Below are 40,382 nucleotides of genomic sequence, written 5' to 3' on the forward strand. Positions count from 1 at the left end.
TCACGGCGGCCGGGGGCAGCCGCAGCGTCAGCCCCTCGAACACCGGGCGCCCCGGGTAGCCGAAGCTCACCCCGGCCAGTTCAATTCCAGTTGTTGGCATTGATAATCATTGTAGATTAGCCGGATGGACTGGTTGATTGCGCCGTTCGAGGTGTCGTTCGTGTTCCGCGCGCTGTGCGGCGGGCTGTTGGTGAGCGCGCTGTGCGCCCTGGTCGGCACCTGGGTGGTGCTGCGCGGCATGGCGTTCCTGGGCGAGGCGCTGTCGCACGGCATGTTGCCCGGGGTGGGCCTGGCCATGCTGTTCGGCGCGCACCCGCTGCTCGGCGCGGCGGCCAGCGCGGCGGCGATGACCGCCGGGGTCACCCTGGTCGGCCGGCGGTCCAGGCTGTCTCAGGACACCGCGATCGCGCTGCTGTTCGTGGGCATGCTGGCGCTCGGCGTGGTGATCGTCTCGCGCTCCCGGTCGTTCGCGGTCGACCTCACCGCGATCCTGTTCGGCGACATCCTGGCCATGCGCTGGTCGGACATCGGCCTGCTGCTCGGCGCGCTGGCGCTGGCCTCGGTAGTCTCGCTGGCCGGCTACCGGCCGTTCCTGGCGCTCGCCTTCGACCCGCGCAAGGCCGCCACGCTGGGCCTGCACCCGGCTCGCGCGCACTACCTGCAGCTGGGGCTGATCACGGTCACCATCGTGGCCTCGTACCAGGCGGTGGGCACCCTGCTGGTGGTCGGGCTGCTCATCGCGCCGCCCGCCACCGCCGCGCTGTGGGCGAACCGGGTGCCGTCGATCATGGCGCTGGCCACCGGGTTCGGCGCGCTGGCCACGGTGGCCGGGCTGCTGGTCTCCTGGCATGCGGGCACGGCGGCCGGCGCCACCATCGCGGCGGTCGCGGTGCTGCTGTTCTTCGTCTCGCTGGCCGCGCGGCGGGTGTCCTGGCGACGGACGGGCCGGGCGGGGTTCAAAATCGCCCCGCTGGCCGCCGGGTGCCTGCTGCTGGCCGGCTGCGCCTCCGGGCCGGTTCCCGAGCCGAAGGCCGAACCGCCGCACGGCTACGTGCCGGGCGCCGAGGAGATGGCCGAGCCGCAGACCCGGCTGGTCTACGCCGACCCGGCCGGCCGGCTCGAGGTGCTGGACCTGAGCGAGGAACGCACCCGGCCGCTGGGCACCTTCGACCGGCCGGACCGACTCACCCAGGACGGCCGCTTCGCCTACCTGAGCTCGGGCAACGCCCTGCACGTGGTGGACGGCGGGGCGTGGACGGTGGACCACGGCGACCACAAGCACTACTACCGGCGGGAGCCGGCGGTGCGTGCCCGGATCGACAGCGAGTCCGCGCCGGGCGCCGCACTGGGCAACGACGGGAAGCTGGCCGTGGTCTACCCGGCCACCGGCACGGCCGCCGTCTACGACCTGGCGAAGCTGGAGGAGGGCCGGGTGGAACGGCTGGCCGGTTTCCAGCTGGCGCCGCACGACGGCTTCGTGCTGCCGTTCTCGGGCCGGTACCTGGCCACCGAGCCGTCGGCGGTGGTCGCCCGCGACGGCACGGGCGCCCCGCTGGCCCGCGCCGACTGCGCCGAGCCGAGCAGGCCCGCCGTCACCCGGGCCGGCGCGGTGTTCGGCTGTGCGGGCGGCGCGCTGCTGGCCACCGCCGGCGAGGACGGCGCGCCCCGGTTCGAGGCGATCAACTACCCGGATCCCGGACCGCGCGCCCGCGCCTTCGGGCACCGGCCGGGATCCGGCACGCTGGCGTCGGTGGCCGGCGACCAGGGCGTCTGGGTTCTGGACGTACCGGCTCGCCGGTGGACCCTGCTGCACACCCCGAGGCCCATGGTCACGGCGGCCGCGGTCGGCGACGGCCGCACGGTGCTCGCGGTGGACGCGGACGGCCGGCTGCACGGCCTGGACCAGCGCACCGGCCAGGTGACGGCCAGCACCGAGCCGTTCGGTGGGGCCGCGCCGTCCCTGGAGGTGGACGGCAGCCGGGCCTACCTCGGTTCCGGCGAGGTCATCCGCGAGATCGACTACGCCGACCGGCTGCGGGTGGCCCGCACCTTCACCCCGGCCGTCCGGCCGGCCCTCGTGGTGGAGACCGGGCGATGAGGCGGCGAGCACTCCTCTGTGCGCTGGCCGGGGCGGTGGCCGCCGCACTGGTGGCCGGCTGCGCCGGGACGCCGGGCGGCGATCGGCCGACCGTGGTGGTCACCACCAACATCCTGGGCGACGTGGTGGCCAACGTCGTGCCGCCCGGCGTCGACGTGCTGGTGCTGATGCAACCGAACGCCGATCCGCACTCGTTCGGCATCTCCGCCCAACAGGCCGCCGAGCTGGAACGAGCCGAGCTGGTGGTCCACAACGGCCTCGGCCTCGAGGAGGGCCTGGCCCGGCACGTGGAAGCGGCCCGGGCCCAGGGGGTGCCGACCCTCGCGGTGGGCGAGCACGTCCAGCCGCTGCGCTACGGCGAGGGAGACCAGGCGGGCCGGCCGGACCCGCACTTCTGGACCGACCCGGCGCGCATGGTCACGGCCACCGAGCGGATCGCCGAGGCGGTCACCGCGCACGTGGACGGGGTGGACCCGGCGGCGGTGCGGGCCAGGGCGGCCGAGTACACCGGCCGGCTGCGCGAACTGGACGCCTGGATGGCCGGCGAGTTCGCCCGCATCCCGCCGAGCCGGCGCGCACTCGTGACCAACCACCACGTGTTCGGCTACCTGGCCCGGCGCTACGACCTGCGGGTCATCGGCGCGGTGATCCCCAGCGGCACCACGCTGGCCTCACCCAGCGCCTCCGACCTGGCGAACCTGGCCGGCGCGATCCGGGCCGCCGGGGTGGGCGCGATCTTCGCCGACTCGTCCCGGCCGGACCGGCTGACCCAGGTGCTGGCCCGGGAAACCGGGCTGCGGGTGTCGGTGGTGAGCCTCTACTCGGAGTCGCTGGACCTTCCCGGCACGGCCGCCGCCACCTACCTGGACATGATGCGCACCAACACCACCCGGATCGTCGAAGGACTCAGAACCCAGTTGTAAAACGATAACCATTCTCATTAAGCTCTCAGCATGAACCTCCCCCGCATCGCCTCGCTGGTCGCCGCGATCTGCCTGCTCACCGCCGGCTGCGCAAGCCAGGAACCCGGCGGCGCCCGACTCGTCACCACCCACCAGGGCGGACTACAAGTGCTGGACGCCGAGTCGCTGGCGGTGCTGCACACCGTCGAGCTGCCCGGGTTCATCCGGGTCAACCCGGCCGGCGACGGGCGGCACGTGATCGTGTCCACCTCGGACGCCTTCCGGGTACTGGACACCCGGGGCGAGGCGAAGCTGACCGACGTGAGCTTCCCGGCGGCCAAGCCCGGCCACGTGGTCCGGCACGCCGGGAAGACGGTGCTGTTCAGCGACGGCAGCGGAAGGGTGGAGTCGTTCGACTCGGCCGCGCTGGCCGGCGGCGAGCGGCCGGCCAGCCGGGTGTACACCGCCGCGGCGCCGCACCACGGCGTGGCGGTCGAGCTGGCCGACGGGCGCCTGCTGGTCACCCTGGGCACCGACAAGGCCCGCGTCGGAGCGGCAATGCTGGACCGGGAGCACCGGGAGCTGGCGCGCAACGAGGCCTGCCCGGGCGTGCACGGCGAGGCGGCCGCCAAGGACGAGGCGGTGGTGATCGGCTGCCAGACCGGCGCACTGGTGTACGCCGGCGGCCGGTTCACCAAGGTGACCAGCCCCGACCCGTACGGCCGGGTGGGCAGCGCGGCCGGCTCGGAGGAGTCCTCCGTCGTGCTCGGCGACTACAAGACCGACCCGAACGCCGAGCTGGAACGCCCCGAGCGGGTGGCCCTGATCGATACCGCCTCGGGCACGATGCGCCTGGTCAACCTGGGCACCAGCTACACCTTCCGCTCGCTCGGCCGCGGTCCGGGCGGGTCCGCGCTGGTGCTCGGCACCGACGGAGCGCTGCACGTGATCGACCCGAACACAGCGGCCGTCACCGCGCGCATCCCGGTGCTCGCGCCGTGGAGCGAGCCCCTGGAGTGGCAGCGGACCCGGCCCGCGCTGTTCGTCCGCGAACACACCGCGTACATCACCGAGCCGGCCGCCAACAAGATCCACGCGGTGGACCTGACCAGCAACAAGGTCCGGGCCAGCCAGACCCTGCCGGCCACCCCGATCGAGCTGACCGGGCCGTGATCAGTGATGTAGCCCCCGCCGGCCGGGGGTCCAGAACGGCTTGACGGTGACGGAGTCGCGGGGCCAGCCGCGCTCCCCCACCAGGTGGTCGCGGATGGCCCGGCCGGTGAGCGCCTCGCCGGCCAGGTAGGCGGCGCCCGGCTCGTCCGGCAGCTCCAGCGCGCGCACCGCCTCGAGCAGCGCGGCCGACGACACCGGTGCCGCGCCGGCCCGGTGCACCCGGTGCACCGTCGCGCCGGCCGGCAACGGGACCTGGTCCTCCAGCCAGTCGCTCTCCGCCACCACGACGGCGGGTTGGCCCGGCGGCAGCGCGGGCAGCAGCGCGTTGAACGCGCAGCTGCCGGTCTCCTCCCCGACGAACAGGTGGTACGGCGCCGGCCGCACGGCCAGGTTTCCCATCGGACCCCAGAGGGTCACCGGGTCACCGGCGCGCGCCCCGCGCGCCCAACGCAGGCCGATGCCGTCCCCGCCGTAGAGATGCGCCCAGATCTCGAACTCGCGCCGCTCGGGCCGGTGCGCCACCACGGTGTAGGTGCGCAGTGTGTCGGCCGGCCGGAGCAGCCCGTACACCGACAGCGGGTCGTTGATCTGGATTCGCACGTGCTGCCCGGGCACGGGCCGCCAGTCGGCCACCGCGTCGGCGGTGATCACGATGCGGCGCAGCGTGGGCGTGACCAGCCCGACGGCGGCGATCTCGCCCGAGGTCACGTGCTTGGCGAACGCGTAGCTGAGCGGGTTGCGGGAGCGCCGGGTCCGGGTCCGGGTCATCGTTCTCTCCAAGTGTTAGAGGCACTAACTTTACTATTAGCTCTAGCAAAGACTACGTGCCCTAACATGTCAACGGGATACGGAGGGGACGCACGTGGCAGCAACGACGACCCGGAGGCAGCGCCTCCGCGAGGCCACCCTGGTGGAGATCCGCCAGGCCGCCCGGGCCCTGCTGGTGGCGGACGGGCCGGAGGCGGTGACCATCAACGGTGTCGCCCGCGAGCTGGGCATGAGCGGTCCGGGGATCTACCGCTACTACTCCGGCCACCAGGACCTGGTGGACGCGGTCACCGCCGACTTCTTCGCCGAGATCGCCGGCGTGCTCGACGAGGTCCGCGCGGCCCACGGCGAGACCGACCGGCGCCTGCTGGCGATGTGCCGCGCGCTGCGCGGCTGGGCCGTCGCGCACCCGGCGGAGTTCCGCTGGGTGTTCACCAGCCCGGTGGCCGGGGGCGGCGACCGGGCGACGGTGCGCTACCGGGCCGGCCACCGTTTCGGCGACCGGTTCCTGGACGAGGTCGCGTCGCTGTGGGCCGTGCGCCCGTTCCCGACACCGGCCGCCGAGGACCTGCCCGAGTCACTGTGGACGCAGCTGCGCGCCCACGCCGACGAGCACCACGGGCGCCTGCCCGCCCCCGCTCTGCACGTGTTCCTGACCTGCTGGATCCGCCTCTACGGGCAGCTGTGCATGGAGGTGCTGCACCAACTCGACTTCGCCTTCGCCGACCCGGAGCCGATGTACGAGGAGTGCCTGCGCGAGCTGAGCCACCTGCTCGGCCTCACCTACCGCCCGCCGGACTGAGCACGCCCGCGCAACCGCCGGTCAGCACCAGGCGTTGATCAGCTCCTCCGGACCCCAACGGAGATCGATCGACTCGGCCGGGATGTCAGGGGCGAGGCCGGCTCGAGACGCAACCACGAGCCCGGTCTCCCCCGGCGCGAAGCCAGGCACCGCCGCGGCCCCACGCAACATTGCCGACAAGTCATGCCGATCGAAGGGGCTGGCCAGCCACTTGGCGGAACCGACGAAAAACACCCGCCCGGCGACCGGGGCTCGGTCGGCGCCGACCAGGTCAACTTCCGGGTCGAACTGGCGGTTCCACCAGCCGCCCACCGCCTCGACCTCGGCCCAGGGCAGCTCGCCGGCCGCCGAGGCAAGCTCCAGAGACTCGCGTACCAGCGGTTCGACGGCTCGTCCGCGCCAGCTGGTCCAGCGCCGCTCGACCTGCTGGAATGCCACCTCCGGCCGACCTCGCCTGGCCTGGGTGTGCGCCACCCGCAGCACCGCCAGGTATAGGCGCAGGTTGCTGTCGGCGACGCGGTAGAGCGCCGGCTTCCCGGCTCGGGTGGAGAGCGGCAAGTCCATGGCCAGGACCTGCTTCTCGGTCACCAGACGGTGCAGCAGCGGCGACAGCGTCCCGGAGGCCAGCACACCCTGGCGGCTGCCCGCGGCGGCGGCGATGTTGGCATGTGTGCGATCGCCGCCGCCGATGGCCTCCAGCACCCGGCGAGCCTGATCGGGAGCAGGAAACTCGGCCAAGAGCGAGGATTCCGGCACGGAGAAGACCGGGGACGCGGGGTCCGCGCATTCGGCCTCGAGGAAGGAGAGCGCGGGGACACCGCGCGGCCAGGCACGCAGAATGCCCGGCAGGCCACCGGATACCAGGTGCGCATCGATCGTGTCGGCGGCGTCCAGGCCGAGCGCCTCACCGGTCTCGGCGGGGTTCAGCGGGCCGAGGACCAGATTGTCCGCGCGACCGTAGAAGGGCCGGTCGTACGCGGTGAGGCGTTCCATCATGTGCAGATCGCTGCCGAGCAGAAGCAGCAGCACCGGACGCCGGGACAGCAGCCGGTCCCAGGCAGTCTGCAACGCCCCGTCGAACAGGTTGTCCTGCTCCGCCAGCCAGGGCAGCTCGTCGATCACGACGATCGAGGGCCGGTCCGGCAGCGCGGCCGACAGCGCACGGAATGCGTCCGGCCAGCTGCCGGATCCGTGCGCGGGAATTTCCTCCCGGTCGGCGGGCAGCGCCGAGTCCCGCAGATCCGAGAGGAACTCGGTCACCGACTCCACGGCCGACGCACCCTTGGTCGCGGTGAAGAACAGGTAGGGCGCACCCGCCCGGTCGCAAAACTCCTGGACCAGGCGGGATTTCCCGACCTGGCGGCGGCCGCGGATGGCGAGCGCGCCCCCAGATGCCAAGTCAGCCACCCGGTTCAGTCGCCGGCCGAGCAACGCGAGCTCGGCATCCCGGCCGACGAATAGCGGCACGATGGTTCACCTCTTAGGTAGATTGAATCTACGTAGATTCTAGCTACGTAGATTCAATCTACCTAACTGTGCAAGTAATCCCGCCAGGAGGCCAGGTCGGTGATGTCGGTGCAGGGCAGCGCGGTGTGCTCGCGGCGCAGCACCATGGCCAGCGAGCCGGTGCCGTCGGCCAGCTCGATCGCGCCCAGCTCCAGGCCGGGCGGCTCGCCGGGAAGCAGCACCTCGCGCAGCTGCCGCCAGGACAGGTCGTAGACCTCGCCGAGCACGGCCGCTCCCCCGGACCCGACGTCCTCCAGGCCCGGATACGCGCCGAGAGGAGCGCCAGCGGAACGAGCATCGCCAGCGTTCACCGCCCAGAAGCGGTAGCGCGGCGCGGTCCGGGTCTTGGCCACCAGGGGTGCATCGCCGACCAGGTGGTGATCGGCCATGCCGGACATCGCGGTGCCGTTCAGGAACATCAGCGGCATCGAGCGTCAACCTCCGTTTTCGACGGAAACGATGTGTTCGGGACGGACCGGGGCGTGCGTGAGGTCCAGCCCGGTGGCCGCCCGGATCGCGGCAACCACGGCGGGGCCTGACGAGATGGTCGGTGGCTCGCCGACCCCACGCAAGCCGTACGGGGCGTGCGGGTCGGGGTATTCCAGCACCTCGATGCGCATCGGCGGCATGTCCAGGATGGTGGGGATCAGGTAGTCGGTGAACGACGGGTTGCGGATGTACCCGTCCTTGACCTGGATCTCCTCCATCACCGCCAGGCCGAGGCCCTGCGCGGTGCCGCCCTGGATCTGGCCGATCACCGCCTCGGGGTTGATGGCCTTGCCCACGTCCTGGGTGCAGGCCATCTCGATCACCTTGACCAGCCCCAGCTCCACGTCCACGTCCACCACCGCGCGGTGCGCGGAGAACGCGTACTGCACGTGCGCGAAGCCCTGCCCGGTCTCCGGGTCGATCTCCTCGGTGGGCCGGTGGCGCCACTCCACGGTTTCGTCGATGACCTCGTCGCCGAGCAGCTCGGCCAGCGAGGCCAGCACGCCCCGGGACTCGCTGACCAGCTTGCCGCCCTCCAGGCGCCCATCACCCGGCGAGCCGGCCAGCGCGAACACCCGCTCGCGCACCTTCTCGCAGGCCGCCTTCACCGCTCCCCCGGTCATGTAGGTCTGCCGGGAGGCCGACGTGGACCCCCCGGAGCCGACCGTGGTGTCCTTCGGGTGCACGGTGACCTTCTCCACGCCCAGCTCGGTACGGCAGATCTGCTGCTCCACGGTGACCAGGCCCTGGCCCACCTCGGCGGCGGCGGTGTGCACGGTGACCGAAGGCTCCCCGCCGACCAGCTCCAGCCGGACCCGGGCGGTGGAGTAGTCGTCGAAGCCCTCGGAGAAGCCCACGTTCTTGTAGGCCACCGCGTAGCCGACGCCCCGCCGCACGCCCTCGCCGTGCGTGGTGTTGCCCACCCCGCCGGGCAGCTGGCGCAGGTCCGGCCGGTCGGGCAACGGCGGCGGCAGCGGCATTGCCTCCAAGCGGCGCAGCAGCTCCTCCACCGGGGCGGCGCTGTCCACCAGCTGCCCGGTGGGCGCCTCGGAACCCTGCTCCATGGCGTTGATGCAGCGCACCTCGACCGGGTCCATGCCCAGCACCTCCGCCAGCTTGTCCATCTGCGCCTCGTAGGCGAACGCGGTCTGCACCGAGCCGAAGCCGCGCATGGCGCCGCACGGCGGGTTGTTGGTGTACACGCCGTAGCAGTCCACATGCACGTTCGGCACCACGTACGGGCCGATGCCCATGGTGCCGCCGTTGCCGACCACCGCGCCGGTGCTCGACGCGTACGCGCCGCCGTCGAACCAGATCTCCGCCTTTGCGTACACCAGTTTGCCGTCCCGGCGCGCGCCGAACTCGTAGCGCATGGTCGCCGGGTGGCGGTGCACGTGCCCGAAGAAGGACTCCTCCCGGTCGTACACCATCTTGATCGGCTTGCCGGTGCGCTGGGCGAGCAGGCAGGCGTGCACGTGCATGGACAGGTCCTCGCGCCCACCGAACGCGCCGCCCACGCCGGCCAGGGTCAGGCGCACGCGTTCCGGGGGCAGGTCCAGCGCCTGGCAGATCTGCTTCTGGTCCACGTGCAGCCACTGGGTGGCCACGTACAGCTCCACCCCGCCGTCCTCGGCGGGGATGGCCAGGCCGGACTCCGGGCCGAGGAACGCCTGGTCCTGCATGCCGACGGTGTACTCGCCGGTGACCACCACATCGGCTCTCGGTGCCGGCGAGCCCTTGCGCAGCTTCAGGTGCCGCACCAGGTTCCCGCCCTCGTGGATCTTCGTCGCGCCCGGTCGCAACGCCGCCTCGGCGTCGGTGACCGGCTCCCAGACCTCGTAGTCGACCTTGATCTTTTTGGCCGCCCGCTTGGCGATCTCCGGGTGGTCAGCGGCTACCAGGGCGACCGGTTCGCCCTGGTAGCGGACCACGCCCTCGGCCAGCACCGGCTGGTCGGCGTGTTCCAGCCCGACCGCGTTGCGCCCCGGCACGTCGGCGGCGGTGAGCACCGCGTACACCCCGGGCGTGGCCAGCGCCTCGCCGATATCGACCGACCGGATGCGGGCGTACGGATGCGGGCTGCGCAGCGTGACGCCCCACAGCATCTCGTCGTGCCACAGGTCGCTGGAGTAGGCGAACTCGCCGGTCACCTTCAAGGTGGCGTCCGGGCGAAGCGCATTCACCCCGATGCCGCCGGTCGAACCGGTCAGCGCGCCGGGCGCCCCAGCGGGTGCGCGGGCGGTTCTCACTTCGACGCTATGGCTCTGCGTGGAAATACGCGACTTTGGGTGGGTCACTGGTTCACCCCGGCTCGGGTCAGCAGTTTGGTGTGCGCCCGGCGGACGGCGCGGGCCACCTCGTCCTCGTCCACGGTGACCACCCGGTCGTGCTCCACCACCGGGTTGCCGTTCACCAGGAGCAGCTCCAGCGGCGGCGGGTAGCCCAGCAACAGCGCGGCCAGCGGGTCGGCGATGTCCAGGTGCGGCAGCGTGTCCAGCCGCCAGACCGCCAGGTCGGCCAGCTTGCCCGGCTCCAGGGAGCCGATCTCGTCGGCCCGGCCGAGCACCCGGGCGCCGCCCATGGTGGCCATCTCCAGCGCGTCGTGCACGGCCAGCGCCCGAGGCCCGCCGACCGCGCGGGCGAACAGCAGCGCGTGCCGGGCCTCCTCCAGCAGCGAGCCGGCCTCGTTGGACGCGGCACCGTCCACGCCCAGCCCGACCGGCACGCCGGCGTCGCGCAGCGCCCTGGTCCGGCAGATGCCGGCGCCGATCCGGGCGTTGGAGGACGGGCAGTGCGCCACCCCGGTGCCGGTGCGGGCCAGCGTGGCGATCGCCGGGTCGTCCAGGTGGATGGCGTGCGCCAGCCACACGTCCGGGCCCAGCCAGCCCAGGTTCTGCGCGTACTGCACCGGGGTACAGCCGAAGTGCTCGGCGCAGTAGTCGTCCTCGTCGGTGGTCTCGGCCAGGTGGGTGTGCATCCGCACGCCCTTCGCCCGAGCCAGCTCGGCGGCCCGTTTCAGCAGTTCACCGGTGACCGAGAAGGGCGAGCAGGGCGCCACCGCGATGCGCAGCATGGACTCCGGCGACGGGTCGTGGAACTCCTCGATCGCCGCCTCGGTGGCGGCCAGGATGGCGTCGATGTCCTCGACCACGTGGTCCGGCGGCAGCCCTCCCTGGCTCTTGCCCAGGTCCATCGACCCCCGGGTCGGGTGGAACCTCAGCCCCACTTCGCGCGCCGCCGTAACCTCGGCGGCCAGCACGTCTCCGCCCTCGCGGGGGAACACGTAGTGGTGGTCGCTGGCCGTGGTGCACCCGGTGCGGGCCAGCCAGGCCAGCGAGCCGGAAGCCGCCGCGTGGGTGGTCTCCTCGTCGATGCCGGCCCACACCGGGTACAGCGCGGTGAGCCAGCCGAACAGCGTCTCGTCCACGGCCAGCCCTCGGGTGGCCCACTGGTAGAGGTGCTGGTGGGTGTTCACGAACCCCGGCGTGACCAGGCAGCCCGTGCCGTCGATCCTTTGCGCGCCGGGCGTATCGGGCGCGGGACCGGCACCGACCGAGGTGATCCGGGCACCGTCCACCACGACGTGTCCGGACTCGTGCACGACGCTCTCCGCGTTGACGGTGGCAATCGTGGCGTTCTCGATAATCATGTGTGCCTCCGGCACCCGTGAGTGGCGAGTGTGGCTATAGCGATACTTTGCACTCACGAGCAGCTCCGCCGAGCGCTAGCGAGGCGGACTGCATCCAGGATCTTCTCGTAGCCGGTGCACCGGCACAGGTTGCCGGCCAATGCCTCGCGGATCTCCTCATCCGAAGGAGCCTGGTTCGCGGACGCCAGTAACGCGTGCGTCTGCACCAGCAGCCCGGGGGTGCAGAAGCCGCACTGCACCGCGCCGGCCTCCACGAACGCCTGTTGCACCGGGTCCAGCTCGGCCTCCTGCCCGCCGAGGCCCTCCACCGTGCCCACCTCGCGGTCGTTCGCCTGACCGGCCGCGACCAGGCAGGAACACACCGGCAACCCGTCCAGGTACACCGTGCAGGAACCGCATTCGCCCTGCTCACAGGCATTCTTCGAACCGGGCAGGCCCAGCCGCTCGCGCAGCAGGTACAGCAGCGACTCGCCCTCCCAGACGTCGTCGGCGGTCCGGGTCGCGCCGTTCACCGTCAGCCGGATACGCATGTCAGTCTCCCCCGTTCTGGTAGTCGGCCCAGGCCCAGGCGAGCGCGCGCCGGGCCATCACGGCCAGCGAGTGCAGCCGGTAGGCCGCGCTGCCCCGCACGTCGTCGATGGGCGATGCGGCGGCGCGTACCCGGTTGGCGAACTCGGCCAGCAAAGCCGGCGGCAGGGCGGTTTTCGAGTCCCAGTGGCCGCCGTCGGCCAGTGCGCCGGCCAGCCACCGCTCCGCGTCGGTGGCCCTCCGGGGCGTGGGTGCGGCGGAGCCGATGCCGGCGCCCACCGTGCGCTCTTCTGAATGCAGAGCAAGGCCGAACGCGGACACCGCGATCACCATCGCGTTCCGGGTGCCGATCTTGCAGAACTGCTGCGGGCCGCTCGCCGACTCGACCAGCACGGCGGTGATCAGCTCGTCCGGCGCCAGCGCGTTCCGTTTCACCCCGGTGAAGAACTCGTCGATCGGGATCCGCCGTGACCCGCGCACCGAGGCGGCCTCGACGACCGCGCCGGCGGCCAGGAGTGCCGGGTGCGAGTCGCCGGCCGGCGAAGCCGCGCCGAGGTTGCCGCCCACGGTGCCCCGGTTGCGGATCTGCGGCGAGCCCACGGTGCGCGCGGCCATCGCCAGCCCGGGCAGCTTGCCGGGCAGCTCATTGATCACCCGCGCGTAGCTCACCCCGGCGCCCAGCCGGATGTGCCCGTTGTCGGGCGCCCACTCGGCCAGCTCGCCGACCCGGTTCAGGTCCAGCAGCGCGGAGGGCCGGTGTTTGTCGAAGTTGATCTCCACCATGACGTCGGTGCCACCCGCGATGGGCACCGCGTCCGGGTGCGCGGCCTTGGCCTCCAGGGCCTCGCCCAGGGTGGACGGTTGCAGGAACTCCATCTAGATCACCGATTCCGTGACAGGAGTGCTTGGGTGAGGCCGCGATGTGCCGGCCTTGATCACCGTTAGTGGCGGTGTAACCGCGAAAATCGAGGCTGAACCGCCACAGATGACGATCACCCCCGGGTGACCAACCGCTTCCGGCGCCGCTGCCCAGTTCCGCCGGTCGCGCGGGTCCGTCCGGGATGCAAATGGCGCTTCCCCCGCTTTCGGCCCACCGAGCTCATCATGAGAGACCGTTTCCCTTGATCGAACGTCTCTCGGGATGAACTCGACGCAGGTCGGCGCGATCGTGGTACCCCGTGTTGCATATATGTGCGCAGAGCAAGGCATCTACGACAACCCCGCTACGGTCTGCCAGGCCGGCCCGGCGTCGGGCGCGTCATCCCGGGTCACGTTGCATTCGATCAAGCCGTAGGGCCGGTCGTCGGCGTGGAACACCTCGTTCGGGTTGTCCAGGCCGAACGGTGAGAGGTCGACCGCGAAGTGGTGCTTGTTGGGTGCGGACAGCATCGCCTCGGCCACCTCGGAGTGCGCCTCCAGCACTCCCTTGCCCATCTCCCAGAGCGTCTGCTGCAGGGCCAGGCTGTGCACCTCGGCGAACCGGGCGAGCAGGATGCTCCGGATGTCCGCGTAGGCCTTGCCCCAGTCCACGTCGGTGTGCAGGTACCGCCAGCGGGCCACCAGGGAGGTGGCCATGATCCGGTCCCTGGTCTCGGCGAGCGTGGTGTAGCCGTCGCGCAGGAAGCCGTGGAACTCCGAGCCGGTGGACTTCAGCACGGTCAGGTCCTTCAGGCCCGACACCACCCATTCCCGGTCGTTTTCCAACGTCACCTGGGCGGTGCGTACCTCCTGGCCGGCGCGGACGAAGGCGTGCTCGCTCAACCGCTGCCAGCCGTACTCCTCCACCACCACGCGCGCACCGGTGACCGGCTCGATGTCGGTGACGAAGTGGCGGGCCAGGTCCAGCGCGTAGTCCTCGATCTCGCCGATGCCCTTTTCCTTGGCGTAGGCGTAGCAGGTGTTCTTCTGTGTGTCGGTGGGCAGCACGTCGCGCTGGTCGCCGTGGGTGTGTGCGGCGGCGAAGTCGCCGCGCAGCGCGGTGGTCACGTTCACGTCGCGGATCTCGTGCTCGGCGGTGTCCCGGTAGATCCGCACCACCCGGTTCTCCGCCTTGCCGTACTGGTTCGGGCCAAGCACGATCTTGGACATGATCAGCTCCCTCGGTAGGTGGAGTAGGCGAACGGGCTCAGCAGCAGCGGCACGTGGTGGTGCTCGCCGGGCTCGGTGACCGTGAAGGTGATCGACACCTCCGGGTAGAACCCGCGCTGCCCGGTCGCCGCGAAGTAGGCGGCGGTGGCGAACACCAGCCGGTGGTCGCCCGCGGTCAGCGTGGCCAGGCCGAAGTCCCGCACCCGGCCGTCCGCGTCGGTGACCGCCGAGGCCAGCGGCTTGCCGTCGCCGAAGTCCGAGCGGTCCACTCGTTCCAGCCGGACCGGGACGCCGGCCGCCGGGCGGCCCAGCGCCGTATCCAACACGTGCGTGGTGATGCCGCTCACCGAACCGCCCTCCCGGTCGAGCCCCGGCCGGTGTTGCGTATATGTGCGCAGAGCCATAGCGTCATTTCTCCCCCTCGATCAGCTGACCCAGCCGGATCCGGTTGATCTTGGCCAGCTCGGAGCGCAGCACTTTGCGTTCGGTCGCCGGGTCGTTGTCCAACCGGTGACGCAGGTCGGCCAGCAGTTCCTCCGGGGAACGGCCGCTGGCCGCCACCAGGTAGACCTGCCCGAACCGGGCCTCGTAGTCCCGGTTGCCCTCGGCGATGGCCCGTTTCACGTCGTCCCCGGCCACCGTGACGGCGGCCTGCTCACGGGCCGAGACCTGGTCCGCGTCCCGGCGCTCGCCGATCCGGGGGTGCCCGTCCAGGGCGTGGTCGATCTCCGCCTCGGAGAGCTCGGCCAGCGCCCGCTCGGCGGCGGCGAACAGTTCCGCGTCCGAGGAGTAGGGCCGGGCGGCGGCCACCCGCCGGGTCCAGGCCGGTGAGCCGCAGCAGGCGAACAGGGCGTGTCGCGCCTTGCTCTCCGGCAAGGCATTGAAATCGGTCAACTTCATCAGAGGTTCTCGAACCGTTGCAATCGTGCGGCGTGGATGGGGTTGGCGCCGGCCACCAGGTCGTCGAACCGGTGGCTGGCGATCTTGGCGATCTCGATCAGCGCGGCGGCGTGCTCCTGGGCCGGCGAGTTGTGCAGCCGGATCTCCCCCTGGTGCAGGATCTCCTCCCGGCTGTGCATGTCCCGCACACAGACGATCAGCGGGAAGCCGAACTTCCGCTCGTACTCCCCGGTCACCCGGAGGAACTCGTCGGAGTCCTCGTCGGCCAGCCGGGTCAGCCCGACGGTGGCCTGGTCGCGCGCGGACATCTGCCCGGTCTCGCCCTCGGCCACGGCCGCCGAGCCGAGCGCCGGGTAGTGGGTCATCAGGTCCCGCTGCTGCTCGGGGGTGGCGCCGAACAGCGCGTCCTGGAACGCCCGGCGCAACGCCTGGGTGTCGGCGTACGGGCGGCGGGTGTACGCGTTCTCCGCCGCCCACACTGGCCCCTGGAAGAGCTGCCCGAACGCGGCGACGAACTCCTCCTGGCTCATCTCGTTGACCCGGTTCAGCCGGATCTCGCCGTGTCCCGGCGTGCCGGCGACCGCCGCGCCCCGCCCCTTGCCCACGTGGTGGAACAGGATGTTCAGCAGGATGGCGGTGAGGCTGCCCAGGGTGATCCCGCTGCCCAGGATGATCTGTGCCCACTCCGGCACCGCCTTGGCGATGTCCGGCTGCGCGGTGACCAGCATGGCCAGCCCCAGGCTGGTGCCCACGATGACGATGTTGCGGTGGTCGTTGAAGTCCACCCGGGACAGCGTCTGGATGCCGACCACGGCGACCGTGGCGAACATGGCCAGCGCCGCGCCGCCCAGCACCGGGTGCGGGATGCCGGCCACGATCGCCCCGGCCTTGGGCAGCATCCCGAGCAGGATCATGATCACGCCGGCCGCGACGACCACGTACCGGCTCTTGATCCGGGTCAGCCGGACCAGCCCGACGTTCTCCGCGAAACAGGTGTACGGGAACGAGTTGAGGACGCCGCCGAGCGTGGTGGCCAGGCCGTCCGCGCGCAGCGCCCGGGAGATGTCCTCCCGGCCCACCTTCTTGTCCACGATCTCACCGGTGGCGAACACGTCACCGGTGGTCTCCACGGCGGTGATCAGCATGACCACGATCATGGAAATGATGGCCGCGATGCTGAACTTGGGCAGGCCGAAGTAGAACGGCGAGGTCACCCCCACCCACGCGGAGCCGGCCACGGCGTCGAAGTGCGCGTCACCCAGCGCCCAGGCCACCAGCGTGCCGACCACCAGACCGGCCAGCACCGCGATGGTGGCCAGGAAGCCCCGGAAGATCCGCTGCATGATGACGATCAGGGCCAGCGTGCCCAGCGCGTAGGCCAGGTAGCGGCCGTTGGTCGGGTCCTTCGCGGCGCCGCCGCCCACCGCGTCCAGCGCGCCCACCGGGAGCAGCGCGATGCCGATGATGGTGATCACCGAACCGGTCACCACCGGCGGGAAGTACTTGATCAGCCGCCCGAACCAGGGCGCGATCAGGAAGGTGGCCAGGCCGGCCACGATGACCGAGCCGTAGATCACCAGCAGGCCGTCGGTGCCGCCGCCGGCCGCCATCCCGATGGCGATCATCGGGGACACCGCCGTGAACGTGACGCCCTGCAGCAGCGGCAGCCGCACGCCCACCTTCCAGAACCCCTGGGCCTGGATGATCGAGGCGATGCCGCAGGTGAACAGGTCCGCGTTGATCAGGTGGATGAGCTGCTGCTCGGACAGGCCGATGGCGCTGGCCAGCAGGATCGGCACGATGACCGCGCCGGCGTAGAAGGCCAGCACGTGCTGGAACCCGTAGACCGCGAGCTTGGGCACCGGAAGCATCTGGTCCACCGGGTGCCGGCGGCCATGCGTTTTGGGCTGGTCGGTCTTGCTGGAGGCTGATCGAGCCATCGCTGTATCACCCCAGAAGTTGGCGGCCGTCCACTAGCCATCGGGTCCGGTCCGGCCGCAATGCCGAGTTTTTCCGTGCCAGGTGGCCGCCAATTCCGAGTGGCAGCGGTGCCGGCCGTCAGAGGGGCCGGGCCGAGTGCGTCGCTGCTACGCGGCGGTGATGCTACGTGGCGTGCTGTAGAACTGTTAATTCCGTGTTGCGGAAACAAACTTCCCGCAGACGAAAAGGTTAGGTCGGGTCCGATGGTCCGTCAAGAGCTTCTCATGAGATAGCTCACCCCGGCAGTCAGCCAGAGTGGCGGATCTGGCTGAACGGCACGCCGCGGTCCACCTCGGGCTCCCGGGGCAGGCCGAGTACCCGCTCCCCCACGATGTTGCGCTGCACCTGGTCGGTTCCGCCGCCGATGGAGGTGAAGAAGGCGTTCAGCGCGGCGAAGTTGGCCGCGTCGCCGTCCGGGTTCTCCTCGCCCTCCAGCAGCGCCGCCGGGCCGACGATCTCGGTCTGCACCCGGCCGGTCTCGTGCACGATCCGGGACATCAGCAGCTTGCCGATGGACACCGCGGATCCCGACCCGCCCTGCTTGACCTCCGCCTGCACCCGCTGGTTGTTCCACCGGTTCACCGCGCGCAGCATGAGCAGCCGGGACAGGTCCTGGCGCAGCACCGGGTCGTCCAGCCGGCCGTGCCGGCGGGCCAGCTCGACCAGGTCGGCCTCGCCGCCGCCCCCGCTCCGGGTGATCACGCCGGCGTTGACCTCGCCCATCATCACCCGCTCGACGGCCAGCGCGGTCATCAGCACCCGCCAGCCGTCCCCGGGGGCGCCCAGCATGTTCGCCGCCGGCACCCGCGCGTCGGTCAGGAAGACCTCGTTGAAGTGCGCCTCGCCGGTCATCTGGCGCAGCGGCCGGACCTGGACGCCGGGCTGCTTCATGGGCAGGAAGAAGAAGCTGAGCCCCCGGTGCTTGGGCTGCTCGGGGTCGGTGCGGGCGATGAGCATCCCGTAGTCCGCCTCGGCGGCCATGGACGTCCACACCTTCTGGCCATTCACCACGTACTCCTCACCGTCGGGCACCGCGCGCGTGCGCACCCCGGCCAGGTCGGAACCGGCGCCGGGCTCGGAGTAGAGCAGGCACATGCCCACCCGGTTCTCCAGCAGCGGACGCAGCAGCTCGCCCTGGAGCTCTTTGGTGCCGTAGGCGAGCAGCGTGTTGGCCCACAGGTTGGTGCGGTCCTGGCCGGCGCCGGGGGCGCCGGCGGCGCGGAACTCCTCCTCGATCGCGGTCGCCTCGGCGTCGGTGAGGCCCAACCCGTGCGCCTCCCGGGGCCAGCGCGGCACCGCGTAGCCGGCGTCGACCACTTTGGCCAGCCAGCCCTGCCGGTCCGCCGGGTCCCAGTTCTCGGCCAGCCACGCCCTGGCCTCCTCGCGGGTGCCCATCAGGCGGTCACCTCCCGCAGGTAGCGCTCTCGATGGGTGTTCGCCGAGCCGAGCAGCCGGGCGCCGCCGCGCGCCCGGCGCAGGTAGAGGTGCGCCGGGTGTTCCCAGGTGAACCCGATGCCGCCGTGGATCTGGATGTTGTCGCTGGCCGCCCGCACGAAGGCGTCCGAGCAGAACGCGGCGGCCAGGCTGGTCGCCTCCTCGGCGTTGTCCGCGCTGTCCGCCAGTGCCCAGGCCGCGTAGTAGGCGGCCGAGTAGGCCGACTCGACGTCCACCAGGAGCTCCGCGCACATGTGCTTGACCGCCTGGAAGCTGCCGATCGGGCGGCCGAACTGGTAGCGCTGCTTGGCGTACTCCACCGCCATGTCCAGCGCGGCGCGCGCCCCGCCGGCCTGCTCGGCGGCCAGCATCACCGCGGTGGTGTCCAGCGCTCGCCGGACCGCCCGCCCGTGGTCGCCGTCCGGCGCGAGCGGGCGGGCGGGTGCGTTCCTCAGGCTGACGTCGGCCAACTTACGGGTGCCGTCCAGGGTGGCCAGTGGGGTGGTGGTGACGCCGGGGGCGGTGCGGTCGACGGCGAACACCCGCGCCCCCTGGGTGACCACGAGCAGCGTGTCCGCGTGGGCACCGTCGAGCACGTAGCGCTTCTCCCCGCTGACCGTCCAGCCGTCCGCGCCTCGCTCGGCCGCTGTCGAGGAGCTGGCCGGGTCCCAGTCGCCGGTGCCTTCGTCCAGAGCCACCGTGGCGGTGCGCTCGCCGCCGGCCAGTGCCGGCAGCAGGTCCCGGTTGGCTGAGTCGTCGGCCAGCTCCACCAGCAGCGTGCTGGCAAACACCGCACTGGACAGGTACGGACCGCAGAACAACGCCCGCCCCAGCTGCTCGGCCACCACCGCCAGCTCGACCGGCCCGGCACCGGACCCGCCGTACTGCTCCGGCACGGCCAGCCCGACCGCGCCGAGCTGCTCGGCCAGCGCCCGCCACACCTTCGGGTCCATGCCGCGCCCGGTCTCCGCGAGGGCGCGCACCGCCGCCTCGTCGCTGTGGTCGGCGAGGAACTCCGCCACCGCCGCGCGCAGGGCGGCGTGTTCTTCGCTGAAGGTGAAGGCCATGCTCCGCACGCTATTACTGACGGCTTCCGTCTGCAATTGGACGGCCGCCGGCACCCTTGACCCGGCAACGGGTTTCGCGGTACTTTCGTAAAGCAGAAAGATACTTCCATAATACGGAAAGGCGCGGATCGTGACGCCACGGTACGAGGCGAACCTGTCCATGCTGTTCACCGAGCTCCCGCTGCTGCAACGGCCGGCCGCGGCGGCCGCCGCCGGGTTCACCGCGGTGGAGTTCTGGTGGCCGTTCGGCGAGGCGGTCCCCTCCGACCGGGACGTGGACGCCTTCACCAGCGCGATCACCGACGCCGGCGTCCAGCTGGTCGGGCTGAACTTCTTCGCCGGCGACATGCCGGCCGGCGACCGGGGCGCGGTGTCCTGGCCGGCGCGGGCGGCGGAGTTCCGGGACAACATCGACATCACCGTCGGCATCGGCGAGCGGCTGGGCTGCCGGGCGTTCAACGCGCTGTACGGCAACCGGGTCGACGGGATCGACCCCAACGAGCAGGACGAGCTGGCGGTGGCCAACCTGGCCGAGGCCGGCCGGGCCGCCGCGCGGATCGGCGGCACCGTGCTGATCGAGCCGGTCAGCGGCGCGCCCCGCTACCCGCTGCGCACCGCCGCCGACGCCATCGCGGTGATCGACCGCGTCGCCTCGGAGACCGGCGTGCGCGCCCTCGGCTTCCTGTGCGACCTCTACCACCTGGCCACCAACGGCGACGACCTGGACAAGGCGATCGCCGAGTACGGCGACCGGGTGGCCCACGTGCAGATCGCCGACGCCCCCGGCCGCGGCGAGCCCGGCACCGGCGACCTGAACCTGACAACCCACCTGGCCGCCCTGACCACCCGCGGCTACACCGGCTGGGTAGGCCTCGAATACAAGCCGACCACAACCACCGAAGCCAGCCTCGCCTGGCTCCGCCAGCACCCGTGAGTGAGAAGTATGGCTATAGCCACACTTCTCACTCACAGGCACCGGAGGTGCATATGACCACCGTTGGATTCATCGGGCTCGGGATCATGGGCGGGCCGATGGCGGGACACCTGGTGAAGGCCGGGTTCGACGTCGTGGGGTACAACCGCACGGCGGCGAAGGCGCAGCCTCTGGTGGAGGCGGGGGGCCGAGGCGCGCCGTCGATCGCGGACGCGGTGCGGGATGCGGACATCGTCGCGATCATGGTGCCGGACTCGCCGGACGTGCGGGCGGTGCTGGCCGGCGAGGACGGGGTGTTCGCGCACGCCAAGCCGGGCACGCTGGTCATCGACTTCTCCAGTATCCGCCCGGACGTGACCACCGAGCTGGCCGAGCAGGCCCGCGCCGCCGGCTTCCGGCTGTTGGACGCCCCGGTGTCCGGCGGCGAGGCGGGCGCGAAGAACGCCGCACTGTCCATCATGGTCGGCGGCGCGGCGGAGGACTTCGCCGCCGCCCGGCCGGTGTTCGACGCGGTGGGCAAGACCGTGGTGCACGTCGGGCCGAACGGCGCCGGGCAGACGGTCAAGGCGGCCAACCAGCTGATCGTGGCCAGCAACATCCAGGCCCTGGCCGAGGCGGTCACCTTCCTGCGGGCGTACGGGGTGGACCTGGAGTCGGCGCTGGAGGTGCTCGGCGGCGGGCTGGCCGGGTCGGCGGTGCTGAACCAGAAGAAGGGCAACATGCTGTCCGGCGAGTTCCCTCCCGGCTTCCGCATCGAGCTGCACCACAAGGACATGGGCATCGTGAACAGCGCGGCCCGCGAGGCCGGCGTGGTGCTGCCGGTCGGCGCGCTGGTCGCCCAGCTGATGGCGTCCGCCCTCGCGGTCGGCGACGGCGGGCTGGACCACTCCGCGCTGCTGCGCGGCGTCGAACGTCTCTCCGGTCGAGAAGGGACCTAAAAAGATGCCGAAGATGCGCGCCGTCGACGCCGCCGTCGCCATCCTGGAACGCGAGGGCGCAACGCAGGCCTTCGGCGTTCCGGGCGCCGCGATCAACCCGCTCTACTCCGCGATGAAGGCCCACGGCGGGATCCGGCACGTGCTGGCCCGGCACGTGGAGGGCGCCTCGCACATGGCCGAGGGGTACACCCGGGCCCGGGCCGGCAACATCGGCGTGTGCATCGGCACCTCCGGGCCGGCCGGCACCGACATGATCACGGGGATGTACTCGGCCGCCGCCGACTCCATCCCGATCCTGTGCATCACCGGGCAGGCGCCCCGGGCGCGGCTGCACAAGGAGGACTTCCAGGCGGTCAACATCTCGGAGATCGCCAAGCCGCTGTGCAAGATGGCCATGACCGTGCTGGAGCCGGCCCAGGTGCCCGGGGCGTTCCAGCAGGCGTTCCACCTGATGCGCTCCGGCCGTCCCGGCCCGGTGCTCATCGACCTGCCGCTGGACGTGCAGCTGTCCGAGATCGACTTCGACCCGGACACCTACCAGCCACTGCCGGTGTACCGGCCGGCGGCCAGCAGGGCGCAGGCGGAGAAGGCGTTCGACCTGCTGGCCGGCGCCGAGCGTCCGGTGATCGTGGCCGGCGGCGGCATCATCAACGCCGACGCCGCGCGCGAGCTGGTGGCGTTCGCCGAGGTCACCGGGGTGCCGGTGATCCCCACGCTGATGGGCTGGGGCGCCATCCCGGACGACCACCCGCTGATGGCCGGCATGGCCGGGCTGCAGACCGCGCACCGCTACGGCAACGCCACGCTGCTCGAGTCCGACCTGGTGCTGGGCATCGGCAACCGGTGGGCCAACCGGCACACCGGCGGCCTGGACACCTACACCGAGGGCCGGCGGTTCGTGCACATCGACATCGAGCCCACCCAGATCGGCCGGGTCTTCGCCCCGGACTACGGCATCGCGTCCGACGCCAAGGCCGCGCTGACCCAGCTGCTCGAGGTGGCGCACGCACGCAAGGGCTCCGGGCAGCTGCCGGACTGGTCCTCCTGGGCGGGGGAATGCGCGGAGCGCAAGCGCACCCTGCACCGGCGCACCGACTTCGACGACAAACCGATCAAGCCGCAGCGGGTCTACCAGGAGATGAACGCGGCGTTCGGCCGGGACGTGCGGTACGTGACCGCGATCGGGCTGTCCCAGATCGCCGCCGCGCAGTTCCTGCACGTGTACCACCCCCGGCACTGGATCAACTGCGGCCAGGCCGGGCCGCTGGGCTGGACCGCGCCGGCCGCGCTGGGCGTGGTCGCGGACGACCCCTCCCGGCCGGTGGTGGCGCTGTCCGGTGACTACGACTTCCAGTTCATGATCGAGGAGCTGGCGGTCGGCGCCCAGTTCAACCTGCCCTACCTGCACGTGGTGGTGAACAACGCCTACCTCGGGCTGATCCGGCAGGCGCAGCGGGCGTTCGACATGGACTACGCGGTGCAGCTGTCGTTCAAGAACGTCAACTCGCCGGAGACCGCCGACTACGGGGTGGACCACGTGCGGGTCGCCGAGGGCCTGGGTTGCAAGGCGATCCGGGTGACCGAGGCGTCGCGGCTGGCGGAGGCGTTCGCCGAGGCGAAGGAGCTGATGGCGTTGCACCGGGTGCCGGTGGTGGTAGAGGTGATACTGGAGCGCATCACCAACATCTCGATGGGCACCGAGCTGGACAACGTCACCGAGTTCGAGGAGCTAGCGAGCTAGTGCTGGATCTGGTGTTCCGGGCCGCGCGGGCGGTCCTCCCGGGCGGCGAGCGAGCCGTCCAGGTGGGTGTGGCGGACGGCCGGATCGCGGCGATCGTGCCCCTGTCCGCGCCGCCGCTGGCCGCCGCCTCGGCCGTCACCCTGGCCGACGACGAGGTGCTGCTGCCCGGGCTGGTGGACGCGCACGTGCACGTCAATGAGCCGGGCCGCACCGAGTGGGAGGGCTACGCCACGGCCACCGCCGCCGCGGCCGCCGGCGGGGTCACCACCATCGTGGACATGCCGCTGAACAGCATCCCGGCCACCGTGGACGTGCCCTCGCTGGCGGTGAAGCGGGCGGCCGCCGCCGCGGCCCAACCCTGGGTGGACGTGGCGTTCTGGGGCGGCGCGGTGCCCGGCAACGCGGGCGAGCTGCGGGCGCTGCACGACGCCGGGGTGGTCGGGTTCAAGTGCTTCCTGCTGCCGTCCGGGGTGGACGAGTTCCCGCCGCTGGACCCGGCCGGGCTGCTCGAGGCGATGACCGAGATCGCCTCCTTCGGCGGCCTGCTGATCGCGCACGCCGAGGACGAGGCGGTGTTGGCCGCCGCACCGTCTCTGCCGACCGGCGGAGCGCGGCGGTACGCGGACTTCGTGGCGTCCCGCCCGGCGGCCGCCGAGGACAGCGCCATCGCGCTGCTGCTGGACACCGCCCGGCGCACCGGTTGCCGCACGCACATCGTGCACCTGTCCTCCGCGTCGGCGTTGCCGGCGATCCGGGCCGCCCGTTCCGCCGGATTGCCCCTCACCGTGGAGACCTGCCCGCACTACCTGACCCTGCGCGCCGAGGAGGTGCCGGACGGGGCGACCCAGTTCAAGTGCTGCCCACCGATCCGGGACGACGCCAACCGGTCACGGCTGTGGGACGCGCTGCGCGCCGGGGATATCGACATGGTGGTCTCCGACCACTCACCCTGCACCCCGGAGCTCAAGCTCCTGGACGCCGGCGACTTCGCCGCCGCCTGGGGCGGAGTGGCCTCCCTGCAACTGAGCCTCCCCGTGGTCTGGACCGAGGCGGCAAAACGCGGCGTCCCCCTGACCGAGGTGACCCGCTGGATGGCGTCGGCCCCCGCCGCCCTCACCGGCCTGACCGACCGGGGCCTCATCGCGGTGGACCGCCAGGCCGACCTCTGCGTCTTCGCCCCCGACACAACCTGGACCATCGACCCGGCCGCCCTCCGCCACCGCCACCCGGTAACCCCCTACGCGAACCGCGAGGTCACCGGCCAGGTCCGCGCCACCTACCTCCGAGGCGCCCCCACCGCCCCCAACGCCGGCGCTCTAACCCACGCCGATTCAGTCACTTCAGCACGGTGATTCAGTCACTTCAGCAGACCGAAGGAGATCAATGACCGAGTTCACCCGCCTCGTCGACCTTGCCTCCCGCCGGCTGGGCGGCAGCGTGGTCGCCGCGAACGACGAGCTGTTCGCCGAGCGGGAGAACCTGATCAAGCCGGAAGACCCCTCCCACTCGGTCTACACGTTCGGCCACAAGGGCCAGGTGTACGACGGCTGGGAGACCCGGCGGCGGCGTGAACCGGGGCACGACTGGGCGATCGTGCGCCTGGGCCTGCCCGGCGTGGTGCACGGCGTGGTGGTGGACACCGCGTTCTTCACCGGCAACTACCCGCCGGAGATCTCGGTCGAGGGCGCGGCGGTGGACGGCCACCCGTCGCCGGCCGAGCTGTCCGACGCGGACTGGTTCGAGCTGGTCGCGCGGTCGGGGGTGAAGGGCGACAGCCGCAACCCGTTCGACGTGATCGACACAGCCGCCGACCGGTACGTCACCCATGTGCGGCTGAACATCTTCCCGGACGGCGGGGTGGCCCGGCTGCGGGTGCACGGCGAGCCGGTGGCCGACCCGCGCTTCCTGAGCGCCGGCGCGGTGGACCTGGCGGCGCTGGAGAACGGCGGCGACGTGGTCGGGTGCAGCAACATGTTCTACTCGTCGCCGCGCAACCTGATCTCCCCCGGCCGCGCCGCGGTCATGGGCGAGGGCTGGGAGACCGCGCGCCGGCGCGACGACGCCAACGACTACGTCGAGGTGCGGCTGGCCGGGCCGGGCTCGGTGCGCCTGGCCGAGTTGGACACCAGCCACTTCGTCGGCAACGCCCCGGGCTGGGCCAGCCTGCGGGGGCGCGTCCCCGGGTCGTCCGAGTGGGTCGAGCTGCTCCCCCGCCAGCGGCTGCAGCCAGACACCCGGCACCGGTTCCGGCTGCCCGGCGGGCCGGAGGTGGAGCTCGTCCGGCTGGACGTGTACCCCGACGGCGGGATGGCGCGGCTGCGCCTGTACGGCGACATGTCCGCGCACGGCCGGGCCGGGTTGGCGGCGCGCTGGTTCGACCGGTTGCCCCCGGCGTTCGCGCTGCGGGTGCTGGCCGAGGAGGCCGGGCTGGACCGGGCGGCCGCCGCCACGCTGGTCGCCGCCCGCCCGCTGGCCGGCTCGGCCGAGGTACCGGCCGAGGTGCGCGCGCTGGCCGGAGCTTGACCTCTACGTTAGTTGAGGTTCTAGCGTCTGGTGCATGACGACCGAGGCAGTGAGGGAGCCGGGTGGGCTGACCCGGACGCGGTGGGCGCCGGTGGTGGCGCTGGGTCTGGGCATGCTGGTGGTGACCTCGGAGATGACCATCTCCGCCGTCGCCCTGCCCAGCATCGGCGCCGACCTCGGCGCCAGCCCGGCGACCACCGCGTGGGTGCTGCTGGCGTACTCGCTGCCCATGGCCGCCATCGCCATCCCGGCCGGTCGGTGGGCCGACCGGGCGGGAGTGCGCGCCGCGTTCCTCGCCTCCATGGCCGGTGTCGGCGTGGCCAGCGTGCTGTCCGCCCTCGCGCCCACCATGCCGCTGTTGCTGGCCACCCGGGTGCTCCAGGGGTTGGCCGGCGGGTTGATCGTGTGCGTGTACATGCCGCTGATCACCTGCTCGGTGCGGGAGAACCAGCGGGGCAGCGCGATCGGCTACATCATCATGATCATGACCCTGGGCGGGGTGGCCGGGGCGCCCATCGGCGGGCTGGTGGCCAGCGAGCTGGGCTGGCGCGCGGTCTTCCTGATCAAGCTGCCGCTGCTGGTCGCGGTGCTGTGGTTGGGCGCGCGCACGGTGCCCACCGGTGGTGGACGGGGGCTGCCGGTGCCGGACCGTTCGCTGGTGCGCGAGGCGGCACTGCTCGGCGGAGCGGTGACCGGGCTGCTGGTGGCGTTCGACAAGTTCGCCACCCGGCCCGTGCTCGCCGCCGGGCTGGCCGCGCTCGGCATCGGGCTGGCGGTCGGCTGGAGCCGGCTGGCCAGCGCGCGGCCGATGGTCGCCCTGGTCCGCCGGCCCGCGTTCGGCGGCACGCTGGTCACCCTGTTCACCATGAGCCTGTCCGCCGGCCTGCTGTTCTTCCTGCTCCCCTACTTCATCGCCGACGTGCTGCACGGCAGCCCGGAGACCACCGGGTTGGCGCTGCTCTGCTACATCGGCGCGATCGCGCCGACCTCCCCGCTGGCCGGGTTGCTCACCGACCGGTTCGGCCCGCGCCTGGTGATCGCCACCGGCGCCGCGCTGAGCGTGGCCGGCATGCTCTCCATGCTGTCCCTCGACGCCGGGGCCTCACTGGTCGACCTGGGCTGGCGCCTGGCGCTGTTCGGGGTGGGTGCCGGCCTGTTCAACACGGCGGTCAACACCGCCACCCTCGGCGCCGCTCCGCCCGGAATGGCCGGCTCGGCCGGCGGGGCCAGCATGACCGCCCGCTCGGTGGCGATGACCATGGGCTCCTCGGTCGCCGCACTGGGTTGGACGCTCGCCGGTGGCGGTTCACTGGGTTTCCGCGTCGGCGTCCTGGGCCTGGCCACCCTGGCGGTGGCCGGCATCTTCGCCTACCTCACCCTGACCCGCCGCCCGCGCCAGAAGTAACTGAATCAGCCTGCTGGAGTCACTGAATCAGCGTGCTGAAGTGACTGAATCAGGTGGGTGGGGGTGTCAGTCCTCGTCGTCGTCATCTTCGTCGTCATCGTCGTCGCCGTCGCAGGTGATGGTGGGGGACGGGCGGTAGGTGACGGTGCGGGTCTCCGAGCGCACCTCGCCGGAGCGCAGGTCGCGCAGGGTGCGGGTGTCGGTGGCGGTGAAACCGGGCGCGCCCTTGCTGGGCTTGCAGGAGTCGCTGTCGCTGCTGTGCGAGTCCGGCGAGGTCTGGTTGCGCCGGGCGCCGGTGGCCGAGCTGACCTCGTAGACCTTGGTGCCGAGCAGCTTCACGGTGAGCGAGGACGGGGTCCAGATCGTGCGGATCACCACGGCGCCCGGGGTGTCGTTGCGGAACTTCACGTCGATCACGTCATTGAACACGGTGGCTTCCCGGGCGACCGGGTAGCGACTGATGTAGTAGCTGTGCTCCTTGTGCTCGATGTCCACCATGCCGGCGAAGTAGGCCGCGTTGAACAGCGTGGTGGCCACCTGCGACACCCCGCCGCCGATGCCGCGCGCCGGCTCGCCGTCCTCGATGATGCCGGCCTCCACGAAGCCGTTCGCCGCGTTGCGCGGGTTGGTCGCCCCATTCAGGCTGAACGTCTGCCCCGGCCGAACCACCTTGCCGTTGATCATCTCGGCGGCGCGCCGGATGTTGCGGCCGGAGTCGGCGGCGAACCCGCCGGTGGTGAAGGTGCTCATCTCCCCGGCGTCCAGCACCTTGCGCAGTTCCTCGGTCGTGACGCGAGCCGGCTGGGCCTGGTAGACCACGGTGAGCTCGCGGGGCCCGTCGGTGCGGGACAACACCCCGCCGAGGTCACGGAAGGTCGCCGGGTAGTCGATCACCCGGCCGTCCTGGGCGGGCACCACGGTCAGCGCGCCGGCGGAGAACCCGATCGACGCGTCCCGCCCGGGCCGGTCGGTGGCGGCCAGCGGCCCGGACACCGCCCTGCGCACCACGTCCAGGTCCAGGTCCGGCACCAGGCCGCGCGCGCCGTCCACCCGGAAGCGCAGCGCCGCCGCGATCTCCGAGGGCTCCAGGGTGGCCCGGGCGCCGTCCCCGACCAGGGTCAGCGGGCCGGACACCGCCGGCCCGGCCACCTCGGCGACCAGCCGGTCGACGTCGGCGGCGCTGGCCGTCGCGGGTTGGTCCACCACCGGCAGCGAGACCGGCGCACCGGCCAGCCACCGGTCGGCGACCGCTCGCACGGCACCGGGCAGGTCCAACTGGTGCCCGCCGGTCGGGTACACGGGTACCGGCGTCAGCCCGGTGAACCGCACCGACCCCTCCACCGGCGGCTTGCCCACCCGCTGGCCGAGCTGGTCCAGCGCGGCGCCGGCGCGGACGTCGTCCACCCGGCTGACCACGCCGACCTCCCGGTCGCCGAACAACGAGCCGATCCGGGTGAACGGGTTCACCGGCTGGTCCATCGCGCGAGCGACGGTGGCCGGCCAGTCCACCTCGAGCCCGGCGGCCAGCGGGTCGAGCTCGCCGCGTTCCGTCCCGGCGACCAGTTCCACCGGCTTGGTCAGTCTGGGCGCCAGTGCCGCGCGCAGGGTCTGTTCGGCCTCGGCCGCGCCCAGCCCGCCCAGCCGCACCCCGGCGGCCACCACGTCGCCGGGCACCCGGTCGTACCCGGACACCAGGTCGACCACGTACAGCGCGGAGAGAAAGGCGAACGCGACGCCGCCGATCAAGGCGCCGCGGTACCGGCCGAGCGCCGCGTCCAGGCGCCACCAGTTCTCCGGGAGCTCGACGGGTAACACGCGGGGCACCTCCGAATGTTAAGGAGGCCCATCCTCTCAGGGCGGGTCAGCCGCGCAGCCGGGGGTAGGCCCGCCAGACCCTGTCGATCTCGGCCAGCTGACCTGGCGAAAGATCTTCTTGTGGATCCAGGCACCAGCGGCCGGCCAGCACACCCTCCCGGACCAGCACCTCGTGGATGCCCGGGATGCAACCGCGGAAGCCGTTCGCCGCGTCGAACACCGCCGCGTTGGCGTCGGTGAGCTGCGCCCCCAGCTCCAACAGGTCCGCCGGAATCGGCTCACCCGCCGTGACCAGCCGGCGGATCCGGGCGTGCAGCGCCACCGCGCCGGCCGTCCACACAGCGAACTGGCCGAGCAGCCCACCGACGATCCGGGCACCCCCGGGCAGCGGGGTGACCAGGTCGGCCACGATCGCGTCGTCGTTGCCGGTGTAGAGCGCGACCTCCCCGGCCCGGCCGGACGCGAGGACCCCGTGTACCACGTCCAGCGTGCGGTACCGGTCGAACGGCGCGATCTTGATCGCCCGAACGGCCGGCAGCGAAGCCAGCTCACGCCAGAACGGGACGCCGAACGCCCGGCCGCCCACCGCCGGCTGCAGGTAGAAGCCGAACACCGGCAGCACCTCGCCCACCGCCCGCAACCCGGCCAACACCTCCGGCTCCGGAACGTCCCCCCAGGAACTGGCCGCGACCAGCGCCAGGTCGTAGTCCAGCCCGGCGGCCAGCTCCGCCTCCCGGACCGCCCGCCCGGTCGGCCCGAGCACCCCGGCAACCTTGATCACCGACGGGTCGGCCCCACGCAGCTCCTCGGCCGCCAGCTCGAGCACCGGCCGGTACAGCCCGACCGCCGGGTCGTGGATGGCGAACTGCGTGGTGTGCACGCCCACCGCCACCCCGCCGGCGCCGGCGTCCAGGTAGTACCGAGTCAACGCACGCTGGCGTTCCTCGTCCAGCTTCCGGTCGGAAGTCAGCGCCAGCGGGTGCGCCGGGATCACCCGGCCGTCGCGCAATGCGTCGGCCACCGCGCGTTCCACCTCAGAACACCCCGCCGCGCTGCTCGAACTTCGTCGGCTTGCCGTGGCTGGGCCCGCCGGCGGCCACCCACTGGGCCGTCCAGTCCAGTATCCGTTCCAGCGGGACCGACGGGTAGCCGAAGCGGGCCATGCAGCGGGCGGAGTTGGACAGCAGCGCGGTCGGCGCCTCCTCGCCGGTGATCACCGGCATCCGGCCCAGCCGCCGGCCCAGCTCGTGGGCCAGCCAGCGCACCGAAACGGTCTCCGGACCGGTCACGTTGAGCACGTCCGGCGGCGAGGCGCAGTGCCGCAGCGAGCGCAGGGTGACCGCGTTGACGTCGCCCTGCCAGAGCACGTTGACGCTGCCCATGGTGACGTCCACCGGTTCGCCGGCTTGCACCGCGCGGGCGATGTCGTGCAGCACGCCGTAGCGCAGGTCGATCGCGTAGTTCAGCCGCAGGATGGACATCGGTGTGCCGCGCTCCCGCGAGACGTGCTCGAGCAGCCGCTCCCGGCCGAGGCAGGACTGCGCGTACTCGCCGACCGGGCCGGGCGGGGTGCCCTCGTCGGCCCCGCCGGAGCCGGCCGGCGTGAGCGGGTAGACGTTGCCGGTGGAGAACGCCACGATCCGGGATCCGGCGAACCGCTCGGCGACCAGGGCCGGCAGGTAGGTGTTCACCGCCCAGGTGGTCCACTCGTCGCCGTGCGTGCCGAACTTCCGGCCGACCAGGTAGATCACGTTCGCCGCGTCGGGCAGCGCGCGCAGCGCCGCCGGGTCGGCCAGGTCGGCGGGGATCGTCTCGATGCCGGCGTCGGCGAAGTCGGCGCGCCGGCCGGGCTCGGCGAACCGGGACACCGCGATCACCCTGCGTTCGCGGCCCGGGTCCGGGCCGCGGTCCGGGGCGCGGTCGAAGGCCAGCCGGGCCATCCGCGCCAGGCTCAGCCCGAGCTTGCCCCCGGCGCCGAGCAGCAACAGGTTCCCGGGCAGCCCGGCCAGGTCGGTGATCACCGCCTCGGTGGGCTGCCAGAGGTGCCGGTCCAGTTCGGCGAGCGGGTCAGTGGCCGGGTCACTCACCGAGGAAGCGGTTCCTTCCCGCGACCAGGGCGGCGATCTTTCCGTCCGCAACCGACCGGGGCAGGATCCAGAACCCGCAGTCCGGATGCACGTAACGGATCCGCCCGACGCCGCCCAGCCAACCGGCCGCGCGCTCGATCCGCCCGGCGACGCGGTCGGCCGTCTCGATCTGGGTGTCCTTGATGTCGATCACGCCGACTCCGAACTTCAGGTCGGGCACCTCGGCGAGCACCTTCAGGTCGTCCACGTCGTGCCGGGCCGCCTCCAGCACCACGTGGTCGGCCCGCAGCGCGGCGAAGAACGGCAGCAGCTCGCGCATCCGCCCGGACTGCACCCGCTGCCCGCCGTAGTTGCCGAAGCACAGGTGCACGGCGGGCGTCCCGGGCACGGCGTCGAGCACCCGGTTGATCACGTCGGCGGCCAGTTCGGCGTCCTGGGGGCGGCCGGGCACGTTGGCCTCGTCCACCTGGACCACCTCGGCGTCGATCTCCGCCAGCTGTCCGGCGAGCACGTCGGCCAGCGCCAGGGCCAGGGTGCGCAGGTCCCCGTAGTGGTCGTCCAGCAGCGTGCGGGCCAGCATGTAGGGGCTGGTCACGGTGAACTTGAGCGGCCCGGTGGCCAGCGCGCGGGCCACCCGGTAGGCGCCGACCAGGTCCAGCGTGCCCTCGTCGAGCGGCCCGGTGACCACCCCGGCCGGCCGGGCGCGGAAGCCCATGTGGGCCTGCGCGGCGAACCGGGCCGCGTCCGCCCGGCCGACCGCCGAACGCACCCCGCCCAGCGGCCGCACGAAGTACTCGATCATGCCGTTGGTCTCGGGGTGGTTGATGTCGAACCGGGACAGCTCCCCGTCGGTGAGCAGGTCCACGCCCAGCCGGTGCTGCAGCGCCAGCACCACGGCGGCGGCGTCGTCGAGCGCCTCGCGGGACGGCGCCGCGCGCAGCCAGGACGGCACCGGGTAACTGCCCACCAGCGTCGTCTCGATCACTGGGCCAGTTCCTCCAGCACTCGCTGCTTGGTCTCGATGCCCAAGGCGGCCATCACCGCCAACCCGACCAGTGCCACCAGCCCGAACGCCAGGAACACGCTGCCCAGCCCGAGGCCGGCGCCGAGCAGCGTGCCCACCAGGATCGGGCCGATGGTGCTGGCCACCCGGTTCAGGCTGCTGCCGGTCGCGGTCGCCCAGGCGCGCATCCGGGTCGGGTACAGCTCCGGGGTGTACAGGTAGAGCCCGGCGGTCACCGGGCTGATGCCCAGCCCCATCAGCAGGCCGGCCACGAACAGCACCGGCCACGCCGTCGCGCCCAGCGCGATCGCCACGCAGCCGAACACCCCGCCCAGCACGGCCAGCGCGAACCCGCCGACGAACCACGGCTTGCGGCCGACCCGGTCCACGGTCAGCGCAAAGATGTAGATCTCCACCAGGTAGATCGCGCTCACCACGGCGGTAAGCCCGAGCGCGCTCCCGGTGGGCAGCCCGCCCAGCTTCACGTACAGCGTGGGCAGCCAGGTGGAGAAGCCGTAGAGGATGAAGTAGCCGCAGAACCAGGTCACCCAGGACAGCGCGGTCCGGCGGCGGTAGGCCGGGCTGAACAGCTCGCCGAACCGGGTGGGCTTGACGTCCGCCGGCGACTTCACCTCCGGCTCCTCCAGGGTGACGCCGCGCGCCCGCGCGTCCGCCTCCATCTCGTCCAGCACCTTGCCCGCGTCCTGGGTGCGGCCGCGTTCGGCCAGCCAGCGCGGCGACTCGGGCAGCTTGTAGTACGCGACCACGGCGACCACGACCGGCAGCGCGCCGAACACGAACAGCAGCCGCCAGCCCAGTTCCTGGCCGAACAGCTGGAAGAACAGCAACCCGATCAGCGGGGCCAGCAGGATGCCCCAGCTGAAGATGCTCTCGTACATCATCACCGCCCGGCCCCGGCTGCGGCCGCGCACGAACTCGTTGAACAGCGCGCCGGCGATCGGCACCTCGGCGCCCAGCCCGATGCCCTGCAGCAGCCGCAGCACCAGCAGCGACTCGAAGCTCCAGGCGAACGCGGCGGCCAGGCTGAGCAGGCCGAAACAGGCCAGCGAGCCGATGAAGGCCAGCCGCCGGCCGTACCGCTCGGCCAGTGCGCCCAGCGAGATCGCGCCGATGAACTGGCCGACGTACGCCGCGCTGATCAGCAGTCCGGCGCTGCCCAGCTGGACCTGGAAGGTGTTGATCACCACGGTCAGCACGACCGCGATGACCAGCGAGTCGAACGCGTCGAAGAACGTGCCGGTGCCCAGCAGCGAGGCCACCCGCAGGTGCACCCGCCCGAACGGCAGCCGTTCCAGCCGCGCCACGGTGTTGTCGGCCGCTGTCTTTTCTCCACCGGTGGTGCTCATGTTCCCGCCTTTGGGTTGCTACACCAGTTCGCTTCGGTACCGCTCGATGATCAGGTCCAGCGCCTCGGCGCCGGGCCGGGCCCACAGCTCGTCGTTGAAGATCTCCACCTCGACCGGCCCGGTGTAGCCGGCGGCTTCCACCAGGTCGCGCATCTCGGCCAGCCGGATGCACCCGTCGCCCATCAGCGCCCGGCCGGTCAGCACGCCGGCCGGCAGCGGGGTGACCCAGTCGGAGACCTGGAACGCGACGATCCGGCCCCCTTCCCCGGCGCGGCGGACGGCCGCGTCCAGCTCCGGGTCCCACCAGACGTGGTAGGCGTCCACCACCACGCCGACCGCCTCGGCCGGGCCGGCCCGCTCGGCCAGCTCCACCGCCTGGCCCAGGGTGCTGACCACCGATCGGTCCGAACAGAACATCGGGTGCAGCGGCTCGATGCCCAGCCGCACCCCGCGCTCGGCCGCGTAGGGCGCCAGCTCGGTGATCGCGTCGGCGACCCGTTGCCGGGCGGTTCTCAGGTCCAGGTCTTGGAGGCCGCCGCAGACCAGCGCGAGTACGTCGGTTTCCAGCGCGGCGGCTTCGTCGATCGCGCGGCGGTTGTCGTCGAGATTGTGTTCCAAGTTGCGGTCCAGGCGGGTGAAGAAGCCGCCCCGGCACAGCGAGGTGACCTCCAGCCCGGCGTCCCGCACCAGCTCGGCCGCGCCGGCCGCCCCGTACGCCTCGACGTCGTAGCGCCACAGGCCGACGCCGGTGATGCCGCGCACCGCACAGCCGTCCACCAGTTCCGGCAGCTTCCACTGCTTGACCGACTCCCGGTTGATGCTGAGGCTCACTGGTCCACCCCGCCCGTGCGCAGCAGCGCGCGCATCCGCCCGGCGGCCAGCTCCGGGTCCGACAGCAGGCCGGCCGCGTCGGCGAGCACGAACAGCTCCCCGAGGTGCGGCAGCGAGCGGGCGCTCTGGGCGCCGCCGACCATCTGGAAGTGGCTCTGGTGCCCGGCCAGCCAGGCCAGGAAGACGATGCCGGTCTTGTAGTGGAAGGTCGGCGCCTGGAAGATCCACCGGGCCAGCGGCACGGTCGGCGCGAAGATCTCTTGGTATTTTTCGGCGTCCCCCTCGTCGAGGGCGGCCAGCGCGGCGGCCGCCGCCGGGGCGATCGGGTCGAAGATCCCGAGCAGCGCGTCGCTGTGACCCTGGTCGTCGCCGAGGATCAGCTCCGGGTAGTTGAAGTCGTCGCCGGTGTAGCAGCGCACCCCGGCCGGCAGCCGGCGGCGGATGGCCACCTCGCGCTCGGCGTCCAGCAGGGACACCTTGACCCCGTCGATCTTGTCCGGATGGCCGGCGACGATCGCCAGGAAGGACTCGGTGGCTGCGTCCAGGTCGGCCCCGGCGCCGCCCCAGTAGCCGGCCAGCGCCGGGTCGAACATCGGCCCCAACCAGTGCAGCAGCACCGGCCCGCGCACCTGGTCCAGCAGCGCGCCGTACACCTTGGCGAAGTCCTCCGGGCCGCGCGCGGCGGCGGCCAGCGCCCGGCTGGCCATGATCACCGGGGTGGCCCCGGCGTCCTCCACCAGCTCGAGCTGCTCGGCGTAGGCGCGGTGCACCGCGTCCAGGTCGTGCTCCCCCGGCGGAAGCTGGTCGGTGCCGACGCCGCAGACCAGTGCGCCGCCGACCGCGCGCGCCTCTCTCGCGCTGCGCCTGATCAGCTCGGCGGTGGTCGCCCAGTCCAGGCCGGCGCCGCGCTGCGCGGTGTCCATCGCGTCGGCCACGCCCAGCCCGTGCCGCCACAGGTGGTGCCGGAAGGCCAGGGTGGCGTCCCAGTCCAGTGCGGCCGGGCGGCCGGGGGTGTTGTCGGCCAGCGGGTCGGCCACCACGTGGGCCGCGGCGTAGGCCACGCGCTCGCGCGTGGCCCGTGAGTGGCGAGTAGCGCCATAGCGGTACTCGCCACTCACGAGCCGATGCGGGCGCAGCCCGCCATCGGCATGCGGCAGGATCAGCGTGGTCACAGCTGGGGCACCTCGAGGCGTCGGCCCTCGGACGCCGAGCGCAGGCCCAGTTCGGCCAGCTGCACGCCGCGCGCGGCCGAGGTGAAGTCGAACTCCCAAGGGCCGTCGGCGTACAGGTGCCGCAGGAACAGCTCCCACTGCGCCTTGAACCCGTTGTCGAAGTCCTCGTTGTCCGGCACCTCGGACCACTGCGCGCGGAAGTCCAGCGGGTTGGCCACGTCCGGGTTCCACACCGGTTTCGGGGTCGCCGAACGGTGCTGCGCCCGGCACCGGCGCAGTCCGGCCACCGCGCTGCCCTCGGTCCCGTCCACCTGGAACTCGACCAGCTCGTCCCGGAACACCCGGACCGCCCAGGAGGAGTTGATCTGCGCGATGGCCCCGCCGTCCAGCTCGAAGATTCCGTAGGCCGCGTCGTCGGCGGTGGCCGCGTAGCGGCTGCCCTGCTCGTCGACCCGCTCGGGAATGTGCGTCGCGCACAGCGCCTGCACCGACCGCACCCGGCCGAACAGGTTGTGCAGCACGTACTCCCAGTGGCAGAACATGTCCAGGGTGATGCCGCCGCCATCCTCGGTGCGGTAGTTCCAGGACGGGCGCTGCGCGGACTGCCAGTCCCCCTCGAACACCCAGTAGCCGAACTCGCCACGCACCGACAGCAGCCGGCCGAAGAACCCGCCGTCCAGCAGCCGGCGCAGCTTGCGCAGGCCGGGCAGGAACAGCTTGTCGGCCACCACGCCGGTGCGCACGCCGGCCCGGTCGGCGGCCGCGGCCAGCTCCCGCGCCACGTCGAGCCGCTCGGCCAGCGGCTTCTCCGCGTACACGTGCTTGCCGGCCTCGATCGCGCTGGTGATCGCCTTCTCGTGCAGCTGGGTGGTCTGCGCGTCGAAGTAGATCTGCACGTCCGGTTGGGCCAGCGCCTCGTCCAGGCTGGTGGTGTAGCGGTCGAGGCCGTGCCGGGTGGCGATGGCGCGCAGCTTGTCCTCGTTCCGCCCGACCAGTACCGGCTCCGGCCACAGCACCTGGTCCCCGGCGGCCAGGCCGCCCTGCTCGCGGATAGCCAGGATGGACCGGACCAGGTGCTGGTTGTAGCCCATCCGGCCGGTAACCCCGTTCATCGCGATGCCGACGACGCGTCGCTCCATGCACTGGCCCCTCTCGGCGCCGGGCCGCCCCCTTCGTTGCGGTGTGGCCCGGCCCGGCGCCTCGCCTCGGTGAGGATTCGTAAATCTTACCCTCAATCGGAAAGCGCTTTCCGGTAAGCGCTTTCCAGCACGCTAGACTCCGGGAACCGAAGGGTCAAGGGGGCGGCGATGGATACTCACGCCGGGCGCTACGTCACGTTGGAACAGGTGGCGAACGCGGCCGAGGTTTCCCTGGCGACCGCGTCCAGGGTGCTCAACGGCGGCGACCGGGTGGTCCGCGCCGAGCTGCGCGACCGGGTGCTCGCCGCCGCCCGGAAGCTCCGCTACGTGCCGAACGCGCACGCCCAGGCGCTGGCCGGCGGCGCGACCACCACGGTCGGGCTGGTCATGCACGACGTGAGCGACCCGTACTTCTCCTCCATCACCCGGGGGGCCATCGAGGTGGCCACCCGGGGCGGCGCGCTGGTGATGCTGGGCAGCACCTTCCGCTCGCCGGAACGCGAGATCGAGTACGTCTCCGCGCTGCGCGCCCAGCGCGCCCGGGCCATCCTGCTGGTGGGCAGCGGGTTCGCCGACCCGGAGTACCAGCGGGCCATGCGCACCGAGCTGGAGAACTACCGGGACGCCGGCGGGCGGTACGCGTTCGTCAGCCACCACGACCTGCCCGGCGACGCGGTACTGCCGGAAAACCGGGCGGGCGGGGCGGCGATCGCCCGGGCGCTGCTCGAGCTGGGCCACCGCCGCTTCGCGGTGGCGTCGGGCCCCCGCACGCTGACCACGGTGGCGCACCGGCTCGGCGGCTTCGCCGCCGAGCTGGCGTCGGCCGGCATCCCGGAGTCCGACCTGCTGGTGATCGAGCGGGACTTCACCGAGGACGGCGGCTACGCGGCGGCCCGCGAGCTGGTGGCCGCCGGGATTCCGGCCACCGCGCTGTTCTGCGTCACCGACGTGATGGCCATCGGCGCCCTGATGGCCCTGCGCGAGCACGGCGTGCCGGTGCCGGAGCGGCTGTCCCTGGTGGGCTTCGACGACATTCCGATCGTGCGCCACCTCTCCCCCGCGCTGTCCACCGTCGCGCTGGACCTGAACCGGATGGGCCGCGAGGCGATGCGCCTGGTGCTCACGGACGCCCCGCCCGGACCCCCGCGGCGGGTACGCATCCCGGCGGAGCTGGTGCTGCGGGAGTCCACCGCGGCACCGCCGGGCTGACTACACCGCCCGGCGCACCCGGGGCCGGCGCGCGGACCGCAGCCCGGCGAGCGCCGCGCCGGTGAGCACCAGCAGCGCCGCCCCGCCGATCCACCCGGACCACTTCGCCACCTCCCGGTACGCCTCGCCGGCCAGCCAGCCGAAGCCGACCTGCCCGCTGCCCCACAGCGCCGCCGAGGGCACGCTCCAGGGCGCGAACCGGCGGTAGGACCACCCGCCCGAAGCGGCCAGCCGGGGCATCAGCGTGCGCGAGATGACCACCCACTGGCACCCGGCGATCGCCGGCCCGCCCCACCGGCGGAGGAACTCGCCGTCGTGCGGCAGGGGCCGGCCGCTGATCCGTTCGGCCAGCCGGACCACGCGCTCGTGCAACCCGGATCGGCGGCCGCGCAGGTAGCCGACCGTGCTGCCGGCCAACGCGGCGCACAGGCCGGTGAACATGGCCGGCGCCAGCTCGACCACGTCCAGCCGGGCGAAGAAGCCCAGCGCCAACAGGCCGGTCGCGCCCGGCAGCCACATGGTCCAGATGAATGCGGACTCGGCGGCCACGGCGGCGCCGACGATGAGCAGAAGCAGACTTGGGGAAACCGAACCGAGCAGCTCATCCCAGCTCGGCATGCGGTTTCACCCGCCGACACACGTAGGTCACCGCCGGAGGAAGGTTGCGCCACACACTGGTGGTCATCAGCACCTCATCAAAATGCGATCGCAACATTGCGCGAAATCGGCGGGCCGGTCGACTTGGCAAGGCATGCAGGTAAGCAAATGTGGTGAATACCCCCTCCGGGTCCAGCACCGAGGCGACCTCGCCCAGGATCTGACGCTGCCGGTCGGTGTCGAAGACCGCCCAGGGCAGCCCGCTGACCACCGCATCCACCCGTTGGATGCCGCGCTCCGCGAGCAGCGCGCGCAGCTCGCCGGCATCGCCGTGCACCACGTCCAGCGGAACCTGGTTCGCGCGCAGGTACTCGACCAACTGCTCGTCGATCTCCACTCCGATGTGCCGCACGCCCACCGGCAGCCGCCGGTGGATGGCGGCGCTGACCGGCCCGGTGCCCGGCCCCAGCTCCACGACCGTGGTGGCCGAACGGGGCACCACCGAGGCCAGCCGTTCGGCCAGCGGGACGGAGCTCGGCGCGAACGCGCCGACCGTTGCGGGCCGGCGGGCGACGACCGACATGAACGTCAACAGCTCACGAGTTGGGTTGAACACGACGGTAGTGTGCCGTCGCGGCCGGCTCGGCGCTTCGTGATCCAGGCCGCCCCGGCCGACCAGGACGACGAACCGGCTCGTGCTATAGCACGAACCCGATCGAGCGCGCCGGGGCCGGGCATAGGCTGCGAGTGACGAAGGGGGCCGGACATGCCGGAGAACAACTTTGACGTAATTGTCGTCGGCATGGGGCCCGGCGGGGACTTCATGGCCGGCCGGCTGGCCGAGGCGGGACTGTCGGTACTCGGGGTCGATGCACACCTGGTCGGCGGCGAGTGCCCGTACTACGGCTGCATCCCGAGCAAGATGATGATCCGCGCCGGAAACGCGCTGGCCGAGGCGCGGCGGGTACCGGCGCTGGCCGGCTCCGCCCAGGTCAGCGCGGACTACACGCCGGTCTCCCGGCGGATCCGCGACGAGGCCACGACCAACTGGGACGACCAGATCGCGGTGGACCGGTTCGAGAGCAAGGGCGGCCGGTTCGTCCGGGGCCGGGCCCGCCTCACCGGCCCGCGCACGATCCGGGTGGGCGACCAGGAGTTCACCGCGAGCCGGGCGATCGTGCTCAACACCGGCACCAGCCCGGTCGTGCCACCGGTACCCGGGCTGGCGGAAACACCCTTCTGGACCAACCGGGACGCGGTGCGCGCGGAGGCCGCGCCGGCGTCACTGGTGGTGCTCGGCGGCGGCGCAATCGGCGTGGAGATGGCTCAGGCGTTTGCCAGGTTCGGCAGCAAGGTGGACGTGGTGGAGCGGGCCGACCGGCTGCTGGCGCTGGAGGAGCCGGAGGCCAGCCAGGTGGTCGCCGACGTTCTCCGCGCGGAGGGGCTGGGGGTGCACACCTCGGCCGGCGTGGAGGCGGTCTCCCACTCCGGCTCCGAGTTCACCGTGCGCCTGCCCACCGGCTCGCTGCGGGCCGAACACCTGCTCGTGGCCACCGGGCGCACCGCGCACCTGGCCGAGCTGGGCCTGGACACCGTCGGCGTGGACGGCGGGCAGCGCTTCGTGCCGACCGACCGGCGGATGCGCGTGGTGGACGGCGTCTACGCGATCGGCGACATCACCGGCAAGGGCGCGTTCACCCACATGTCCATGTACCACGCCGGCATCGTCGAGCGGGACATCCTCGGCGAGGACCCCGACTTCACCGCCGAGCACCACGCCGTGCCCCGGGTGACCTTCACCGATCCCGAGGTCGGCGCGGTCGGGCTCACCGAGGCGCAGGCCCGGGAGGCCGGCCTGGACGTGCGGACCAGCGTCACGCCGATGTCCGCCACCACCCGCGGCTGGATCCACGGCCCGGGCGGCGACGGGTTGATCAAGCTGGTCGAGGACGCCGTGGCCGGTGTGTTGGTGGGCGCCACCTCGGTCGGGCCGAACGGCGGCGAGGTGCTCTCCGCGCTCACCGTCGCGGTGCACGCCCGGGTGCCCACCAACCGGCTGCGCCGGACGATCTTCGCCTACCCGACCTTCCACCGAGGCCTGGAGACCGCCGTAGCCGAGCTGCACTGATCACCCGCACGCACCCGGAACGCTCTCCCCCGAGTACTGCCGACGACGCTATGGCTCTGCGTGGAAAACTGCCACATGGGCAAACGTGACCAGCAGAGCAAGGGCGAAA

36 protein-coding genes (1 of these 36 running past the window's edge) are annotated in these 40,382 nt (G+C 72.2%); 12 read left to right on the forward strand and 24 right to left on the reverse strand.

What is annotated here, in order from left to right:
- Positions 1–100, reverse strand: the beginning of a protein-coding gene (gene aztA, locus ABEB12_RS04840) for a zinc ABC transporter ATP-binding protein AztA (RefSeq protein WP_185064771.1). It extends 560 nt beyond the left edge of the window; 100 of the gene's 660 nt are visible here — the first part of the coding sequence; the start codon lies at positions 98–100; the stop codon falls past the left edge of the window.
- Between the two features lie 24 nt (positions 101–124).
- Between aztA and aztB the strand changes: the two genes are divergently transcribed.
- The 3 genes from aztB to aztD are packed head-to-tail and all read left to right on the forward strand — an operon-like array spanning position 125 to position 4,173.
- Complete coding sequence (aztB, locus tag ABEB12_RS04845; protein WP_185064770.1) at positions 125–2,098, forward strand: zinc ABC transporter permease AztB; 1,974 nt, start codon at positions 125–127, stop codon at positions 2,096–2,098.
- Positions 2,095–3,021 (forward strand): zinc ABC transporter substrate-binding protein AztC, encoded by a 927-nt coding sequence (aztC, locus tag ABEB12_RS04850; RefSeq protein ID WP_185064769.1) that lies wholly within the window; start codon positions 2,095–2,097, stop codon positions 3,019–3,021. The genes aztB and aztC overlap by 4 nt, the downstream gene beginning before the upstream one ends.
- A gap of 30 nt (positions 3,022–3,051) precedes the next feature.
- Complete coding sequence (aztD, locus tag ABEB12_RS04855; protein ID WP_185064768.1) at positions 3,052–4,173, forward strand: zinc metallochaperone AztD; 1,122 nt, start codon at positions 3,052–3,054, stop codon at positions 4,171–4,173.
- Here aztD and ABEB12_RS04860 read toward each other — a convergent pair whose 3' ends face one another.
- Positions 4,174–4,941 carry an SIP domain-containing protein gene (locus tag ABEB12_RS04860; RefSeq protein ID WP_185064767.1) on the reverse strand — a complete coding sequence of 256 codons (768 nt, stop codon included), beginning with the start codon at positions 4,939–4,941 and terminating at the stop codon, positions 4,174–4,176.
- Between the two features lie 94 nt (positions 4,942–5,035).
- Between ABEB12_RS04860 and ABEB12_RS04865 the strand changes: the two genes are divergently transcribed.
- Positions 5,036–5,743, forward strand: a complete 708-nt coding sequence (locus ABEB12_RS04865; protein ID WP_185064766.1) for a WHG domain-containing protein — start codon at positions 5,036–5,038, stop codon at positions 5,741–5,743.
- A 21-nt stretch (positions 5,744–5,764) separates the two neighbouring features.
- Here the strand turns inward: ABEB12_RS04865 and ABEB12_RS04870 are convergent, their stop codons facing one another.
- The 12 genes from ABEB12_RS04870 to ABEB12_RS04925 form a co-directional block, all read right to left on the reverse strand.
- Complete coding sequence (locus ABEB12_RS04870) at positions 5,765–7,210, reverse strand: ATP-binding protein (protein WP_345702569.1); 1,446 nt, start codon at positions 7,208–7,210, stop codon at positions 5,765–5,767.
- Between the two features lie 62 nt (positions 7,211–7,272).
- On the reverse strand, positions 7,273–7,677 hold the full coding sequence (locus ABEB12_RS04875; RefSeq protein ID WP_185064765.1) for an allophanate hydrolase-related protein: 405 nt from the start codon (positions 7,675–7,677) through the stop codon (positions 7,273–7,275).
- A gap of 6 nt (positions 7,678–7,683) precedes the next feature.
- Positions 7,684–9,948 carry a xanthine dehydrogenase subunit D gene (gene pucD / locus ABEB12_RS04880; RefSeq protein ID WP_185066068.1) on the reverse strand — a complete coding sequence of 755 codons (2,265 nt, stop codon included), beginning with the start codon at positions 9,946–9,948 and terminating at the stop codon, positions 7,684–7,686.
- A gap of 83 nt (positions 9,949–10,031) precedes the next feature.
- The gene (locus tag ABEB12_RS04885; protein ID WP_185064764.1) at positions 10,032–11,387 is read right to left on the reverse strand and encodes an 8-oxoguanine deaminase; all 1,356 of its coding nucleotides are present in this window, start codon (positions 11,385–11,387) and stop codon (positions 10,032–10,034) included.
- 53 nt (positions 11,388–11,440) lie between these two features.
- Positions 11,441–11,917, reverse strand: coding sequence for a 2Fe-2S iron-sulfur cluster-binding protein (locus ABEB12_RS04890; protein ID WP_185064763.1), 477 nt, complete (start codon positions 11,915–11,917; stop codon positions 11,441–11,443).
- Position 11,918: 1 nt separating this feature from the next.
- Positions 11,919–12,791, reverse strand: coding sequence for an FAD binding domain-containing protein (locus tag ABEB12_RS04895; RefSeq protein ID WP_185064762.1), 873 nt, complete (start codon positions 12,789–12,791; stop codon positions 11,919–11,921).
- Positions 12,792–13,124: 333 nt separating this feature from the next.
- Positions 13,125–14,003, reverse strand: a complete 879-nt coding sequence (gene pucL / locus ABEB12_RS04900) for a factor-independent urate hydroxylase (protein WP_185064761.1) — start codon at positions 14,001–14,003, stop codon at positions 13,125–13,127.
- 2 nt (positions 14,004–14,005) lie between these two features.
- On the reverse strand, positions 14,006–14,350 hold the full coding sequence (gene uraH / locus ABEB12_RS04905) for a hydroxyisourate hydrolase (protein WP_185066067.1): 345 nt from the start codon (positions 14,348–14,350) through the stop codon (positions 14,006–14,008).
- Between the two features lie 61 nt (positions 14,351–14,411).
- Positions 14,412–14,903: a 2-oxo-4-hydroxy-4-carboxy-5-ureidoimidazoline decarboxylase gene (gene uraD, locus ABEB12_RS04910; RefSeq protein ID WP_185064760.1), complete on the reverse strand. Its 492-nt coding sequence runs from the start codon at positions 14,901–14,903 to the stop codon at positions 14,412–14,414.
- The gene (gene uraD, locus ABEB12_RS04915) at positions 14,903–16,843 is read right to left on the reverse strand and encodes a 2-oxo-4-hydroxy-4-carboxy-5-ureidoimidazoline decarboxylase (RefSeq protein ID WP_345702571.1); all 1,941 of its coding nucleotides are present in this window, start codon (positions 16,841–16,843) and stop codon (positions 14,903–14,905) included. The genes uraD (ABEB12_RS04910) and uraD (ABEB12_RS04915) overlap by 1 nt, the downstream gene beginning before the upstream one ends.
- Before the next feature lie 286 nt (positions 16,844–17,129).
- The gene (locus ABEB12_RS04920; protein WP_185064759.1) at positions 17,130–18,278 is read right to left on the reverse strand and encodes an acyl-CoA dehydrogenase family protein; all 1,149 of its coding nucleotides are present in this window, start codon (positions 18,276–18,278) and stop codon (positions 17,130–17,132) included.
- The gene (locus ABEB12_RS04925) at positions 18,278–19,384 is read right to left on the reverse strand and encodes an acyl-CoA dehydrogenase family protein (RefSeq protein WP_185064758.1); all 1,107 of its coding nucleotides are present in this window, start codon (positions 19,382–19,384) and stop codon (positions 18,278–18,280) included. The genes ABEB12_RS04920 and ABEB12_RS04925 overlap by 1 nt, the downstream gene beginning before the upstream one ends.
- Before the next feature lie 160 nt (positions 19,385–19,544).
- On the opposite strand from ABEB12_RS04925, the gene ABEB12_RS04930 reads away from it, so the two are divergent.
- Genes ABEB12_RS04930 through ABEB12_RS04955 form a run of 6 tightly spaced genes read left to right on the forward strand, consistent with a single transcriptional unit; the run spans position 19,545 to position 26,925 of the window.
- Positions 19,545–20,318, forward strand: coding sequence for a TIM barrel protein (locus tag ABEB12_RS04930; RefSeq protein WP_185066065.1), 774 nt, complete (start codon positions 19,545–19,547; stop codon positions 20,316–20,318).
- On the forward strand, positions 20,315–21,256 hold the full coding sequence (locus tag ABEB12_RS04935) for a 2-hydroxy-3-oxopropionate reductase (protein ID WP_345702572.1): 942 nt from the start codon (positions 20,315–20,317) through the stop codon (positions 21,254–21,256). The genes ABEB12_RS04930 and ABEB12_RS04935 overlap by 4 nt, the downstream gene beginning before the upstream one ends.
- 4 nt (positions 21,257–21,260) lie before the next feature.
- Positions 21,261–22,997, forward strand: coding sequence for a glyoxylate carboligase (gcl, locus tag ABEB12_RS04940; protein ID WP_185064756.1), 1,737 nt, complete (start codon positions 21,261–21,263; stop codon positions 22,995–22,997).
- A 2-nt stretch (positions 22,998–22,999) separates the two neighbouring features.
- Positions 23,000–24,349: an allantoinase AllB gene (gene allB / locus ABEB12_RS04945; protein ID WP_221498821.1), complete on the forward strand. Its 1,350-nt coding sequence runs from the start codon at positions 23,000–23,002 to the stop codon at positions 24,347–24,349.
- A 31-nt stretch (positions 24,350–24,380) separates the two neighbouring features.
- Positions 24,381–25,520, forward strand: coding sequence for an allantoicase (gene alc / locus ABEB12_RS04950; protein ID WP_185064754.1), 1,140 nt, complete (start codon positions 24,381–24,383; stop codon positions 25,518–25,520).
- A 34-nt stretch (positions 25,521–25,554) separates the two neighbouring features.
- Positions 25,555–26,925 (forward strand): MFS transporter, encoded by a 1,371-nt coding sequence (locus tag ABEB12_RS04955; protein ID WP_185064753.1) that lies wholly within the window; start codon positions 25,555–25,557, stop codon positions 26,923–26,925.
- Positions 26,926–26,991: 66 nt separating this feature from the next.
- Here ABEB12_RS04955 and ABEB12_RS04960 read toward each other — a convergent pair whose 3' ends face one another.
- From ABEB12_RS04960 to ABEB12_RS04995, 8 genes are read right to left on the reverse strand one after another with little or no spacing between them, the layout of a single operon-like run.
- Positions 26,992–28,740 carry a VanW family protein gene (locus ABEB12_RS04960; RefSeq protein ID WP_185064752.1) on the reverse strand — a complete coding sequence of 583 codons (1,749 nt, stop codon included), beginning with the start codon at positions 28,738–28,740 and terminating at the stop codon, positions 26,992–26,994.
- Positions 28,741–28,786: 46 nt separating this feature from the next.
- The gene (locus tag ABEB12_RS04965; RefSeq protein WP_185064751.1) at positions 28,787–29,773 is read right to left on the reverse strand and encodes a dihydrodipicolinate synthase family protein; all 987 of its coding nucleotides are present in this window, start codon (positions 29,771–29,773) and stop codon (positions 28,787–28,789) included.
- A gap of 1 nt (position 29,774) precedes the next feature.
- Positions 29,775–30,827: an NAD-dependent epimerase/dehydratase family protein gene (locus ABEB12_RS04970; RefSeq protein ID WP_185064750.1), complete on the reverse strand. Its 1,053-nt coding sequence runs from the start codon at positions 30,825–30,827 to the stop codon at positions 29,775–29,777.
- Positions 30,820–31,812, reverse strand: a complete 993-nt coding sequence (locus ABEB12_RS04975) for a uroporphyrinogen decarboxylase/cobalamine-independent methonine synthase family protein (protein ID WP_185064749.1) — start codon at positions 31,810–31,812, stop codon at positions 30,820–30,822. The genes ABEB12_RS04970 and ABEB12_RS04975 overlap by 8 nt, the downstream gene beginning before the upstream one ends.
- The gene (locus ABEB12_RS04980; protein ID WP_185064748.1) at positions 31,809–33,197 is read right to left on the reverse strand and encodes an MFS transporter; all 1,389 of its coding nucleotides are present in this window, start codon (positions 33,195–33,197) and stop codon (positions 31,809–31,811) included. The genes ABEB12_RS04975 and ABEB12_RS04980 overlap by 4 nt, the downstream gene beginning before the upstream one ends.
- A gap of 18 nt (positions 33,198–33,215) precedes the next feature.
- Positions 33,216–34,028: a TIM barrel protein gene (locus ABEB12_RS04985; protein WP_185064747.1), complete on the reverse strand. Its 813-nt coding sequence runs from the start codon at positions 34,026–34,028 to the stop codon at positions 33,216–33,218.
- Entirely contained in the window at positions 34,025–35,200 is a 1,176-nt protein-coding gene (locus ABEB12_RS04990) for a DUF993 family protein (protein WP_185064746.1), read from the reverse strand. The genes ABEB12_RS04985 and ABEB12_RS04990 overlap by 4 nt, the downstream gene beginning before the upstream one ends.
- A complete protein-coding gene (locus ABEB12_RS04995; RefSeq protein ID WP_185064745.1) occupies positions 35,197–36,339 on the reverse strand; it encodes a Gfo/Idh/MocA family protein in 1,143 nt (380 codons plus the stop codon). The genes ABEB12_RS04990 and ABEB12_RS04995 overlap by 4 nt, the downstream gene beginning before the upstream one ends.
- 168 nt (positions 36,340–36,507) lie before the next feature.
- On the opposite strand from ABEB12_RS04995, the gene ABEB12_RS05000 reads away from it, so the two are divergent.
- Positions 36,508–37,548, forward strand: a complete 1,041-nt coding sequence (locus tag ABEB12_RS05000; RefSeq protein WP_185064744.1) for a substrate-binding domain-containing protein — start codon at positions 36,508–36,510, stop codon at positions 37,546–37,548.
- On the opposite strand, the gene ABEB12_RS05005 is transcribed toward ABEB12_RS05000, so the two are convergent.
- Complete coding sequence (locus ABEB12_RS05005) at positions 37,549–38,166, reverse strand: hypothetical protein (RefSeq protein ID WP_185064743.1); 618 nt, start codon at positions 38,164–38,166, stop codon at positions 37,549–37,551. It abuts the gene before it with no gap.
- Positions 38,150–38,761, reverse strand: a complete 612-nt coding sequence (locus ABEB12_RS05010) for a class I SAM-dependent methyltransferase (RefSeq protein WP_345702573.1) — start codon at positions 38,759–38,761, stop codon at positions 38,150–38,152. The genes ABEB12_RS05005 and ABEB12_RS05010 overlap by 17 nt, the downstream gene beginning before the upstream one ends.
- A 150-nt stretch (positions 38,762–38,911) precedes the next feature.
- Here ABEB12_RS05010 and ABEB12_RS05015 point away from each other — a divergent pair, with 150 nt between their 5' ends.
- The gene (locus ABEB12_RS05015; protein ID WP_185064742.1) at positions 38,912–40,273 is read left to right on the forward strand and encodes an FAD-dependent oxidoreductase; all 1,362 of its coding nucleotides are present in this window, start codon (positions 38,912–38,914) and stop codon (positions 40,271–40,273) included.
- Positions 40,274–40,382: the final 109 nt, after the last annotated feature.

The organism is Actinospineispora eucalypti, assembly GCF_039543365.1.
Lineage (GTDB): Bacteria > Actinomycetota > Actinomycetes > Mycobacteriales > Pseudonocardiaceae > Pseudonocardia > Pseudonocardia eucalypti.

What these genes read in the sequence shown, in the direction of transcription:
- aztB (WP_185064770.1), top strand. Translation starts at nt 125, where the DNA reads ATGGACTGGTTGATTGCGCCGTTCGAGGTGTCGTTCGTGTTCCGCGCG.
- aztC (WP_185064769.1), top strand. Translation starts at nt 2,095, where the DNA reads ATGAGGCGGCGAGCACTCCTCTGTGCGCTGGCCGGGGCGGTGGCCGCC.
- aztD (WP_185064768.1), top strand. Translation starts at nt 3,052, where the DNA reads ATGAACCTCCCCCGCATCGCCTCGCTGGTCGCCGCGATCTGCCTGCTC.
- ABEB12_RS04860 (WP_185064767.1), bottom strand. Translation starts at nt 4,941, where the DNA reads ATGACCCGGACCCGGACCCGGCGCTCCCGCAACCCGCTCAGCTACGCG.
- ABEB12_RS04875 (WP_185064765.1), bottom strand. Translation starts at nt 7,677, where the DNA reads ATGCCGCTGATGTTCCTGAACGGCACCGCGATGTCCGGCATGGCCGAT.
- ABEB12_RS04885 (WP_185064764.1), bottom strand. Translation starts at nt 11,387, where the DNA reads ATGATTATCGAGAACGCCACGATTGCCACCGTCAACGCGGAGAGCGTC.
- ABEB12_RS04890 (WP_185064763.1), bottom strand. Translation starts at nt 11,917, where the DNA reads ATGCGTATCCGGCTGACGGTGAACGGCGCGACCCGGACCGCCGACGAC.
- ABEB12_RS04895 (WP_185064762.1), bottom strand. Translation starts at nt 12,791, where the DNA reads ATGGAGTTCCTGCAACCGTCCACCCTGGGCGAGGCCCTGGAGGCCAAG.
- pucL (WP_185064761.1), bottom strand. Translation starts at nt 14,003, where the DNA reads ATGTCCAAGATCGTGCTTGGCCCGAACCAGTACGGCAAGGCGGAGAAC.
- uraD (WP_185064760.1), bottom strand. Translation starts at nt 14,903, where the DNA reads ATGAAGTTGACCGATTTCAATGCCTTGCCGGAGAGCAAGGCGCGACAC.
- uraD (WP_345702571.1), bottom strand. Translation starts at nt 16,843, where the DNA reads ATGGCTCGATCAGCCTCCAGCAAGACCGACCAGCCCAAAACGCATGGC.
- ABEB12_RS04920 (WP_185064759.1), bottom strand. Translation starts at nt 18,278, where the DNA reads ATGGGCACCCGCGAGGAGGCCAGGGCGTGGCTGGCCGAGAACTGGGAC.
- ABEB12_RS04925 (WP_185064758.1), bottom strand. Translation starts at nt 19,384, where the DNA reads ATGGCCTTCACCTTCAGCGAAGAACACGCCGCCCTGCGCGCGGCGGTG.
- ABEB12_RS04930 (WP_185066065.1), top strand. Translation starts at nt 19,545, where the DNA reads ATGCTGTTCACCGAGCTCCCGCTGCTGCAACGGCCGGCCGCGGCGGCC.
- gcl (WP_185064756.1), top strand. Translation starts at nt 21,261, where the DNA reads ATGCCGAAGATGCGCGCCGTCGACGCCGCCGTCGCCATCCTGGAACGC.
- alc (WP_185064754.1), top strand. Translation starts at nt 24,381, where the DNA reads ATGACCGAGTTCACCCGCCTCGTCGACCTTGCCTCCCGCCGGCTGGGC.
- ABEB12_RS04955 (WP_185064753.1), top strand. Translation starts at nt 25,555, where the DNA reads ATGACGACCGAGGCAGTGAGGGAGCCGGGTGGGCTGACCCGGACGCGG.
- ABEB12_RS04980 (WP_185064748.1), bottom strand. Translation starts at nt 33,197, where the DNA reads ATGAGCACCACCGGTGGAGAAAAGACAGCGGCCGACAACACCGTGGCG.
- ABEB12_RS04995 (WP_185064745.1), bottom strand. Translation starts at nt 36,339, where the DNA reads ATGGAGCGACGCGTCGTCGGCATCGCGATGAACGGGGTTACCGGCCGG.
- ABEB12_RS05000 (WP_185064744.1), top strand. Translation starts at nt 36,508, where the DNA reads ATGGATACTCACGCCGGGCGCTACGTCACGTTGGAACAGGTGGCGAAC.
- ABEB12_RS05005 (WP_185064743.1), bottom strand. Translation starts at nt 38,166, where the DNA reads ATGCCGAGCTGGGATGAGCTGCTCGGTTCGGTTTCCCCAAGTCTGCTT.
- ABEB12_RS05015 (WP_185064742.1), top strand. Translation starts at nt 38,912, where the DNA reads ATGCCGGAGAACAACTTTGACGTAATTGTCGTCGGCATGGGGCCCGGC.